The organism is Streptomyces luomodiensis (assembly GCF_031679605.1).
GTDB lineage: Bacteria > Actinomycetota > Actinomycetes > Streptomycetales > Streptomycetaceae > Streptomyces > Streptomyces luomodiensis.
In genome coordinates, this window is record NZ_CP117522.1 from 9,811,437 (window position 1) to 9,869,107 (window position 57,671).

Annotated in this window: 35 protein-coding genes and 5 pseudogenes (1 of these 40 only partly in view); 29 read left to right on the forward strand and 11 right to left on the reverse strand. The window is 70.9% G+C overall.

Annotated features, from left to right (window positions below):
* Together PS467_RS40810 and PS467_RS40815 are read left to right on the forward strand one after the other, a co-directional pair.
* Positions 1-15,963 (forward strand): annotated as a pseudogene (locus PS467_RS40810) (type I polyketide synthase) (its annotated part extends 612 nt beyond the left edge of the window); the annotation flags it as partial.
* Positions 15,964-16,480: 517 nt separating this feature from the next.
* On the forward strand, positions 16,481-16,636 hold the full coding sequence (locus tag PS467_RS40815) for a hypothetical protein (protein ID WP_311039563.1): 156 nt from the start codon (positions 16,481-16,483) through the stop codon (positions 16,634-16,636).
* A 274-nt stretch (positions 16,637-16,910) separates the two neighbouring features.
* Here PS467_RS40815 and PS467_RS40820 read toward each other — a convergent pair whose 3' ends face one another.
* Complete coding sequence (locus PS467_RS40820; protein ID WP_311039564.1) at positions 16,911-17,783, reverse strand: ketopantoate reductase family protein; 873 nt, start codon at positions 17,781-17,783, stop codon at positions 16,911-16,913.
* Between the two features lie 70 nt (positions 17,784-17,853).
* Between PS467_RS40820 and PS467_RS40825 the strand changes: the two genes are divergently transcribed.
* The gene (locus PS467_RS40825; RefSeq protein WP_311039565.1) at positions 17,854-18,483 is read left to right on the forward strand and encodes a TetR/AcrR family transcriptional regulator; all 630 of its coding nucleotides are present in this window, start codon (positions 17,854-17,856) and stop codon (positions 18,481-18,483) included.
* Between the two features lie 63 nt (positions 18,484-18,546).
* On the opposite strand, the pseudogene PS467_RS40830 reads toward PS467_RS40825, so the two are convergent.
* Positions 18,547-18,660 (reverse strand): annotated as a pseudogene (locus PS467_RS40830) (IS630 family transposase); the annotation flags it as partial.
* A 216-nt stretch (positions 18,661-18,876) separates the two neighbouring features.
* Between PS467_RS40830 and PS467_RS40835 the strand changes: the two are divergent.
* Positions 18,877-19,707, forward strand: a complete 831-nt coding sequence (locus PS467_RS40835; RefSeq protein WP_311039566.1) for an alpha/beta fold hydrolase — start codon at positions 18,877-18,879, stop codon at positions 19,705-19,707.
* Between the two features lie 125 nt (positions 19,708-19,832).
* On the opposite strand, the gene PS467_RS40840 is transcribed toward PS467_RS40835, so the two are convergent.
* Positions 19,833-21,095, reverse strand: a complete 1,263-nt coding sequence (locus PS467_RS40840) for an outer membrane protein assembly factor BamB family protein (protein ID WP_311039567.1) — start codon at positions 21,093-21,095, stop codon at positions 19,833-19,835.
* A gap of 300 nt (positions 21,096-21,395) precedes the next feature.
* On the opposite strand from PS467_RS40840, the gene PS467_RS40845 reads away from it, so the two are divergent.
* The 7 genes from PS467_RS40845 to PS467_RS40875 all read left to right on the forward strand — a co-directional run bounded on the left by PS467_RS40845 (position 21,396) and on the right by PS467_RS40875 (position 28,890).
* Positions 21,396-22,013, forward strand: coding sequence for a helix-turn-helix domain-containing protein (locus PS467_RS40845; RefSeq protein ID WP_311039568.1), 618 nt, complete (start codon positions 21,396-21,398; stop codon positions 22,011-22,013).
* A 115-nt stretch (positions 22,014-22,128) separates the two neighbouring features.
* Complete coding sequence (locus tag PS467_RS40850; RefSeq protein ID WP_311039569.1) at positions 22,129-23,334, forward strand: NAD(P)/FAD-dependent oxidoreductase; 1,206 nt, start codon at positions 22,129-22,131, stop codon at positions 23,332-23,334.
* Positions 23,331-23,693, forward strand: coding sequence for a (2Fe-2S)-binding protein (locus PS467_RS40855; RefSeq protein ID WP_311039570.1), 363 nt, complete (start codon positions 23,331-23,333; stop codon positions 23,691-23,693). Before PS467_RS40850 ends, PS467_RS40855 begins: the two co-directional genes overlap by 4 nt.
* A gap of 75 nt (positions 23,694-23,768) precedes the next feature.
* The gene (locus PS467_RS40860) at positions 23,769-25,250 is read left to right on the forward strand and encodes an FAD-dependent oxidoreductase (protein ID WP_311039571.1); all 1,482 of its coding nucleotides are present in this window, start codon (positions 23,769-23,771) and stop codon (positions 25,248-25,250) included.
* Between the two features lie 87 nt (positions 25,251-25,337).
* Positions 25,338-26,270, forward strand: a complete 933-nt coding sequence (locus PS467_RS40865) for a dihydrodipicolinate synthase family protein (RefSeq protein WP_311039572.1) — start codon at positions 25,338-25,340, stop codon at positions 26,268-26,270.
* Positions 26,270-27,271 (forward strand): proline racemase family protein, encoded by a 1,002-nt coding sequence (locus PS467_RS40870; protein ID WP_311039573.1) that lies wholly within the window; start codon positions 26,270-26,272, stop codon positions 27,269-27,271. Before PS467_RS40865 ends, PS467_RS40870 begins: the two co-directional genes overlap by 1 nt.
* Before the next feature lie 143 nt (positions 27,272-27,414).
* A complete protein-coding gene (locus PS467_RS40875; protein ID WP_311039574.1) occupies positions 27,415-28,890 on the forward strand; it encodes an amino acid permease in 1,476 nt (491 codons plus the stop codon).
* A gap of 248 nt (positions 28,891-29,138) precedes the next feature.
* Here PS467_RS40875 and PS467_RS40880 read toward each other — a convergent pair whose 3' ends face one another.
* Complete coding sequence (locus tag PS467_RS40880) at positions 29,139-31,334, reverse strand: glycoside hydrolase family 127 protein (RefSeq protein WP_311039575.1); 2,196 nt, start codon at positions 31,332-31,334, stop codon at positions 29,139-29,141.
* A 572-nt stretch (positions 31,335-31,906) separates the two neighbouring features.
* On the opposite strand from PS467_RS40880, the gene PS467_RS40885 reads away from it, so the two are divergent.
* The 12 genes and pseudogenes from PS467_RS40885 (at position 31,907) to PS467_RS40935 (ending at position 43,752) form a co-directional block, all read left to right on the forward strand.
* Positions 31,907-33,763 carry a glycoside hydrolase family 127 protein gene (locus PS467_RS40885; RefSeq protein ID WP_311039576.1) on the forward strand — a complete coding sequence of 619 codons (1,857 nt, stop codon included), beginning with the start codon at positions 31,907-31,909 and terminating at the stop codon, positions 33,761-33,763.
* Positions 33,764-33,792: 29 nt separating this feature from the next.
* Entirely contained in the window at positions 33,793-35,460 is a 1,668-nt protein-coding gene (locus PS467_RS40890; RefSeq protein ID WP_311039577.1) for an ABC transporter substrate-binding protein, read from the forward strand.
* Positions 35,461-35,464: 4 nt separating this feature from the next.
* Entirely contained in the window at positions 35,465-36,421 is a 957-nt protein-coding gene (locus PS467_RS40895; RefSeq protein WP_349256479.1) for an ABC transporter permease, read from the forward strand.
* Positions 36,421-37,416 carry an ABC transporter permease gene (locus PS467_RS40900; RefSeq protein ID WP_311039579.1) on the forward strand — a complete coding sequence of 332 codons (996 nt, stop codon included), beginning with the start codon at positions 36,421-36,423 and terminating at the stop codon, positions 37,414-37,416. The genes PS467_RS40895 and PS467_RS40900 overlap by 1 nt, the downstream gene beginning before the upstream one ends.
* Entirely contained in the window at positions 37,413-38,213 is an 801-nt protein-coding gene (locus PS467_RS40905) for an ABC transporter ATP-binding protein (protein ID WP_311039580.1), read from the forward strand. Before PS467_RS40900 ends, PS467_RS40905 begins: the two co-directional genes overlap by 4 nt.
* Positions 38,210-39,043 (forward strand): ABC transporter ATP-binding protein, encoded by an 834-nt coding sequence (locus PS467_RS40910; RefSeq protein WP_311039581.1) that lies wholly within the window; start codon positions 38,210-38,212, stop codon positions 39,041-39,043. The genes PS467_RS40905 and PS467_RS40910 overlap by 4 nt, the downstream gene beginning before the upstream one ends.
* Before the next feature lie 26 nt (positions 39,044-39,069).
* Positions 39,070-40,332 carry an alpha/beta fold hydrolase gene (locus PS467_RS40915; protein ID WP_311039582.1) on the forward strand — a complete coding sequence of 421 codons (1,263 nt, stop codon included), beginning with the start codon at positions 39,070-39,072 and terminating at the stop codon, positions 40,330-40,332.
* Positions 40,325-41,692: an aminopeptidase P family protein gene (locus PS467_RS40920; protein WP_311039583.1), complete on the forward strand. Its 1,368-nt coding sequence runs from the start codon at positions 40,325-40,327 to the stop codon at positions 41,690-41,692. Before PS467_RS40915 ends, PS467_RS40920 begins: the two co-directional genes overlap by 8 nt.
* A gap of 59 nt (positions 41,693-41,751) precedes the next feature.
* A complete protein-coding gene (locus PS467_RS40925) occupies positions 41,752-42,657 on the forward strand; it encodes a dihydrodipicolinate synthase family protein (RefSeq protein WP_311039584.1) in 906 nt (301 codons plus the stop codon).
* Positions 42,654-42,893: pseudogene (locus PS467_RS42235) on the forward strand (proline racemase family protein); the annotation flags it as partial. The gene PS467_RS40925 and the pseudogene PS467_RS42235, both read left to right, overlap by 4 nt.
* Before the next feature lie 48 nt (positions 42,894-42,941).
* Positions 42,942-43,055, forward strand: a complete 114-nt coding sequence (locus PS467_RS42240) for a proline racemase family protein (RefSeq protein ID WP_432280790.1) — start codon at positions 42,942-42,944, stop codon at positions 43,053-43,055.
* Between the two features lie 10 nt (positions 43,056-43,065).
* Positions 43,066-43,752 carry a GntR family transcriptional regulator gene (locus PS467_RS40935; protein WP_311039586.1) on the forward strand — a complete coding sequence of 229 codons (687 nt, stop codon included), beginning with the start codon at positions 43,066-43,068 and terminating at the stop codon, positions 43,750-43,752.
* A gap of 195 nt (positions 43,753-43,947) precedes the next feature.
* Here PS467_RS40935 and PS467_RS40940 read toward each other — a convergent pair whose 3' ends face one another.
* From PS467_RS40940 to PS467_RS40950, 3 genes and pseudogenes are all read right to left on the reverse strand, one after another.
* A complete protein-coding gene (locus PS467_RS40940) occupies positions 43,948-44,742 on the reverse strand; it encodes an aminoglycoside phosphotransferase family protein (RefSeq protein WP_311039587.1) in 795 nt (264 codons plus the stop codon).
* A 214-nt stretch (positions 44,743-44,956) separates the two neighbouring features.
* A pseudogene (gene istB / locus PS467_RS40945) lies at positions 44,957-45,642 on the reverse strand (IS21-like element helper ATPase IstB); the annotation flags it as partial.
* A gap of 184 nt (positions 45,643-45,826) precedes the next feature.
* The gene (locus PS467_RS40950; protein ID WP_311039588.1) at positions 45,827-46,060 is read right to left on the reverse strand and encodes a hypothetical protein; all 234 of its coding nucleotides are present in this window, start codon (positions 46,058-46,060) and stop codon (positions 45,827-45,829) included.
* Positions 46,061-46,535: 475 nt separating this feature from the next.
* Here PS467_RS40950 and PS467_RS40955 point away from each other — a divergent pair, with 475 nt between their 5' ends.
* Entirely contained in the window at positions 46,536-46,841 is a 306-nt protein-coding gene (locus PS467_RS40955; RefSeq protein WP_268976728.1) for an Rv3488 family transcriptional regulator, read from the forward strand.
* 25 nt (positions 46,842-46,866) lie between these two features.
* Here the strand turns inward: PS467_RS40955 and PS467_RS40960 are convergent, their stop codons facing one another.
* Complete coding sequence (locus tag PS467_RS40960; RefSeq protein ID WP_311039589.1) at positions 46,867-48,144, reverse strand: APC family permease; 1,278 nt, start codon at positions 48,142-48,144, stop codon at positions 46,867-46,869.
* A gap of 159 nt (positions 48,145-48,303) precedes the next feature.
* On the opposite strand from PS467_RS40960, the gene PS467_RS40965 reads away from it, so the two are divergent.
* From PS467_RS40965 to PS467_RS40975, 3 genes and pseudogenes are all read left to right on the forward strand, one after another.
* Complete coding sequence (locus tag PS467_RS40965) at positions 48,304-48,969, forward strand: class I SAM-dependent methyltransferase (RefSeq protein WP_311039590.1); 666 nt, start codon at positions 48,304-48,306, stop codon at positions 48,967-48,969.
* Complete coding sequence (locus tag PS467_RS40970; protein WP_311039591.1) at positions 48,966-49,295, forward strand: sulfurtransferase TusA family protein; 330 nt, start codon at positions 48,966-48,968, stop codon at positions 49,293-49,295. The genes PS467_RS40965 and PS467_RS40970 overlap by 4 nt, the downstream gene beginning before the upstream one ends.
* A gap of 184 nt (positions 49,296-49,479) precedes the next feature.
* Positions 49,480-49,656: pseudogene (locus PS467_RS40975) on the forward strand (ABC transporter permease); the annotation flags it as partial.
* Positions 49,657-49,727: 71 nt separating this feature from the next.
* On the opposite strand, the gene PS467_RS40980 reads toward PS467_RS40975, so the two are convergent.
* Entirely contained in the window at positions 49,728-50,750 is a 1,023-nt protein-coding gene (locus PS467_RS40980; protein ID WP_311039592.1) for a polyprenyl synthetase family protein, read from the reverse strand.
* A gap of 829 nt (positions 50,751-51,579) precedes the next feature.
* Here PS467_RS40980 and ctaD point away from each other — a divergent pair.
* Complete coding sequence (ctaD, locus tag PS467_RS40985; RefSeq protein ID WP_268976732.1) at positions 51,580-53,253, forward strand: aa3-type cytochrome oxidase subunit I; 1,674 nt, start codon at positions 51,580-51,582, stop codon at positions 53,251-53,253.
* Positions 53,250-53,642, forward strand: a complete 393-nt coding sequence (gene ctaF / locus PS467_RS40990) for an aa3-type cytochrome oxidase subunit IV (RefSeq protein WP_311039593.1) — start codon at positions 53,250-53,252, stop codon at positions 53,640-53,642. The genes ctaD and ctaF overlap by 4 nt, the downstream gene beginning before the upstream one ends.
* Here the strand turns inward: ctaF and qcrB are convergent.
* Positions 53,572-55,083 carry a cytochrome bc1 complex cytochrome b subunit gene (qcrB, locus tag PS467_RS40995; protein ID WP_432280791.1) on the reverse strand — a complete coding sequence of 504 codons (1,512 nt, stop codon included), beginning with the start codon at positions 55,081-55,083 and terminating at the stop codon, positions 53,572-53,574. The two genes, ctaF and qcrB, sit on opposite strands and share 71 nt — an antisense overlap.
* Before the next feature lie 1,528 nt (positions 55,084-56,611).
* Complete coding sequence (locus PS467_RS41000; protein ID WP_311039594.1) at positions 56,612-57,280, reverse strand: Type 1 glutamine amidotransferase-like domain-containing protein; 669 nt, start codon at positions 57,278-57,280, stop codon at positions 56,612-56,614.
* Between the last annotated feature and the right edge of the window lie 391 nt (positions 57,281-57,671).

Consider the following 57,671-nt stretch of genomic DNA (forward strand, 5'->3'; position numbering starts at 1 on the left):
CTGGCGGCGCAGGCGCTGCGCAACGGCGAGTGCGATCTGGCGCTGGCCGGCGGCGTCACGGTCATGGCGACGCCGTCCACTTTCGTGGAGTTCTCCCGTCAGCGGGGTCTCGCCCCCGACGGGCGCTGCAAGTCGTTCTCGGACGACGCGGACGGTACGGGGTGGGCCGAGGGTGTGGGTCTGCTGGTGATGGAGCGGTTGTCGGACGCACGGCGCAACGGCCACCAGGTGCTCGCGGTGGTGCGGGGCAGTGCGGTCAATCAGGACGGTGCGTCGAATGGTCTGACGGCGCCGAACGGTCCGTCGCAGCAGCGGGTGATCCGGCAGGCGCTGGCCAGCGGGCGGCTCGGCCCCGGCGACGTCGACGTGGTGGACGCGCACGGCACGGGCACGACGCTGGGTGACCCGATCGAGGCGCAGGCGCTGCTGGCCACGTACGGTCAGGACCGCCCGGAGGACCGGCCGCTGTGGCTGGGCTCGGTCAAATCGAACATCGGCCACGCCCAGGCCGCCGCCGGCGCGGCCAGCGTGATCAAGATGGTGATGGCGATGCGGCAGGGTGTGTTGCCGCGCACCCTGCACGTGGGGGAGCCGTCGCGCCACGTGGACTGGTCGGCGGGTGCGGTGAATCTGCTGACGGAGGACCAGCCGTGGCCGGAGGTGGACCGGCCGCGCCGGGCGGCGGTGTCGTCGTTCGGCATCAGCGGCACCAACGCCCACGTCATCCTGGAGCAGGCCCCCGCCGAGACCCGGCCCGCATCCGAGCCCGCCGAGGAGCCGTCCGCGCCGGCCGCCGCCGAGGACCGCCCGGCCGAGGGCGCCCCGGTGCCCTGGCTGCTGTCGGCCCGTACCGAAGCGGCTCTCGCCGATCAGGCGCGGCGGCTCGCCGGCTCCCTCACCGGACTCGACACCCTGGACATCGGCTTCTCGTTGGCCGCGCGGACGAGGTTCGAGCACCGCGCCGTCGTCGTCGGCCGCGACCGCGACGAGCTGCTGTCCGGTCTCGCGGCCCTCGCCGAGGGCCGGTCCGCCGCCGGTGTGGTCCGGGGCGAGGAGGTCGACGGCGGCCCGGTGTTCGTCTTCCCCGGCCAGGGCTCCCAGTGGGTGGGTATGGCCCGCGGGCTGATGGACGGCTCGCCGGTCTTCGCCGGGCGGATGGCCGAGTGCGCGGCGGCGCTGGCCCCGCACACCGACTGGTCCCTGCTGGACGTGGTCCGTGCCGCGGACCCCGCCGCGCTGGAGCGCGTGGACGTCGTCCAGCCGGTGCTGTTCGCGGTGATGGTGTCGCTGGCGGCGGTGTGGGAGTCCTACGGGGTGCGCCCGTCCGCTGTCGTGGGGCACTCCCAGGGCGAGATCGCCGCCGCCTGTGTGGCCGGAGCGCTGTCGCTGGAGGACGCGGCGAAGGTCGTGGCCCTGCGCAGCCGGTCGCTGCTGCGCCTCTCGGGACAGGGCGGCATGGTTTCCGTGGCGGCGTCGTTGGCGCGGGTGGAGGCCCGTATCGCCGCGCTGGGCGGCGGCCTCGAGGTGGCCGTGGTCAACGCGCCCGAGCTGGTGGTCGTCTCCGGCGACCCCGACGCACTCGACGCGCTGGTGGCGAGCTGCGAAACCGACGGGGTACGGGCCAGGCGGATCGCCGTGGACTACGCGTCGCACTCGGCCCATGTCGAGCAGCTGCGCGACGAGCTGGCCGAGGCGCTGTCCGGGATCCGGCCCGTGGCGGGGCGGGTGCCCTTCTACTCCACGGTCGGAGACGAGGCGTCCCCGGGCCGGAGTGAGGGCGAGGACGAGCCGACCGGCACCACGGCGCTTGACGCCGACTACTGGTACCGGAACCTGCGGCAGCCGGTGCGGTTCGACGCCGCGGTAGAGACGGCGATCCAGGCGGGGAACGAGCTGTTCATCGAGGTCAGCCCGCATCCGGTGCTGACCGGCGCGGTGCAGCAGAACGCCGAGCGGCTGGAGCGGAGGGTCGCGGCGATCGGCACGCTCCGCCGCGCCGAGGAGGAGCCGTACCGGCTGTTGACGAGCCTGGCCGAGGCCCACGCGCACGGCGCGGCCGTCGACTGGACCGCCACGTTCCACGGCGGCCGCCGGGTGGCGCTGCCGACGTACGCCTTCCAGCACGAGCGGTACTGGCTGCCGGACGAGCCGGGCAGCGGCGACATCGGCGCGGTCGGCCTCGGCGCGCTGGGACACCCGCTGCTCGGCGCCGCCGTCCGGCTGGCCGACAGCGACAGCGTCGTGCTCACCGGCCGGCTCTCCCTGCACACCCACCCCTGGCTCGCCGACCACGCCGTGGCGGGCGAGGCCGTCTTCCCGCCCGCCGCGTTCGTCGAACTCGCCCTGCGCGCGGGCGACGAGGTCGGCTGCGACGTCGTGGAGGAGCTGACCCTCAGGGCGCCGCTCGTGCTGCCCGCGTCGGGCGGTGTGCAGGTGCAACTCGTCATCGGCGCCCCCGTGGGCGCCCGCCGCTCGGTCGCGGTCTACTCACGCGTCGAGAGCGCCGACGAGGCGCAGGGGTGGGTCCAGCACGTGGCCGGCGTCCTGGCTGCCGGCACGGACACGGCCGCCCCTTCCTTCGACCTGAGCCAGTGGCCGCCTGCCGGCGCCCGGCCGCTGCCGGTCGACGACCTCTACGAGCGGCTCGCCGACCGCGGCCACGGTTACGGTCCGGCGTTCCAGGGCCTGCGGGCGGCCTGGCAGCGGGGCACCGACCTCTTCGCCGAGGTGGCGCTGCCCGCCGACACCGCCGGACAGGCGGCCCAGTTCGGCATGCACCCGGCGCTGCTCGACGCCGCCCTGCACCTGACGACGGCGAACGCCGACAGTGCGACGGACCACGGGACCGGTGGCATCACCCTGCCCTCCGACTGGTCGGGTGTGCGGCTGTTCGCGGTCGGGTCCTCGGTCCTGCGGGTGCGGGTCACGGCCGACGGCGCCGTGCAGCTCGCCGACGGTGTGGGCGCCCCCGTGGCGGCCGTGGACTCCGTGGCGTCCCGCCACGTGGAAGTGGCGGTGCGTGGCACGGGCGACTCACTGTTCCGGCTGGAGTGGTCACCCGCGCCCGCGCCCGCGTCCGCGCAGGCGTCGGAAACCCCGGCGCCGGTGGTGCTCGGCACGGACTTCGCCGACGTCGAGGACCTGCGGCAGGCGATCGAGGCCGGTACCCCGGCCCCGGATGTGGTGATCCACCCGACCGCGGGCGGGACGGCCCGTACCGTACTGCCCCTGCTGCAACAGTGGCTCACCCTGCCGGAGCTGGCGGGCACCCGGCTCGTGGTGGTCACCCGGGGCGCGGTGAGCACCGCCTCCGGCGAGGACGTGGCCGACCTGGCCGCCGCGACCGTGTGGGGCCTGGTGCGTTCGGCGCAGAGCGAGCATCCGGGCCGGTTCGTGCTGGTGGACCTGGACGAGGCGGCCGGACTGGCGGCCGCGTCCTCCGCGGTGGGGGACGAGGACCAACTGGCGGTGCGGGGTGGCCGGGTGCTGGCGGCCCGGCTGGTGCGCGCCGTGCCCGGCGAGGACAAGGACGAGGACGAGCGGCTGCCGGTGTGGCCGGCGGACGGCACGGTGCTGGTCACCGGTGGTACGGGGACGTTGGGCGGGCTGGTGGCGCGGCATCTGGTGCGGCGGTGGGGTGTGCGGCGGCTGCTGCTGCTCAGCCGCCGTGGCGCGGATGCGCCCGGCGCGGGGCTGTTGGCCGAGGAGCTGGCGGAGCTGGGCGCCCGGGTCGATGTGGTGGCGTGTGACGTGTCCGACCGGCAGGCGCTGGCGGGAGTCCTGTCAGGTGTGTCGTTGTCGGCGGTGGTGCACACGGCGGGTGTGCTGCGGGATGCCACGATCGCGTCGATGACCGGTGAGCAGGTCGATGAGGTGGTGCGGGCGAAGGCGGACGCGGCGTGGCATCTGCACGAGCTGACGCGGGAGATGGACCTGTCGGCGTTCGTGCTGTTCTCCTCGGCGGCGGGCGTGCTCGGCAGCCCGGGGCAGGGCAACTACGCGGCGGCGAACGCCTTCCTGGACGCGCTGGCCGCCTCGCGCCGGGCCCAGGGCCTTCCGGGTGTGTCGCTGGCGTGGGGTCTGTGGGCCCCGGCCAGTGACATGACCGGCGACATGACCGAGGCGGACCGCCGCCGCATGGCCCGTGCGGGCTTCAAGGCGATGAGCCCCGAGGAGGGGCTGGCCCTCTTCGACACCGCGCTACGGCTCGACATGCCGGCCGTCATGCCCGCGTCCTTCGACTGGAGCGCCGTGCGCCGGCAGACCGAGACGGTGCCCAGTGTGCTGCGCGGGCTGATCCGGCCCTCCCGGCGCACGGCCGCGGGCGGCGAGGGCTCCTCCGCCTTCGCCCGCCAGTTGCTGGCCATGGCCGAGCCGGAACGCGAACGCTTCCTCGTCGACCTCGTCCGCACCGAGGTCGCGGCCGTCCTCGGCCACGCGGGAGCGGACGCGGTCGCCGCCGACCGAGCGTTCAAGGAGCTGGGCTTCGACTCGCTGACGGCCGTGGAGCTGCGCAACCGGCTCGGCGCGGTCACCGGCCTGACGCTGCCCGCGACGCTGGTCTTCGACCACCCTCGCCCGGTGGCCGTGGCGCGGTACCTCCTCGGCGACCTGGTGGGCACCGCCGACGCGGCCCGGCCCGAGCTGCCGGTGGCCGCCGTCGCCGACGAGCCGATCGCGATCGTGGGCATGGCCTGCCGCTTCCCGGGCGGGGTCGGCACCCCCGAGGACCTGTGGCGGTTGGTGGCCGACGGAACGGACGTGATCTCCGGCTTCCCGACCGACCGCGGCTGGGACGTGGACGGGCTCTACGACCCGGACCCGGAGCACCCCGGCACGTCGTACACCCGCGAAGGCGGCTTCCTGTCCGCGGTCGCGGACTTCGACGCCGCGTTCTTCGGCATCAGCCCCCGCGAGGCAGCCGCGACGGACCCGCAGCAGCGGCTGCTGCTGGAGACGGCGTGGGAAGCATTCGAGCGTACGGGCATCGACCCGTCGACCCTGCTGGGCAGCCGGACCGGCGTCTTCGTGGGCAGCAACGCGCAGGACTACGCCGCGTACGTGGTGGGGGCGCCGGAAGAGAGCGTCGGATACCTGGCGACCGGCAGCGCCGCGAGCGTGATGTCCGGCCGGGTGGCGTACACCTTCGGCCTGGAGGGGCCGGCGGTGACGGTGGACACGGCGTGCTCGTCATCCTTGGTGGCCCTGCACCTGGCCGCCCAGGCACTGCGCAACGGCGAGTGCACCCTCGCGCTCGCCGGCGGTGTCACGGTGATGACCACACCCGGCCTGTTCGTCGACTTCAGTCGGCAAAAGGCGCTGTCGCCCGACGGCCGGTGCAAGTCGTTCTCGGACGATGCGGATGGTACGGGGTGGTCCGAGGGTGTGGGGCTGCTGGTGGTGGAGCGGTTGTCGGACGCGCGGCGCAACGGCCACCAGGTGTTGGCGGTGGTGCGGGGCAGTGCGGTGAACCAGGATGGTGCGTCGAATGGTCTGACGGCGCCGAATGGTCCGTCGCAGCAGCGGGTGATCCGGCAGGCGCTGGCCAGTGGGCGGCTGGGTCCCGGTGATGTGGATGTGGTGGAGGCGCATGGTACGGGTACGACGTTGGGTGATCCGATCGAGGCGCAGGCGCTGCTGGCGACGTACGGTCAGGACCGGCCCGAGGACCGGCCGTTGTGGCTGGGGTCGGTCAAGTCGAACATCGGGCATGCGCAGGCCGCGGCCGGTGTCGCCGGCATCATCAAGATGGTGATGGCGATGCGGCAGGGTGTGTTGCCGCGTACCTTGCATGTGGGGGAGCCGTCGCGGCATGTGGACTGGTCGGCGGGTGCGGTGAGTCTGCTGACGGAGGAGCGGGCGTGGCCGGAGGTGGGCCGGCCGCGCCGGGCGGCGGTGTCGTCGTTCGGTATCAGCGGCACCAACGCGCATGTGATTGTGGAGCAGGCCCCGGCGGAGGCCCGGCCGGTGCTGGAGCCCGCTGGGGATGGTTTGGTGCCGTGGGTGGTGTCGGCGAAGACCGGGTCGGCGTTGGGGGAGCAGGCGGGGCGGCTGGTGGACGTGGCGTCCGGGGCGCGGCCGGTGGATGTGGGTTTCTCGCTGGCCACGGGCAGGGCGTCGTTCGAGCACCGCGCGGTCGTGGTTGGCCGGGATCGCGACGTGTTGCTCGCCGGAGTGGAGTCCATTGCTGAGGACATGGCGGCACCTGGTGTGATCCGTGCCGTGGCGGAGGCTGGCAAGAGTCCGGTGTTTGTGTTCTCGGGTGAGGGTGCGCAGTGGGTGGGTATGGCCCGGGGTTTGCTGGAGGGTTCGCCGGTGTTCGCGGGTCGGATGGCGGAGTGTGCGGCGGCTTTGGAGCCGTATGTGGACTGGTCGTTGTTGGCGGTGGTGCGGGGTGAGGAGGGTGCCCCGTCGCCGGACCGGGTGGATGTGGGTCAGCCGGTGCTGTTTGCGGTGATGGTGTCGCTGGCGGCGGTGTGGGAGTCCTATGGGGTGCGTCCGTCGGCTGTGGTGGGGCATTCGCGGGGTGAGATCGCGGCGGCGTGTGTGGCTGGTGCGTTGTCGCTGGCGGATGCTGCCAGGTTGGTGGTGGCGCGGGGCCGGTTGCTGGTGGGTGCGCGGGGTGCGGGGGCGATGGTGTCGGTGGCGTTGTCGGCGGAGGGGGTGGGGGAGCGGTTGTCGGGTGGGTTGGAGATCGCGGCGGTGAACGGGCCCGCGTCCGTGGTGGTCGCGGGAGACCCGGCGGAGGTGGCCGGGTTCGCCGAGGCGTGTGAGCGGGACGGTATCCGTGTCCGGCAGGTCAGTGACGCGTTCGCTTTCCACACCAGCCAGATGGATGCCATTGGTGAGGAACTGGCGGCGGCGGTCGCTGGGTTGTCTCCGCGTGCGTCGGAGGTGCCGTTGTATTCGACGGTGACCGGTGGTCTGCTGGACACCGTCACGATGGACGCCGACTACTGGCGGCGGAATCTTCGGGAGCCGGTGCGTTTCGAGGCCGCTGTTCGGGCGTTGCTGGGTGCGGGGCACGGGCTGTTCATCGAGGTCAGTCCGCATCCGGTGCTGACCGGCGCGGTGGAGCAGACCGCCGAGGAACACGGCACCCGTGCCGTGGCTTTCGGCACGCTGCGCCGGGATGAGGATGACCGGGCGCGGCTGCTGACCAGTCTGGCGCAGGCGTATGTGCACGGCGCGGACGTTGACTGGTCCGTGTGGTTCGAGGGCCTCGGTGCGCGGCGGGTCGAGCTGCCCACGTACGCCTTCCAGCGCCAGCGGTACTGGCTGGAGTCCTCCACACAGACCGCGGATGTCGTGTCCGCCGGTCTGGGCACGGCCGGCCACCCTCTGCTGGGTGCGGCGGTCAGCGTCGCGGAGGCGGATGCCGCCGTGGTGCTGACCGGGCGGCTGTCGCTGCACACGCACGCGTGGCTGGCGGATCATGTGATCGGTGGGTCGGTTCTGCTGCCGGGTACGGCCTTCGTGGAGCTGGCGCTGCGCGCCGGTGACGAGGTCGGCTGTGACGCGGTGGAGGAGCTGACGCTGTACGCCCCGTTGGTGTTCCCGGCGGCCGGGGCGGTCCAGGTGCAGGTGGTGGTCGGTGATGTCGTGGACGGGCGGCGGCCCGTCGGCGTCCACTCCCGGGTCGAGGACGGCCAGTCGGCCGCCGAGTGGGTGCAGCACGCCGCCGGGACCCTGGTCGCCGGTGACCGTACCGAGCCGGACTTCGAGCTGACGCAATGGCCGCCCGCGGGCGCCGAGGCAGTGCCGGTCGACGACTTCTACGCGAGGCTGGCCGAGGCCGGATACGGCTATGGACCGGTGTTCCAGGGGCTGCGGGCCGTGTGGCGGCGCGGGGACCACGTCTTCGCCGAGGTCGCGCTGCCGTCCGACGCGGCGGCGCAGGCGGGGCGGTTCGGCATCCACCCCGCCCTGCTCGACGCGGCCCTCCAGGCCATGGCCCTTCAGGCGTTTTCCAGCGGTGAGATCATCCTGCCGTTCGCCTGGTCCGGGGTGCGGCTGCACGCCGTCGGCGGCTCCGCGCTGCGGGTCCGGCTGACGCGTACCGCGGCCGACGCCGTGGCCGTGGCCATCGCCGACACGGCGGGCGCGCCCGTCATCTCGGTCGACACCCTCACCATGCGCGAGGTCACACCGGAGCAGCTGGCCACGGCCTCCCGCGGTGACGACGGCATGCTGGGGGTGGAGTGGGTGCCCGTGGTCCACTCGGCGGTCCAGCCGACGCGGCTGGTGGAGTGGGCCGAGGGCGTTTCCTTTCCCGAGGACACCGACGGCGCGCGAGCGGTGGTCGTGGACTGCCGGACGGCCACGGAGGCGCCGGCCGGTGCGGACACACCGCGGGCGGTCTCCGCCGAGGTGCGCCGGGTGCTGACGGCCGTACAGGAGTGGCTGGCCCGGCCGGAGACGGCGGGCTGTCCGCTGGTGGTGGTCACGCGCGGCGCGGTGAGCACCGCGCCCGGCGAGGACGTGGCCGACCTGGCGGGTGCCGCTGTGTGGGGTCTGGTGCGCTCCGCGCAGAGCGAGCACCCCGGGCGGCTGTTCCTGGTCGATGCGGACGACCACGAGTACGTGCCCTCGGTGGTGGCCGCCGCGCTGGCGGCCGGGGAGCCCCAACTGGCCGTACGGCACGGCCAGGTACGGGCGGCCCGGCTGACCCGGGTGCGCGCCGCCGGCGAGGACGAGCGGCTGCCGGTGTGGCCGGCGGACGGTACGGTGCTGGTCACCGGCGGTACGGGGACGCTGGGCGGGCTGGTGGCGCGGCACCTGGTGCGGCGGTGGGGTGTGCGGCGTCTGTTGCTGCTCAGCCGCCGTGGCGCGGATGCGCCCGGCGCGGGGCTGCTGGCCGAGGAGCTGGCGGGGCTCGGCGCTCATGTCGATGTGGTGGCGTGTGACGTGTCGGACCGGCGGGCGCTGGCGGATGTGCTGTCAGGTGTGTCGTTGTCGGCGGTGGTGCACACGGCCGGTGTGGTGCGGGACGCCACGGTCACCTCGATGACGGGTGAGCAGGTCGACGAGGTGCTGCGGGCGAAGGCGGACGCGGCGTGGCATCTGCACGAGCTGACGCGGGAGATGGACCTGTCGGCGTTCGTGCTGTTCTCCTCGGCCGCCGGCGTCCTGGGCAACCCGGGGCAGGGCAACTACGCGGCGGCGAACGCCTTCCTGGACGCGCTCGCGGTGACGCGCCGGGCCCAGGGACTCCCGGCGGTGTCGCTGGGATGGGGTCTGTGGGCCCCGGCCAGTGACATGACGGGGGAGCTGAGTGAGGCGGACCGGCAGCGCATGGCCCGTGCCGGGGTGAAGGCGATGAGCGCCGAGGAGGGGCTGGCCCTCTTCGACACCGCGACGGCGGGTTCGGCGGCCACCGTACTGCCGATGCGCCTGGACCTGGCCGCCCTGCAGCGCCAGGGGCCGGAGCTTCCCCCGCTGGTGCGCGGTCTGGTGCGGCCTTCGCGGCGGGTGGCCGCGGGCGGCGCGGGCTCCTCCGACCTGGTGCGGCGGCTGGCGGGGCTCACGGAACCCGAGCGCGAGCGGCTGCTGGTGGACCTCGTCCGGTCCGAGGCGGCGGCGGCCCTCGGCCATGCCGGTGTCGAGGCGGTGGGTGCCGAGCGGGCCTTCAACGAGCTGGGCTTCGACTCGCTGACGGCGGTGGAGCTGCGCAACCGGCTCGGCGCGGTCACCGGTCTGCGGCTGCCCGCCACGCTGGTCTTCGACTACCCCCGCCCGGCGGCGGTGGCGCGGTATCTGCTCGGCGAGCTGGTGGGCGCCGCCGACGCGGCCGGGGCCGAGCCGGCCGTGGCCGCCGTGGCGGACGAGCCGATCGCGATCGTGGGCATGGCGTGCCGGTACCCGGGGGGCGTCGGGAATCCGGACCAGCTGTGGCAGCTGGTCGCGGGCGGCCGGGACGTCGTCTCGGAGTTTCCCGTGGACCGCGGGTGGGACCTGGCGAACCTCTTCCACCCGGACCCCGACCGTACGGGTACGTCCTACAGCCGGCACGGTGGCTTCCTGCACGACGCGGCGGATTTCGACGCGGGCTTCTTCGGGGTGAGCCCCCGCGAGGCGACGGCGATGGACCCCCAGCAGCGCCTGCTGCTGGAGACGGCCTGGGAGGCGATCGAGAGCGCGGGCGTCGACCCGGCGTCGCTGCGCGGCACCCGCACGGGTGTGTTCGCCGGTGTGATGTACAGCGATTACGCCGCGCGGCTGCGGCAGGTGCCGGAGGGCTTCGAGGGCCTGCTGTCCACAGGGAACGCGGGCAGTGTGGCGTCCGGCCGGGTGGCGTACACCTTCGGGTTCGAGGGACCGGCGGTGACGGTGGACACGGCGTGCTCGTCGTCCCTGGTGGCCCTGCACTTGGCCGCGCAGGCGCTACGCAACGGCGAGTGCTCCCTCGCCCTGGCCGGCGGTGTGGCGCTGATGGCCACCCCGACGACGTTCGTGGAGTTCTCCCGGCAGCGCGGCCTGGCGCCCGACGGCCGGTGCAAGTCCTTCTCCGACGCGGCCGACGGCGTCGGCTGGTCGGAGGGGGTCGGGCTGCTGGTCGTGGAACGGCTCTCCGACGCGCGGCGCAACGGCCACCCCGTGCTCGCGGTGGTGCGCGGCAGCGCGGTCAACCAGGACGGCGCGTCCAATGGTCTGACGGCGCCGAACGGCCCGTCGCAGCAGCGGGTGATCCGGCAGGCGCTGGCCGGCGCCCGGCTCGATCCGTCCGAGTTGGACGTGGTCGAGGGCCATGGCACGGGTACCAGGCTGGGCGACCCGATCGAGGCGCAGGCGCTGCTGGCCACGTACGGTCAGGGCCGCCCGGAGGACCGGCCGCTGTGGCTGGGCTCGGTCAAGTCCAACCTGGGGCACACCCAGGCCGCGGCCGGTGTCGCCGGTGTGATCAAGATGATCATGGCGATGCGTCATGGTGTCATCCCCCGGTCGCTGCACGCGGGGGAGCCGTCCCGGCACATCGACTGGTCGGCGGGCGCGGTCCGGCTGCTCGCCGAGGATCAGCCGTGGCCGGAGGTGGACCGGCCACGCCGGGCGGCGGTGTCGTCGTTCGGCATCAGCGGCACCAACGCCCACGTCATCCTCGAACAGCCGCCGGCCGGGGGGCTGTCCCCCGACGCGCCGCTCCTGGACGAGCTGCCGCCGGCCGAGGCGGTTGACGAAGCGCGGACGGAGGAGGGGCCCGCGGACGGTGCGGACGTGCCGGTGCCGTGGATGCTGTCGGCGCGTTCCGCCGAGGCGCTCGCGGAACAGGCGCGGCGGCTGGCCGAGGCGGTGACCGGCGACGGCGCTCCGCGCCCGGTGGACGTGGGGTACTCCCTGGCCACGGGCCGGTCGCTGTTCGAGCACCGGGCGATCGTCCTCGGCCGTGACCGCGAGGAGCTGGTGTCCGGTCTCGGCGCCGTCGCGGAAGGCCGTTCCGCCGCGGGTGTGGTGCAGGGCGGGCCGGCCACGGGGCACGAGCCGGTGTTCGTCTTCTCGGGCGAGGGCTCGCAGTGGCTCGGGATGGCCCGAGGGCTGCTGGAGAGCTCGCCGGTGTTCGCGAGCCGGATGGCCGAGTGCGCGGCGGCGCTCGCGCCGTACACCGGGTGGTCGCTGCTCGCGGTCGTCCGCGGGGAGGAGGGCGCGCCGTCGGCGGAGCGCGTGGACGTCGGCCAGCCGGTGCTGTTCGCGGTGATGGTGTCGCTGGCGGCGGTGTGGGAGTCCTATGGCGTGCGCCCGGCCGCCGTCGTGGGGCACTCCCGCGGTGAGATCGCCGCCGCGTGTGTGGCCGGCGGGCTGTCGCTGCCGGACGCCGCGGCGCTGATCACGGCACGGGCGCGGCTGCTGTACCAGGCCGGCGTGGCCGGCCAGGGCGGCATGGCCGCGGTCGAACTGCCCGAGGAACGGGTCCGCGCCCGGCTCACCGGGAACCTCGAGATAGCGGCGGTCAACGGTCCCGAGTCGGTCGTGGTCGCCGGGGAGGCCGGGGAACTGGCGGAGTTCGTGGCCGCGTGCGCCGGGGACGGCGTCCGTACCCGCCAGGTCAGTGCCGAGTACGCGTACCACTCCGCGCAGATGGAGGCCATCGGCGAGGCGTTCACCACGGTGGCGGCCTCGCTGACGGCGCGGTCGGCGACGGTGCCGTTCTACTCCACGGTCACCGGCGGGCCGCTCGATACCGCGGCGTGCGACGCCGACTACTGGTACCGCAACCTGCGCGACACCGTACGGTTCGAGGACGCCGTACGGGCCCTGGTGGCCGCCGGGCATCGGACGTTCATCGAGGTGAGCCCGCACCCGGTGCTGACCGCCGCGGTGCAGCGGACGGCCGAGGAGATGTCCGTCACGGTGGCGGCCTTCGGGACGCTGCGGCGCGGCGACGACGACCGGACGCGGCTGTTGACGAGCCTGGCCGAGGCCCACATCCACGGTGTGGCCGTCACCTGGGCCGAGGCGTTCACCGGCAGCGGCGCCCGGCGGGTGCCGCTGCCCACGTACGCTTTCCAGCGCCGTCGGTACTGGCTGGACTCCACGGACGGCGCGGCGGATGTTGCGTCGGCGGGCCTGGAGACCGCTGGGCACCCGCTGCTCGGCGCGGCCGTCGCCCTCGCCGGCGCGGACGGCGCCGTGGTGCTGACCGGGCGGCTGTCCCTGCGGACCCACCCGTGGCTGGCCGACCACGCGATCGGCGGTTCGGCACTGCTGCCCGGCACCGCCTTCCTCGAACTGGCCTTGCGCGCGGGCGAGGAAGCCGGCTGCGACGTGCTGGCGGAACTGACCCTCCACGCGCCGCTGGCGCTCCCGGAGACCGGCGCGGTGCAGCTGCAACTGGTGGTCGGCGCCGCCGCCGACGACGGCCGCCGGACGGTGCGGGCGTACGCACGGCCCGAGCGCGCCGGCCGGCCCGTGGCGTCCGGGGAACAGCCGGACGGCGAGTGGACGCTGCACGCCAGCGGTGTGCTCACCACCGAAGGCGTCGGCGTCGAGACCGGCTTCGACCTGGCGCAGTGGCCTCCGGCCGGGGCCGAGCCGGTGCTCGCCGAGGACGCCGTGGAAGAGGTGTACGAGCGGCTGGCAGGGCATGGCTACGAGTACGGGCCCGCCTTCCGCGGCCTGCGGGCCGTTTGGCGGCAGGGCCGCGACCTGTACGCCGAGGTCGCCCTGGACCCCGAGACCGCGGAGCAGGCGGGCCGGTTCGGTGTCCATCCTGCCCTGCTGGACGCCTCGCTGCACGTGCTCACCGTGCATGCCCTGGAACAGGCCGACGCGGGCAGCGGGCACGCGCTGTTGCCGTTCGTCTGGTCCGGGGTCCGGCTGCACGCGGTCGGTGCGTCGGGGCTGCGGGTGCGGGTGACACCGGAAGGGCCGGAGGCGGCGCGTATCCAGATCGCCGATGCCGACGGTGTGCCCGTGGCCTCGGTGCGGTCGCTGCTGTCCCGCCCGGTGTCCCTGGAGCGGCTGGCCGCCGCCGGGCGGAGCGGCGACGACAAGCTCTTCACGGTGCGGTGGGAACTGGTCGCCGGCGCCGCCGTCCCGTCCGCGGAACACCCCGCGCCGCCGGTCGTCGACTGCCGGGCGCTGCCCGCCGCCCCCGCGGCGGCGGTCCGGCAGGTGCTGGAGGAGGTGCGGCGGTGGCTGGACGGGGCGGACCCGGCTGGGCCGCCGCTGGTGGTGGTCACCCGGGGCGCGGTGAGCGCTGACCCGGGGGAGGCGGTCACGGATCTGGCGGGTGCGGCCGTGTGGGGTCTGGTGCGTTCGGCGCAGAGCGAGCATCCGGGCCGGCTGGTGCTGGTGGATGTGGACGAGGCGGCCGGTCTGGAGATCCCGCCCTCCCTGGTGCTGGGTGAGGAGAGTCAGCTGGCGGTGCGGGGTGGCCGGGTGCTGGCGGCCCGGCTGGTGCGCGCCGTGCCCGGCGAGGACAAGGACGAGGACGAGCGGCTGCCGGTGTGGCCGGCGGATGGCACGGTGCTGGTCACCGGTGGTACGGGGACGCTGGGCGGGCTGGTGGCGCGGCATCTGGTGCGGCGGTGGGGTGTGCGGCGGCTGCTGCTGCTCAGCCGCCGTGGCGCGGATGCGCCCGGCGCGGGGCTGCTGGCCGAGGAGCTGGCGGAGCTGGGCGCCCGGGTCGATGTGGTGGCGTGTGACGTGTCGGACCGGCGGGCGTTGGCGGATGTGCTGTCAGGTGTGTCGTTGTCGGCGGTGGTGCACACGGCGGGTGTGCTGCGGGACGCCACGATCGCGTCGATGACGGGTGAGCAGGTCGACGAGGTGGTGCGGTCCAAGGCGGACGCGGCGTGGCATCTGCACGAGCTGACGCGGGAGATGGACCTGTCGGCGTTCGTGCTGTTCTCCTCGGCCGCCGGTGTGCTCGGCAGCCCGGGGCAGGGCAACTACGCGGCGGCGAACGCCTTCCTGGACGCGCTCGCGGTGACGCGCCGGGCCCAGGGACTCCCGGCGGCCTCGCTGGCGTGGGGTCTGTGGGCCCCGGCCAGTGACATGACCGGGGAGCTGAGTGAGGCGGACCGGCAGCGCATGGCCCGTGCGGGCTTCAAGGCGATGAGCCCCGAGGAAGGACTGGCCCTCTTCGACACCGCGTTGGAGCTCGGCGCGCCGGCCGTCCTGGCCGCCTCGTTCGACCTGGCCGCGGTGCGCGGGCGGGCGGGCGCCGGACCGGTGCCGCCCCTGCTGCGCCGCCTGGTGCGGCCCGCCCGCCGGGCGGCCTCCGCGCTGCCCGCGCGGGAGGAAGCCGACCGGACGCGGCGGCGGCTCGCCGGGCTCCCGGCAGCCGAGCGCGAAGCGGCCCTGGTCACGGTGGTACGGGACCAGGTGGCCGTGGTGCTCGGACACGCGTCGTCCGAGGAGATCCCCGCCGAGACATCGATCCTGGAACTCGGTCTGGACTCGCTGACCGCCGTGGAGCTGCGCAACCGGCTGACGGCGGCCACGGGCGCCGAACTGAGCCCGACGGCCGTCTTCGACCACCCCACACCGCTCGGCCTCGCCCGCTTCCTGGCCGACGGCCTCGCCGCCCCGGCGCCGGGAGGCGCGGGAACCGCGGCCGACGCATCCGGGGGCGGCCGGGCGGCGGCTCCGCTCACCGCGCTGTTTCGGCAGGCGTGCGACGCCGGGCAGCCCACTGTGGCGCTGGCCATGGCCCGGGAGTTCGCCCGGCTGCGCCCGGTGTTCGACGCCACCGGTACGGACCGGTCGGCCGGCCCCGGTACGGGGAGCGCCGCCGGTCAGGGGACCGATCCCGCGGTCGGCCGCGGGGCGGTGCGGGCGTCGGCGCCGGTGCGGATCGCCCGCGGGAGTTCCGGTGCCGGCCCGGTGGTCGTGTGCGTCCCGTCGATCGTCGCGCTGGGCGGTGTCCAGCAGTATCTGCGGCTCGCCGCCTCCTTCGAGCCCGCGCAGGACGTCCGTGTCCTGGCCAACCCCGGCTTCGCCGAGGGTGAGGCGCTGCCCGCCACCATGGAGGCGGCGGTGCAGCACCACCTCCTGTCGCTCGAACAGGACACCTCCGACGGCCCCCTGGTCCTCGTCGGCCATTCCACAGGCGGTCTGCTGGCCCAGGCCGTCGCCGCCGGTCTGGAACGCGCGGGCCGGAGGGTCACGGGCGTCGCCATGCTGGACACCTACCTGCCGGGCGACGCGGGGGGCACGGCGGTGAGCGACGGCGTGCTGGGCGCGGTGTTCGCGGGGATGGCCCGGCGGGAGAGCGACATCCTCGGGTTCACCGACGCGCGGCTGTCCGCCATGGGCCGGTACCTGGAGCTGCTCGGGACGTGGGAGGCGCCGCGGATCTCCGTCCCCACCCTGCTCGTACGGGCCTCGGAACCGCTCGACGGCGCCCCGCCCGAGCTGATCGGTCCTGACGACTGGCAGACGTCCTGGCCGCAGCCGTACACCGTGACGCAGACACCGGGCGACCACTTCACCTTGCTGGAGGAGCATGCCGACAAGACGGCGCAGGTCGTCCTCGACTGGCTGACCGGACTCGTGTGACGGTCTGACCAGCGGATACGCAGCGGAAACGGACCGGCCGCGCGGAGAATCATCCCGCGCGGCCGGTCCGTTTCCGCGGAGAGGTCCGGTCAGGTGCGGCTGCCCGTAGCGCTTCGGCACGGCTTCACCGGCCGTGCGATCGGTTCAGGCCGTGGGTGGTGCTGACGGTGAGCCTGTCCTCGTATGTTGAGGTGGGCCATCGGCGCTCACGGCGGCAGCAACCGGTGCACCGGGCGGCCGGGGCGGACCGGCCACCCGGCGCGCCGACGGCCACCTGGACGCACCGTCGATCGCCTGAGTGTGGGCATGTCAATACTGGGGTCTGCGACTGCTCTACCTGATCTTCTGCCGACTGCTGGGGTGCCTCCTCTTGTTGGGCCGATCGACAGCCGCGAACAACGCTGAGGTCCTCGTGCTTCGTCATGAGGTCGATGTGCTTCGTCGGCAGATCGAGCGCCCGCGGCTCTCGTGGGCTGATCGTGCCGTGTTCTCCGCTCTCGCCCGGCACCTGCCTTCCGCCTTGCGCCGCCACCGGCTGGTCACCCCGGGCACGCTGTCCGTTCTCGCCGACGATCCCTGCGAGCACACCGGGCCCGACGAAGCGGTGAAACGGACGTACGACGAAGGCGACGAGGGCTGACGGCTGTGGGCCGCGACTCCGCCCACGTGCCCCGCCCACGTGCCCCGCCAACCACGGTTCCGCTGATCACCGAGGCCGGGATCCCCCCGGCCTCCCCTGGGTCGCCTCGCTCTGCCGGGCGTTCGCCGAAGCCGAGAACGCTGCGGCGGACGACAGCCTGCCGCTGCGACCCAAACCCGTCCGCATCCCCAGCCAGGGGACCCGCTCACCCCCGAGGAGATCGCCTGGGACTGGCGGTGGTGTGCGTGGTGAGGTTTTCGCCGTCCTGGGGCGCTTAGCGGGCTCCCGCAGGGGCTCGGAGCTGTTCGGCCAGCCGCTGGAGTTCGGCTGCCGTGGCGGGCGAGGGGTCGTTGAGTCCGCTGTGCACGGCGGTCGGGCTCTTCAGGAAGCGGCGGAGCACGGCCACCAGGAGCCCTTGCGGCAGAGCCCGCAACGCGGCGAACGCGCGAGGTACCGGCGGCGTCTCCATCGCGGCGAGGTTCTGCCGCATGAGGTGGAGCATGCCGCGGACCGCGTCCGGGGCGTCGGCCAGCACTGCCGGGCCGCCCGCCGCGTGTACCGCCTGCCCGAGCGGGACCTCGAACGCGGCGTGCGTCCTGAGCCAGGCAGCCATCCGCGGCTCGGCCTTGGCGTTGATCCCGGCGGTACGGAACGTCTGCACGATCCGTTCCAGTCGCGGGGTGGTACGGCCGTCGGGCTCGCCGATCGGCATCGCGACCCGGCGGGTGATGAAATTGCTCCTGCGGTAGCGGACCACGTCGCCGTCCATCGTGCCGCCAGTCGCGGGGAAGCCGAGCAGCACCCGCTCGTGGCCGATCACCGCACCCAGCGTCTTTGGGCCGGCTGCCCAGTTGAGCAGGAACAGCACGTCACCTTGGACACCAGCGAGTGATTCCAGCACCGCATCCACCTGGTGGGTGCGGACGAAGACGGTGATCAGGTCGTATCCGCCGTCGGGGTGCTCGATCACCGGTACCGGCACCCGCTTGACAGCTGGGCCGTCTTCCTCGGCGAGCTGCACTCCCTGCCGGCGCAGGGCGGTCAGGCGCTCGCCCCGGGCGAGGAGCGAGACGTCGTGGCCGGCCTCGTGCATGCGGGCGGCGAACAGGCTGCCGCAAACCCCGGCGCCGTACACGAGCAGCTTCATGACAGCCCTCTTTCACACGTTCGTTTCATTCATACGTTCGTTTCATTCAAACATATGTAGAGTCCCTCGTGTGGCGACCCCAGACACCCGCACCCAGATCCTCGACGCGGCCGAGCACCTCTTTGCCGAGCACGGATACCGCGGCACCTCGGTCCGCGCGATCACCAAACTCGCCGGAGCGAACCTGGCCGCCGTCGGCTACCACTTCGGCTCGAAGGCGGAGCTGATGGCCGCCGTCGCCCGCCGCGTGATCGAGCCCATCAACGCTGCCCAGTGCGCCGGGCTCGACACATTGCTCGCCCGGACCCCCGACCCATCGGTCAGCGAACTGGTGGAGGCATTCGCGGGGCCGCTGTTCGACGGGATGCCGGCCGGCGACGAGGGCGGCGCCCGGACGTCCCGGCTGATCGTGACGATCCTCAGCGACCCGGCCGAGGAGGCACGCAACTGGACCGGCCCGGCCGAGGACTCGGTCCGCGAGCGCTACCTCGCAGCCTTCGCGCGCGTACTGCCCGGCCTTTCCCCGGAGGAACTGCGGTTCCGGATGCGGGGGATCCTTGCCGTGACGGCCGTCGACCGCCTCGAGGTCCACCAGCAGCCCTCCCCTGGCTGTGTGTCCCCGGTAGCGGGCGAGGCGGCCCGGCGATGGGCGATCACGTTCCTGACGGCAGCGATGAGTGCGCCACCGACCCGGACCTGACGACCCAAGACAGACGCCGGCGGCGCGGGTCAGGCGGCGTTCGCCGTGTGGACGAGGGCAGTCCTCGATCCTGTTCAGCCAGGAGCTGTTGGCCGGGGTGTAGACGATCTCGGCGTTATTGGCAGCCGCCCACGCGCCGACCCGCCGGCAGCGCCTGGTCGTCAAGTGCGGCGAGTAGGGACCTCGGGCCGCTGCGACGGCACTTCCCTCCTCGGCTCGCCGCGCGTCAGCGGCGTCCTTTGGCCGTCGGCCGGACCAGCGCGAGCTATAAGGGGTGCGCTACGGGAGATCCCCGTGCCCCGCTGCCCGGTGCTGACGCGCCGTGGACGGCAGGGCAGACTGTCGGCGGACCACGCAGTGACGAGGCGCGGCGACGAGACCGGGAGGGGACCGATGACCGACACATCCACCCATCAGCACTCGGAGGCAGCCGGACCGGTGCACGTCACCGTGTGGGAGGACGGTGGAGCGGGCCTCCCCTCCGTCGTCCTGGTCCACGGGATCCTCACCTGGGGTGACGACGAGCAATACGGCTTCGCGGCGCAGCGCCCGCTGGCCGACCGGCACCGGCTGCTGGTGATGGACCGCAGAGGTTATGGACGCAGCCCGGACATCGCGCACAGCGACTGGTCGGTCGATGCCGAGGACATCGTCGGGCTCCTCGGTACCGGGGCTCATCTGGTCGGGCACGCGTATGGCGGGGTCAGCGCGATGGCCGCCGCCGTACGCCGTCCCGACCTGGTCCACTCGCTCACCCTGATCCAGCCCGGCGCGCTGCGGCCCGCCGAACGTCACCCGACCGTCGCCGAGGCGCTGGCGCGTGCCCGCGCGGCCACCGCTGCGCTGCCCGCCGACCTCACGCCCCAGGAGTTCCTGAGTGCGGCTACCGCATCGGTCGGCATGGCGACACCGGAGCCGACGCCGGCGCGGCTGCGCGCCGCGGCCGCCTCGATGGCCGAACGCCCCTGCTGGGACGCGGACATCCCACTCGGACCGCTGGCCGAGGCACCCTTCCCGAAGCTGATGATCTCCGGTGACTGGGACGGAGCGCCCGAGCAGTACCGAAGGTACGCCGGTGAGCCGCTGATCGCCTGCGCAGACTACGTCGCGGCGGCGATCGGCGCCGACCACCTGATCGTCCCCGGCTACTACCCCCACACGCAGCAGCCCGAACGAGTCAATGCCGCACTGCGGGAGTTATGGGACCACGCCGAGCGAACGTGACATCACTGTGCACCCGCCGTTTCAGAGGTGTCATCCGAGCACTGACGTCGACATGACGAGGCGGGGGCCGCATACACATCCGCCCCCGCCGGGCCACCGGAGCGCCGCGACGCTCCGAGGTACCGCTACGAGGCCGACGGTCCGGTCCAGTCGGCGGCCACATGGCCGATGCGCACCCGCTGCGGATGGTCGCCGACCGACACGGACGCGGTCTTCTCGCCCGTCGCGAAATCGATTGCGGTGACCCGGTCGGCACCGCTCTCGGAGACGACGCACGCGGTGCCGTCGCCGCTCACCGTCGCCCAGTACGGCTTCGAGGCCGGCACCAGGGGCCCTTCCTGGAGTGATTCCCGGTCCACGACGGTCGCGTAGTCGTCCATCGTCCCGGCCACGCACAGCTTCTTGCCGTCGGGGCTCATCGACAGGCCGTGGTGGCGGGAGTCGTTGACCCAGGTGGTGCGGTCCTCGCTGGTCTCAGGGTTCTTCGGGAGGGTCTTCGAGCGGGTGATCTTGTCCTTGGCCACGTCGTACTCCAGGAACCCGTTGAAGAAGGAGACCTGGAAGTAGAGCTTGGACTCATCGGGGGTGAAGGCGACGGGCCGGACGGCATCGGACAGGTCCTTGCGGCCGAAGGCGTCGAGCCGTTCGCGCATATCGATGACCTTGACCTGCCGATACGTGTTCGCGTCGACCACGGTGATGTGCCGGTCGCCCTTCGTCCAGTCCATCGACGGATCGTCCAGGGCGGTGTTGACCTCGCCGATCGACATGTTCCAGAGATACGTGCCGCCGTCGGTGAAGACGTTCTCATGGGGCTTGTCACCGGCGGAGAACGAACCGAGCTCCTTACCCGTCTCGATGTCGAGGACATGCACCGTGTTCGATGTCGAAGCCGACACCGCGACGCGTTTGCCGTCGGGGGACACGGCCATGTGGTCCGCGCGGAAACCCGACACGGGGAAGCGCCAGTTGATGTTGCCCGTCGTGACGTCGATCGAGACCACGTCGGCGAAGCTGGGCCGGGAGACGACGATGGCGGAGCCGTCCGGGGTCGAGTACATGTCGTCCACGAACTGGTCGTGCCCTTCACCCGGCCCCAGCCGGATCCCCAGGAAGAAGGCGAGCTTGATGGGGTTGAGGTAGATCTCGGTGAGCCGTTGGTCCTTGTCCGGTATGACGTTGATCCGGCCGATCCTGGCCATGTCGCCGGTGGATTTGATGACGTCGGCGGTGCCGTCCCAGTTGTTGCCCACGAACATCACCTCCCGCAGGCCGGCCGCCTTCGCCTGCGCGGAGGCGCTCACCGCCGTGGAACCGGTCACGGCCAGCGCCACGGCCGCGGCGAGGGAGAGCATCATTCGGGTGGAGCCACGGTGCTCGGGAGCCATGGTCACTCCATTCGAGAGGGGACCTGTCATCGTCGGGGCGCCGCTTACTGGAAAGTAATGAAGGTGGATACCTCTCACAAGAGCTCTGACGGCAAAAAATGACAGACTCTCAACTTCACCACGGACAAGGTCTGCTTTGATGCGCCGACTCCGCCCCGGCGCGGCTCGCCGCCCTCACCCAGGCCACAGCCCTGCTCCTTGCGGTGTCCCACCCCAAGGCTCGATCCTGGTCTGAAGAGCGAACGACCTGTTGGGCGTCCGTACGTTAAATCGAACGAAATGGAAGAGAAGGGGGAGAGCGTGAGCCTTTCCGAGGGGTCGGTCCGGAGCATGCTGGCCACGAATCTGCGGCGGGCCAGATCCGAGCGAGGGCTGTCCCTCTCCGAGCTGTCCCGGCGGTCGAAGATCGGCAAGGCGACGTTGTCGCAACTGGAGTCCGGGACCGGCAACCCGACCATCGAGACGGTGTTCAGCCTGTCGCGGGTGCTGGAGGTGCCGATCTCCGATCTGTTGGACGCCCGGCCCGCCGGGGAACTGACCGTCGTGCGCGCCGCGGACGTGGAGGTGCTCAGCGGCGAGGGGGTCGATCTGCGCCCGCTGCAGCGGATCGAGTCGGGCGATGCGGTTGTCGAGCTCTTCGACCAGCAGGTCCGGGCCGGGCGCCGGCAGGAGTCGCTCGGTCATGTGGGGACCGAGCACACCATCGTTCAGGCCGGCCGGCTCGGTGTGCGGGTGGAGGGCCACGAGGTGGAGCTGGGGCCGGGCGACTACGTGCGCTTCGACGCCTCTCGCCCGCACTCCTACCTGGCCCTCGACGGCGACGTGCGCTCGGTCCTGCTGCTGCAGTACCGGGCGGAGCAGCGGCTCCACCTGTCCGACCCGGCGCTCGGCGGCGGCCCCTGCGGCTCGGAGCGATAGCCGGCCGGAACGGTGCCGAACGCTGTGCCCGCGTAAAGAGGCGAGCGTGACCGTTGACACGCCCTCTGTCGCGTCATACGTTTTGCGCGTTCGGTTTAACGAACGAGGGGGTTCGATGTACGGAACGCGAACGCGGGTGGCGGTGCTGGGCGCCGGGATCGTCGGCTGCGCCTGCGCTCGCGAGCTCGCCCTGGCGGGCCTCGACGTCACCGTCGTCGACCGGGGCGCAGCCGCGTCGGCGACGACGGCGCACGGCGAGGGCAACGTACTCGTCTCCGACAAGGGCCCAGGACCCGAGCTGGAACTCGCCCAGCTCTCCAGGCGGCTGTGGCCGCAGGTGCTCCAGGCCGTCGCGGCGCGGTCCACGCATGCGGCCCAGGCGGTGGAGTGGGAGCCCAAGGGCGGCATCGTCGTCGCCACCACCGACGCCGGCGCCCGTGAACTGACCCGCTTCGCCGCCGATCAGCGCGCGGCGGGGGTGCACAGCGAAGTCCTCGATGCCGACGCGCTCGCCGAGGCCGAGCCGTACGTCACCCGTGAGTACACCGCCGCCCTGCACTACCCCAAGGACGCCCAGGTGCAGCCGGCCGCCGCGGCCGCCGCCCTGCTCACAGAAGCACTCGCGGCGGGCGCCACCCTGCGCACGGGCTGCGAGGCGCTCTCCGCGGTCACCCGCGGCGACCGGATCACCGGCGTCCGCACCTCGACCGGCCTGCTGGAGGCCGACTGGTTCGTCAACGCCGCAGGTCCCTGGTCCGGCGAGCTGTCCACCCGGCTCGGCGCACCCGTGGACGTCCGGCCCCGGCGCGGTGATGTGCTGGTGACCACGCCGCTGCCGCCGACGGTCTTCCACAAGGTCTACGACGCCGACTACGTCGGAGCGGTCGGCAGCAGCGCCGAGGAGTTGCAGACCTCGGCGGTGGTGGAGTCCACCCGCGGCGGCAGCGTCCTCATCGGCTCCTCGCGCCGCCGGGTCGGCTTCGACGACCGGCTGCGCCCGGAGGTGCTGTCGGCCATCGCCGCCAAGGCGCTGCGCCTGTTCCCGGCACTGGCCGGGGTGCCGGTGATGCGGGCCTACGGCGGATTCCGCCCCTACGTCCCCGACCATCTCCCGGTCATCGGCGCCGACCCCCGGCTTGCCGGCCTCTGGCACGTCGGCGGGCACGAGGGCGCCGGAATCGGCCTGTCGGTGGGCAGCGCGCTGCTGCTGCGCGAGCTGCTGCTCGACCAGCCGACCGACATGGACGCCACCCCGTTCCGTGTGGACCGCCCGGCCATACTGGGCGGCAGCACGGGCACCGCACGTGAGGAGACGGTATGAGTCCCAGACGTGTCCGCGCCGAGGCCGACGCCGTCGGACGGCAGGAGGGGCCACTGCGGATCATCGTCGACGGTGAGCCCGTCGACGGCATCGCGGGCCAGACCATTGCGGGCGTCCTGCTCGCCGCCGACCGGCTGTCCTGGCGCCGGCAACGTTCCGGCGCGCCCCGAGGAGTGTTCTGCGGCATCGGCGTCTGCTTCGACTGCCTCGTGACCGTGGGAGAGGACCGCGACGTACGGTCCTGCCGTCGCCGGGCCCGCGACGGCGACGTGGTGACCACCCAGACCCGACAGGCCGAACCCGGCCAGGGCCGGGAGGCGCAGGCGCTCCGGACCCGGGAGCCCGAGACCGGTCCATGACCCGTCGCCGCAGACCGGCCCGGTCCCCGAGCCGTGGACCGGGGACAGTTCCGACGTACCCGGAAGGAAGCCGAAATGACGCATCGTCATGTCGCGGTGATCGGAGCGGGACCCGCGGGCCTCGCCGCGGCGGAGGCCGCGCTGAGCGCCGGCGCCCGGGTGACGTTGATCGACTCGGCCGACCAGCCCGGGGGCCAGTACCACCGCATGCTGCCCGACGCCTACCACGCCGCCCGGCCCGAGCGGCTCCAGCACGGCTGGCGGGCCTTCGACCGGCGCCGCCGCCGGGTGCTCGCGCACCCGCGGTGCACTTGGTGGCCCGACACCTCGGTCTGGGCGCTGGAACGCCCGGACACCGAAGAGCCCGGAGTCCCGCGGGTGCACGTGCTGCGCGGCCCGGCCGACGGCGGCCGGCGGCGCCGCCTGACGCTCGACGCCGACGCGCTGGTGCTCGCCGTGGGCGCCCACGACCGCGTGTTGCCGTTCCCCGGCTGGGAACTGCCCGGCGTCTTCGCCGCCGGCGCGGCACAGGCGCTCGCCAAGGGCGAGCGGGTCGTGGTCGGTGACCACGTCGTGGTCGCCGGTACGGGACCGTTTCTGCTGCCGGTGGCCGCCTCACTGCTGGAGGCCGGCTCCCGGGTCCTGGAAGTGCTGGAGGCCAACACGGTGGGCACCCTGGCCCGCGGCTGGTCGCGACGGCCCTGGGAGCTGGCGGCCCAAGCCGGCAAGGCCGGAGAACTCGCCGAATACGCCGCCCTGTTGATCCGCCACCGCGTCCCCTTCCGGGCCGGCCGTACCGTCGTCGAGGCGCGCGGCGACGGCCGGGTCGAGGAGGTCGTCACCGCCCGGCTGCACGCCGACTGGTCGGTGGTGCCGGGCACCGAGCGCACGCTCGCGGTCGACGCGGTGTGCGCCACGCACGGCTTCAGCCCGCAACTGGAGCTGCCCCTGGCCGCGGGCTGTGCGCTGCGCCGCACACCGAGCGGTGAGTTCGTGGCCGTGGACGACGACCAGCACACCAGCTGTCCGGGCGTCTACGCGGCCGGTGAGATCACCGGTGTCGCGGGCGCCCCGGCCGCACGGTCGGAGGGCGCGCTCGCCGGCTGGCTCGCCGGCGGCGGCGACCCGGCCGCGCCCAGCCTGCGCCCGTTGCGCCGCGGCCGGGACCATGGCCGGGCCTTCGCCGAACGGCTGGCCACGGCGCACCCGATCGGCGAGGCCTGGCCCGGATGGCTGCGCCCGGAGACGGTCATCTGCCGCTGCGAGGAGGCCGACTACGCCTCGCTGTGCAGGGCCGCCGGCAACGAGGCCAGCGCAGGCACACGTGTCACCAAGCTGGAGACACGCGCCGGTCTCGGCCCCTGCCAGGGACGTGTCTGCGGCCCCACGGTCGCCGAACTCACCGCCCGGCTGACCGGCCGGCCCGCCGAGCGGCCGGTCGAGGGCCTGCCTGCGGCCGGGCCTCACCTCCGCCCGATCGCCCAGCCCATCCGGCTCGGCGAACTCGCCGCCGCCCCCGAACCATCCCCCGACAACCCCACCCCTCAAGCCGGTTGACGGCTTCAACTCTCCCCGGACCACCGGCCTCCCCGGCACACCGACCCCTCCCCGAAACACCGACCTTCCTGGAACGGAGCACAGTTCATGAGCCCCACCAAGAAGCACCATCCCTCTCTCGGCGGCGTCGTGGTCGCCACCGCCCTGCCGTACTACGAGGACGCCTCCGCCCCGGCCGGCCTGGCCGTGGACTACGACCGCTACGCCGAGCACTGCCGGTGGCTGGTGGACAACGGCTGTCACGGCGTCGGCCCGAACGGCTCGCTGGGGGAGTACTCGTCGCTGACCGACGCCGAGCGCCGCACCGTGGCCCGCACCGCGGTCGAGGCGGTGGGTGACTCGGGCACGGTGGTCGTCGGTGTGCACGGGGTCGGCTCGCACCAGGCCCGGCACTGGGCCGAGGCCGCGGCCGAGGACGGCGCCGACGGTGTGCTGTGCCTGCCGCCGACCATGTACCGTGCCAACCGCGGTGAAGTCCTCGCACATTTCGAGGCCGTGGCGTCCGTCGGCCTGCCGGTGATGGTCTACAACAACCCCATCGACACCAAGGTCGACCTGACCCCGGGCCTGCTCGCCGAGATCGCGCAGATCGACAACGTGGTCGCGGTGAAGGAGTTCTCCGGCGACGTGCGGCGGGTGCTGGAGATCAAGGAGCAGGCGCCCGACATCGAGGTGATCAGCGGCGCCGACGACGTCGTGCTGGAGAGTCTGCTGATGGGAGCCACCGGCTGGTTCGCCGGCTTCCCGAACGTCTTCCCCGCGGAGTCGGCCCGCCTGTTCGACCTGGCCACCGCGGGCAAGCTGGAGGAGGCCCGTGCGCTGTACGAGCCGCTGGTCGCGGCGTTCCGCTGGGACTCGCGCACCGAGTTCGTCCAGGCCATCAAGCTCGGCATGGAGCAGGTCGGCCGGTTCGGCGGGCCCTGCCGGCCGCCGCGCGGACCGCTGACGCCACAGATGCGTGAGCAGGTCCAGGCGGACATGGCCCGCGCCATCGCCTCCCTCGAACAGCCGGCCGCCTGATGCGCTCCGTCCGTACGATCAGCGCGGTCGACTCGCACACCGAGGGCATGCCCACCCGCGTTGTCACCGGCGGCGTCGGGCTGATCCCCGGGGACACCATGGCCGAGCGGCGCCGCCACGCCGTGGAGAACCTGGACGAATTGCGCCGGTTCCTGGTCGACGAGCCGCGCGGCCACTCGGCGATGAGCGGCGCGATCCTCCAGCCGCCGACCCGCCCGGACGCCGACTGGGGCGTGCTCTACATCGAGGTCAGTGGGTTCCTTCCGATGTGCGGGCACGGCACCATCGGCGTGGCCACCGTCCTGGTGGAGACCGGGATGGTGACGGTCACCGAACCGGAGACCACCGTACGGCTCGACACGCCGGCCGGGCTGGTCGAGGCGCGGGTGACCGTCCGCGGCGGCCGCGCCGAAAAGGTCACCCTGCGCAACGTGGACGCCTTCGCGCTCGAATTGGACGCCGCGGTGCGAGTGCCGGGGCTCGGGAGCGTCCGCTACGACATGGCGTACGGCGGCAACTTCTACGCTGTCGTCGAACTTGACCGGATCGGCCTGCCCTTCGACCGGGCGCGCAAGGAGGAGATCCTCGCCGCCGGACTGTCGATCATGCAGGCGGTCAACGAGCAGAACCGGCCGCTGCACCCGGCCGACCCGCTCATCGGCGGCTGCAAGCACGTGCAGTTCCTGGCCCCGGACTCCACCGCCCAGCACTCGCGCAACGCCATGGCCATCCATCCGGGCTGGTTCGACCGCTCACCGTGCGGCACCGGCACCTCGGCGCGGATGGCGCAGCTGCACGCGCGCGGTGAACTGCCGCTGCACACCGACTTCGTCAACGAGTCGTTCATCGGAACCCGCTTCACCGGCCGCCTGGTCGGCACGGCCGAGGTGGGCGGACTGGCCGCGGTCGTCCCCGAGTTCTCCGGACGGGCCTGGATCACCGGCACCGCGAACTACCTGCTCGACCCGAACGACCCCTTCCCGCACGGATTCGTGCTCTAAGAGCTGTCCCGTAACTGCTGGTCATGGGTGAGGACCTTGTCGTGTCCGGTGTGATCACGGCATCGTGGACGGAACCGAGGTCCCCACGCGTGACCACGCGTCCCGTCCGCACACTCCCCGTACGTCGTCACCGGAGGGACCCCATGTCCCGTTCAACTCCCGTCATACCCCGGGACAGAACGGCACCCGGAAGCGGGCTGTTCTCCCGGGAGGGAATCTTCCGCCTCAAGCCAGTCGACTCCTCCGAGGAGGAGACTGCCGGCGGACTCCGCCGGACCATGGGACTGTGGCAGCTGGTTGCCCTCAGCCTCGGCGGTCTGGTCGGCGCGGGTGTCTTCTCGCTCGCCGGAGTCGTGGCCCACGAGGACGCCGGACCCGGCGTGATGATCTCCTTCCTCGTCGCGATCATCGCCAGCGCCGCGGCGGCGCTGTGCTACGCGGAGTTCGCCGGCACCATCCCCAGGGCCGGCTCCGCCTACACCTACTCCTACGCCGCGCTCGGCGAGATCGTCGGATGGGCGATCGGCTGGGACCTGCTCCTGGAGTACACGGCCATCGTCGCCGTGGTGGCCATCGCCGTGTCCGGCTACCTCTCCTACATCCTGGAACACATCGGCGGCCACCTGCCGAACTGGATGCTCGGCGCCCCCGGCACCGGCCCCGGCCACCGGGTCGACCTGCTCGCCGCCCTGCTGTGTGTGTTCCTGGCCTTCGTCCTGTCCCGCGGCACAAAGGAGTCGGCGCGCTTCGAGACCGTCCTGGTGGTCGTCAAGCTGGGCATCGTCGCACTGGTCATCGTCGCCGGCGCGTTCCACATCTCCTCCGGCAACTACAGCCCCTTCCTGCCCTTCGGCATCGGCGGCGCGTTCACTGGCGCGGCAACCACGTTCTTCGCGGTCTACGGCTACGACGCGATGAGCGCGGCCGCGGAGGAGAGCGCCGAGGCGAAGAAGGTGCTGCCGAAGGCCATCGTGATCTCGCTCGCCATCGCCGCGGTCATCTACCTGCTGGTCTGCCTGGTGCTGCTGGGCATGCAGAACTACCGGGACATCGACGTCAAGAGCCCGTTCTCCAGCGCACTCGCTTCGGTGGGCCTGGGCGGACTCGGCATGGTCGTCGCCGTCGGCGCTGTCATCGGCATCACCACCTCCGCGTTCGCCAACATGCTCGCGGTGACGCGGGTCTGGTTCTCCATGAGCCGCGACGGGCTGCTGCCGCGGTCCTTCGCACGCAACCATCCCGAGCGGCACGTCCCCACCCGGGTGATCTGGCCGGTGGGCATCGGCTCAGCGCTCATCGCCGGGTTCCTGCCCATCCGGGAGGCCGCGGACCTGACCAACATCGGCATCCTGATGGCGTTCATCGTGGTGGCCGTCGCCGTCGTGGTGATGCGCAGGACCCGCCCCGACCTGCCCCGAGCCTTCCGCACCCCGCTGGTGCCCCTGGTCCCGGCCATCGGGATCGCCTTCTCGGTCTGGCTGATCAGCAACCTCGACTGGGTGACCTGGGTGCGCTTCGCGGTGTGGATGGCGCTCGGCCTGATCGTCTACGGCCTGTTCGGCTACCGGAACTCCACAGAGCACCGGTCCCGCGGCCACGAGGAAGGAGCAGCGCCATGACCGCGGTCGCCATGGCACCGGACCGGGCCGTCACCGTGGCCCAAGGCACGGCCCGGGTCTGGGCCGACACCGAGCCCGCCACCGGGCGGGCACACTGACGGCCGTGGCCGACGCCCTGGAACCTCCGAGCGGCCGGCGGGCCGCCCCGGCGCACGAAAGCTGGTGTGGCCGGACGACCCGACGTGACCGCGGTCACGGCTGCCGGCGATGGAACTGGCCGCGTTCGCCGCCGACCTGACCAGATGTATTCAGGAGGGGAGGTGGGCTCGGGCTGCCGCCTTGATCAGCGTGTTGCGCTGACGTGCCGTCAACTCTCCACGTGCCGCCCTTTCATCGGCGACCCTGGTGACCGCCTGCACCAGACCGCCTCTGTTCCGGAACGGCCCCCGGTCCCAGACCTCGTCGAGGAACGTCAGACGGTCCGTCCCCGGCCGGTTCTCGATGCCGGTGGCCGTGTCCCCGAAGACGATCTCGGGCTCGGCGCGTTTGAAGTACATGTGGTAATGGTCGGTGTCGGAGATGTAGAAGGGCACCAGGGTCAGGCCGTTGGTGGTGAACGTCATGGGCTCCCCGGTGGGGCGGATGGCCCGGCTCAGGTCGCGGCTGAGGGGGTAGTCCCGGTACAGGGTCAGGTTCTGGTACTCCGTGGCGGAACTGCGGATCACCAGGGGCACGGGGCCGTAGGCGATGGCCTGAGTGGCGGGGTCGTCCAGGGCGCGTTCGATGCGCAGCGTGAACGGCGCGGCGATCTCGACCCGGTCCCCGGTTCGCCAGGTCCGCTTCAGCGAGACGTAGCCGCCGGGTGTGGCGTCGACGCGCTGCCGCACTCCGTTGACCCGGACGGTGAAGCCGCGCTCGGCCCAGTAGGGCACCCGCAGTCTCAGGTCGAGGTGCCCGCCGCCGGTCACGGTCAGGGTGCTGGTGCCGGCCGGGTCGGTCGGGTAGTGGGTGGACTGGGTGATGGTCAGTCCGCGCTCCGGCCAGTTCAGGGTGGACGGCAGATAGAGGTTCACGTAGAGGGTGGAGCCGTCGGTGGAGCTGAAGTAGACGGAGTCCTGGAACTTCGCGTGGGTTTCCAGGCCGGTGCCGCCGCAGCAGGTGCCGAGGTTGCCGTACTCGCGCTGGGCCCCCGGATTGACCGGCACGAAGTACGTCAGCAGCGGGTCGGTGTCGCTGGAGGTGTTCTGACGCGAGGCGAGGATCTGGCCGTACAGGGTCCGCTCGTAGTACTGCATGTACTTCGGGTCCGCGGTATGGAAGAACAGGCTGCGGCTCAGTTTGAGCATGTTGTAGACACAGCAGGTCTCGGCGTTGGTCTGCTCGATGGTCGCGGCGATGACGTCCCGCGCGCCGAACATCTCCCCCGAGCCCGCCATGCCGCCGTCGACGTACGTGCGGTGCGGCACCACCATGTTCCAGAAGTTCTCGGCCGCGGTGAAGTACTTCCGGTCCCCGGTCTGTTCGTAGATCTCCAGGTAGCCCTGGTACTGGGGGATGTGCTGGTTGGCGTGCTCCCCGTCGAGGGTGTCCTGGTTCGCCACCGCGGCCTCGAGCAGGTAGGTGTTGTCGAAGCACTGAGCGGTCGTCAGGTATTTCTCCTCGCCGGTGAGGGCGTACAGATCGGCCATGACTACGGGCATCGCGTTGTACTCGCCGGCGATATAGATTTTCCACATCCGGTCGAGTTGGGTCCTCGGCAGATGGCCGAGTCTGCTGTACGCCCAGTCGCCCATGCCCAGCACGATGCCGAGCGCCTGCTCGCTGCCCGCGTGCTGGTAGGCGTCGAGCAGCCCGCGCATGATCATGTGGCAGGTGTACCAGGGCGCCCAGATCTTGGGATAGGTCGCGTACTGCTCCAGCAGGATGAACTGCGTCTCCGGATACGCGGCCAGGTAGCCGGCGTGGCTCGGCGCCCCGGGGTCGTCCGTGCCGACCAGGGCGGCCAGGGCGTCCTGGCACTCGCCGAGTGCGGTGACCATGTAGTCGGCCTTCTCCTTGTAGGCCCGCTCGCCGGTGCCGGCGTACGCCAGGCTGAGGGCGCTGAGGAAGTGTCCGGCGTAGTGGCCTCTGAGGTTGCCGTCCGTGGTCTCCCAGCCGCCGGGCGGCTGGGCTCCGTGGGTGTCCAGCCCGGCGTTGGTGCGGAAGACGGCGAGCATGCGGTCGGCTGGGTAGGTGTGCAGGAAGTTCAGCACGCGGTCGCGGTTGTCGGTGAACAGGCTCGGGCCGAGCGTCACTCGGGTGTTGTCGAACGGCTTGACGACCCAGGACGAGGGCGTTGCAAGGGCGGGTGCCTGGGTGACGCCGGCCTTGGAGCTCGTGCCCGCTGTCCCGGCCGTCGTGGGTGTCGCTGCTCCGGCCGCCGCCGGGAACATGGCCTGGAACGCCGGTATGGAGGTGGCGAGTGCGGTCAGCCGCAGAAGGTCGCGGCGTGGAAGTTCGGACATGGCGGTCTCCTCTGATGCCAAAAGCCACGAATGGCGCGGTGACGCGCTACGCGGTATGGGCCGTCATCCAGCTTGGCCGCGTCCCACGGCAGCCCGTCGGACATCCGATGCCCGCATCGGCACAGACCTGCTCGATGTCATTGACGCCCCCAGCGGTGCTATTGCACTGTGAAATTGCACTGCGTGGGGCTGAGCGTAGAGCCCAGCTCAGATGAACGGCAATGGGCCAACGCAAAATTTCCGGGGCTCCGGCAGTGCGGGAAGGCCGGCGACACTGCCGGGGAAACCGGCACTACATGGTCCGCGTCAGCGCAGAACCCGGGCATAAGTATCGCAGTTGTACATCTTGATGGCCGGCCCAGCTCGTCAGCACCCCAGCCCGTGGAGTAGGGCGTGCAGTCCGTGGGTCACGTTCGCCGCAACTTCGGTTGCGTGGGACCTTGGCAGTGACCTTCCAGCAGCCTATGGTTTCAGCGCAATGCCACATGGCACTGGGAGGTATTGTGGCGTTTGCACAGGTCAAGAAGTATCCGGATGGGTACGCGGGTGCTGTATGGACGTCCTCCGGGGCTGTGCGTCCCGTCTCGGCGGTCCACATCACCGGCGGGCTGCTCCGTCAGTGGCAGCGGAGGAACAGCGAGGCGACCATCCCGCACACCATCAAGCAGCTGCGCGCCGCGGGCAATGTTGCCAACCTCGAGCGCCTGCTGGCGGAGAAGCCTCCGCCCTACCGGGGCCGGTACCCGTTCCTGGACACCGACTTGTACAAGACACTCGAAGGACTGGCGTACGAGATCGGCGCCGGCACCGCTCCAACCGGTGCGCAAGAGTTCTTCGACGAGGTCGTCGGGCTGCTGGAACAGGTCCAGTCCGAGGACGGTTATCTCAACTCCCGTTTTCAGGACCCCGACGCCCCCAAGCAGCCCTGGGAGGACATCGCTTGGGGGCACGAGCTGTACACCTTGGGCCACCTGATCCAGGCCGCCGTGGCGGCCAACCGCAGGATGGGCGACGGCCGGTTGCTCGCGGTGGCGGTGAAGTTCGCCGACCTGGTGGTGGCGCGGTTCGGTGTGGGCGGCGAGGAGGTCACCTGCGGCCATCCCGAGGTGGAGATGGCTCTGGTCGAGCTGTTCCGGGAGACCTCGAACCGTGACTACCTCGTCCAGGCGCAGCTGTTCGTGGACCGGCGCGGCCGAGGGCACCTGAAACACAGCATCTTCCCGCCCGAGTACTTTCAGGACCACCTGCCCTTCCGTGACCTGCCCTCGGTCACTGGGCACGCCGTGCGTATGGCGTACCTGGCCGCGGGCGCGACCGACGTGTACCTGGAGACCAGGGACCGCTCGCTGCTTCAGACGCTGGAGCGGCTCTGGGACGACATGGTCGCCACCAAGCTCTACCTCACCGGCGGACTGGGCAGCCGCCACTCGGACGAGGCGATCGGCGACCGGTACGAACTGCCGTCCGAGCGTTCCTACAGCGAGACCTGCGCCGCCATCGCCACCATGCAGTGGGCATGGCGCATGTTCCTGGCCACCGGCGGTGCCACATACCTGGACGTCTTCGAACGGGTGCTGTTCAACGCCTACGCCGTGGGCCTCTCGCTGGACGGCAGGGCCTTCTTCTACGACAACCCGCTCCAGCGCCGCCCGGACCACGAACAGCGCAGCGGCGCGGAGAGCGGCGGTGAGCTGCTGCGCCGGTCCTGGTTCGGCTGCCCATGCTGCCCACCGAACATCGTCCGGTGGATGGCGCAGCTCGGCGACTACATGGCCGCGGAGCGCGGAGACACGCTCTTCGTCGCCGCCTACGCCGAGGCGCGCATCGAGACGGACGCCCTGACGCTGACGATGGAGACGGCCTACCCCTGGGACGGCGACGTGCGGCTGGTCATTGACCGGGCGCCCGGCCGGTCGTACGCGCTGGCCCTGCGCGTCCCGGCCTGGACCAAGGACGTAACCCTGGCAGTCAACGGCGAGGCGGTGACGGCGGCCCCGCGCGACGGCTGGCTCACCGTGGAGCGGGAGTGGGCGGTTGGAGACGAGGTGCGGCTCGGCCTGCCGATGTCGGTCAGGGCACACGGCTCGCACCCCTACCTGGACGCCACCCGCGGCGCGGTGGCCGTCACCCGCGGTCCGCTGGTCTACTGCGTCGAGCAGCAGGACTCCCCGGCAAACCTGGACGACTTGGTCCTTGGCGTACCCCAAATCATCGACGCGCACGCCGAGATGAACCAGGACCTGCTGCCCGGAGCAATCACCCTACGGTTGGCGGCGGACGTGATTCCCCCATCCTCTGCCGAGCTGTATCCGGAGCTGCCGGCCGAACCCGTTTCGCCGCAGGCGACGGCGCCCGTGACCCTCACCCCCTACTTCCTGTGGGGCAACCGCAGGCCTGAGGCCATGCGGGTGTGGGTCAGGTCCCGGTGAATCCAGTCCACTCATCGAAAGAAGGAGCCATGAGGAGATCGGCAGCTCTCGCCGCCGCGGTGACGGCCACCGCGCTGACACTCACCGCCTGCCAAGGCGGCGGTCCCGCGACCTCCGCCGGCGGGCAGCGGGCGGCCCAGGGCGGCACCGTCCACATCTTGGCTACCGCGGACTTCTCCCACCTGGATCCGGTGCGCGGCTGGGACGGCGGCGTCAACAACTTCTACCGGCTCATCTACCGGGGCCTGACCACCTTCGGTGCCGCCCCCGGCAAGAAGGGAACCAAGATCGTCGCCGACCTCGCCACCAACACCGGCACCCCGTCCGACGACGCGAAGACCTGGACCTTCACGCTCAAGGACGGCCTCTCCTTCGAGAACGGCACCCCGATCACCAGCGAGGCCGTGAAATTCGGCGTCGAACGCGCCTGGGACCCCGAGGCCGGTATCGGCTCGCCGTATGCCAAGCTGCTCATCGACGCACCCAAGGACTATCGGGGCCCCTACCGGAGTGGCGACCTCCACTCGATCGAGACCCCGGACGCCAGGACGATCGTCTTCCACCTCAAGAAGCGTTACCCGGACTTCCCCAGCGCGCTCGCCCTGCCGAACTTCACCCCCTTCCCCAAGGGCACCGGGGCGGGGGATGCCTTCGACACCAGGCCCATAGCGTCCGGCCCGTACAAGGTGGCCGGCTACCAGCGCGGCTCCTCGCTCAAGCTGGTGCGCAACCCCCACTGGAAGAAGGAGACCGACCCGGTCCGTGCCGCCAAGCCGGACTCCTACGCGTGGACCTTCGGCCTGGACGCCGCCACCATCGACGAGCGGCTGCTCGCCGGGCAGGGCACCGACGCCGACGCCATCGGTGGCACGATGCAGGCGGCGACCGTGGCCCGGATCCAGACCCCGCAGCTCAAGGCGCGCACGTTGAGCGGCCTGGCCGGCTGCACCACCTATATGGGTCTGAACACCACGAGGAAGCACCTGAGCGACGTGCGGGTGCGCCAAGCGATCAACTACGCGATCAACAAGGACAACGTGGTGGCCGGGCTGGGCGGCAGTCTCCTGGCGAAGAAGGCGACCTCGATCGAGCCGCCGACCATCCGCGGCCGGAAAGACTACGACCTGTACCCGTACAACGTGGCGAAGGCCAAGCAACTCCTGGCCGAGGCCGGGCTCGCCAAGGGCTTCACCATGACCCTGGACACCCGCCCGGTGCCGAAGATGCAGGCGGTCGCGGTGGCGATCCAAGAGTCCCTGAAGCACATCGACATCGACGTCAAGATCAACAACATCGACACCTCCAGCTTCTACGAGGTGATCGGCACACCGTCGCGCCAGCACGACGCCGCCGTCACCGGCTGGTGCCCCGACTGGGCCTCCGGTGCCACGTTCCTGCCGCCGCTCTTCGACGGCCGGAACATCGCGCCCAAGGGCAACCAGAACATCTCCCAGCTCGACGACAAGAAGATCAACGAGCGCATCGACGAGATCGCCGCGGTGACCAACGTCGCGGCGGCTGATGCCGCGTATGGCGAACTGGACCAGATGATCATGGAGCGGGCGCCCATCGTGCCACTGACCTACGACAAGGTCGTCACCGTCATGGGGGAGAACGTCGCGGGCGCCTACCTGTCCGACGCCTACTCAGGCGGCATCGATCTGGTCTCCGTCGGTCTGAAGGACCCGGGCAAGTAACGCCATGTCCACCACCGCACCCATACGCCGTGTCACATCCGGCCCTGAGGCGGGCGCACAAGGCCCACCCACCTGGGCGGGTCGCCGTGTCCTGCACACCTTGCTGCATGACCGGGGAGCCGTGCTCAGCGCCGGCTTTCTGCTGCTCATCGTGGTGATGGCGCTCGGCGCGCCCGCCCTCGCCGCCATCACCGGCCACGGCCCCGACGAGTTCGACCCCTCCGCCATCAACACCGACCTCGGGGGGCTGCCCAAGGGAGCACTCGGCGGCATCAGTGCCGAACACTGGTTCGGTGTCGAACCGGGGAACGGCCGTGACATCCTGGCCCGCATCGCCTACGGCGCCCGCGTCTCGATCCTCATCGCGCTGTCGGCCACCTTTCTGACCACGCTGCTCGGAGTGGTCCTGGGCATGCTGGCCGGATTCTTCAGGGGCTGGATCGACCAGGGGATCTCTCGGTTCATGGACTTCCTGATGGCCTTTCCCGCACTGATCTTCATGATCGCGATCCTGTCGTCGCTGCCGAGCGGCAACCGGTCGGTCCTGCTGGTCGTGGTGATCAGCGTCTTCGGCTGGCCGTATCTGGCGCGGGTGATCCGCGGGCAGACGATGACCCTGGTGAACCGGGAGTTCGTGGAGGCGGCCAGGGCCTCGGGCGCCTCCACAGCCGCGCTGGTGTTCCGGGAGATCCTGCCCAACCTGCGCAACTCGCTCATCGTCATGACCACGCTGGCCGTCCCCGGCTACATCGGCACCGAGGCGGGCCTGTCCTTCCTCGGCGTCGGCGTTGCCCCGCCGACACCCTCGTGGGGTCAGATGATCTCCAGTTCGGTCGGCTGGTACGCGGTGGACCCCATGTACTTCGCGATCCCCGGCGTGTTCCTGTTCCTCACCGTGCTGTCGCTGACCGTACTCGGCGACCGGGTGCGCGCAGCCATTGACTCGGGGGAGGCGTCCTGATGGCCCGCTATATCGCGGGACGGATTGCCGGTGTGCTGGTGATCCTCTTCCTGGTCTGCCTGTTCACCTTTGTGATCTTCTTCAAGCTGTCGCCCGATCCGGCGCTCATGATCTGCGGCAAGACCTGCACCCCGGGGCGGATCGACCAGATCCGTACCATGCTCGGGCTCGACGAGCCGTTCCCCACCCAGTTCTGGCACTTCCTGAGCGGCCTGTTCGCCGGCCGCGACTACGGGACGGGTGTCGGCCTGACCCACTGTCCGGCGCCGTGCCTGGGCTACAGCTTCCAGACCAATCAGCCGGTGTGGGAGATGATCCTGCAGCGGCTGCCGGTCAGCGCCACCGTGGCGATCGGCGCGGCGGCGCTGTGGCTGCTGGTCGGGGTCGGCGCCGGCCTGCTGAGCGCGGTCAAGGAGGGAACGTGGTGGGACCGTGGCGTCATGGGCCTGGCGCTGGGCGGCTCCAGCATTCCCAACTACGTGCTCGCCCTCGCGTTGCAGTACGTACTGGTCGTCCAGCTTCAGATTCTGCCGTTCCCCTCGGCCGTCTCCCTCTCCGAGGACCCGGTGCGCTGGTTCCAGTCGTACCTCATGCCGTGGATCGTGCTGGCCACCGGGTACGCCTGCCTGTACGCACGGCTGACCCGGTCCAACGTGATCGACACGTTGGCCGAGAACTTCATGCGCACCGCCCGCGCCAAGGGGCTGAGCCCGGTGCTCACCATGCGCCGGCACGCGTTGCGTCCCGCGCTCACCCCGGTCACCACGATCTTCGGGATGGACTTCGCCGCGCTGCTGGGCGGTGCCCTGATCACCGAGACCGTCTTCGGACTCAACGGGGTCGGCAAAATGGCCGCCGACTCGATCGCCAAGAACGACCAGCCGGTGATCATGGCGGTGACCCTGCTGGCGGCCTTCTTCGTGGTGATGGGAAACGTCGTGGTCGACCTCGTCTATACAGCTCTGGACCCGAGAGTGAGGATCGCGGCGAAATGAGCGACCTGCTTGTCGTTGAGGACCTCACGGTCACCTTCCCCACCACACGGGGCCCTGTGGACGTCGTCCGGGGGGCCGCCTTCACCCTGGCGGCAGGCGAGACCATCGGGATCGTCGGCGAGTCCGGCTCCGGAAAGTCCATGACCAGCCTCGCGATCATGGGCCTGCTCCCCAAGGGCGCCAGGACAAGCGGCAGCATCCGGCTCGACGACGCCGAGTTGCTGGGCCGCAGCGACCGCGAGATGCGCACGATCCGCGGCGACCGGATCTCCATGATCTTCCAGGATCCGCTGTCGTCGCTGAACCCGTACTACACGGTGGGCCTGCAGATCGAGGAGATGTACCGGGCGCACCGGGGTGGCTCCCGCCGTGCCGCGCGGAAGATCGCGATCGAGGCCCTGGAGCAGGTGGGCATTCCGGAGCCGGGCAAGCGGGTGGACCACTACCCACACCAGTTCTCCGGTGGGCAGCGACAGCGCATCATGATCGCCATGGCGCTGGTCTGCTCTCCCGCCCTGCTCATCGCCGACGAGCCGACGACCGCGCTGGATGTGACCGTACAGGCGCAGATCCTCCGCCTCCTGGCGGACCTGCAGCGTGAGACCGGCACTGGAATGGTCTTCATCACCCACGACCTGGCGGTGATCAGCTCGATCGCCACCCGGGTCCTGGTGATGTGCCGCGGCGAACAGGTCGAGTACGGCACGGCCGAGCAGGTCTTCGCCGAGCCCCGGCACCCCTACACCCGGATGCTGCTGGAGAGCATCCCGCGCATCGACGACGAGGTGATGTCATGAGCGAACCGCTGCTGCGGGCCGGGGAGCTGACCAAGCGGTACACCGGCCGGGGTCCGCTGGGCCGTAAGAGCGAGTTCACCGCGGTCGACCGCGTCAGCTTCGAGGTCGCCCCGGGCGAGACACTGGCCGTGGTGGGCGAGTCGGGCAGCGGCAAGTCCACCACCGCCCGCATGGTCGCCAGGCTCATCGAGCCGACTGCCGGCACGCTGGAGTTCGAGGGAGCGGACATCACCCGCGCGAAGGGGGCCGCGCTGGCCCGCTACCGCAGCAGCGTGCAGGTCGTCTTCCAGGATCCCTACTCCTCGCTCAACCCGCGGCACACCGTGGAGCGCATCCTGATGGCGCCCCTGATGTACCAGGGGCTCGAGCCCAAGGGCGGCAGGCGGGCCTACACCAAGGAGCTGATGGAACGGGTCGGCCTCGATCCCGACCACTCTCAGCGCTATCCCCGCCAGTTCTCCGGCGGCCAGGCCCAGCGGATCGGCATCGCCCGTGCGCTGGCCGTCAACCCCAAGCTGGTGATCTGTGACGAGGCGGTCTCGGCCCTGGACGTCTCGGTGCAGGCGCAGGTGATCGAGCTGCTGCTGCGGCTCCAGCAGGAGAGCGGCTTCAGCTACGTCTTCATCGCCCACGACCTCGCCGTGGTCCGCCAGATCGCCCATCGGGTGGCGGTCATGAGCAAGGGCCGGATCATCGAGCAGGGTCCGTGCGCTCAGGTCTTCACCAGCCCTCAGGACCCGTACACCCAGACCCTGCTGGCCGCGATACCCCGGATCAACCCGGAGTGGGACCGCCGGCGGCGCGAGTACGAAAGGACAGCCACCGGTTGATCGCCGCGAGTTACACGATTCCCGGAATGCACGTGCGCGAGCATGTCGAAGAGGTCCCACTCGACTGGTCCGATCCCGCCGACCCGGGCAGGATCACGGTCTTCGCCCGGGAGCTGGTCGACCCTGTGCGGGCCGGGGAGGACCTGCCGTACCTGCTGTACCTGCAGGGCGGGCCGGGCGGCAAGGGTCCCAGGCCGCTCACACCGACCGGCTGGATCGGCCAGGCGCTGAAAACCCACCGGGTGATCCTGCTGGACCAGCGCGGCACGGGCCGCAGCTCCCGAATGCACGGGCGCACGATGCGTGCCTTCGGCGACGCCCGGCGGGCCGCCGACCACCTGGCCTGCTTCCGGGCCGACTCGATCGTGGCCGATGCCGAGCACCTGCGCAAGAACGTCTTCGGCGGTAGGCGCTGGACGACTCTGGGCCAGTCCTACGGCGGCTTTCTCACCATGACCTACCTGTCCAAGGCGTCCGAGGGCCTGAGCGCGTGCTACGTCACCGGTGGCCTGCCCGCTCTGGAGCCGGACGCGGCGGAGGTCTACCGGCGCACCTATCCGCGGGTCGAGGCGAAGAACGCCGAGTTCTACCGGCGCTATCCGCACCACGTGGAGCTGGTCGGCAGGATCGCGGACCGGCTGGCCGCCGGTGATGTGCTGCTGCCCGACGGGGACGTGCTCACGGTACGGCGGCTGCAGTCGCTCGGTATCGACTTCGGGATGAAGCCGGGATACGAGCGCATGCACTGGCTGCTGGACGAAGCGCTCCATGGTGACGAGGTGACAGAGGTCTTCCTGCACCAGGTGCTCGCTCGCTCCTCCTACAGCGACAACCCGCTCTTCGCCGTACTGCAGGAGAGCATTTACGGCTCGGGCAAGGGCGCCACCGCCTGGGCTGCCGAGCGGGAGCGCGCCGCACATCCGCAGTTCGCCGAGACGGCCAGGCCGCTGCTGTTCACCGGCGAGATGATCTATCCCTGGATGTTCGAGGAGATCCGCTGCCTGCGGCCGTTCCGTGCCGCCGTCGAGCTGCTCGCCGAGCACGAGGACTGGCCGGCGCTGTACGACCTCGGCCGGCTGGCCGCGAACGAGGTCCCCGTGGCCGCCGCCGTGTACTACGACGACATGTACGTCGACGCGGGCCTGCAGCTGGAGACGGCCGCCCGCGTTGGCAACACCCAAGTCTGGGTCACCAACGAATACGAGCATGACGGCATCGGGGACGACCGAGTCTTCGCCCGGCTGACCGAGCTCGTCCGCGCCATCGGAGGAGGCATCGAAAGTGAGTGAGGGCAAGCTGCCCCGGCTGGCGGAAATCCCCGCCTTCATCGAGTACATGGGACAGGGCTGGGGCACACCGGACCGCATCCCGTCCGTCGTGCCGGGAGCCGCCCGCGCGGCGGCTGCGCACCGCGACCGGCTGCGCACCGCGCTGCCCGGCCGGACGGTCGTGGTCGCCGCCGGGACGGCCCCGGTCCGCAGCAACGACTGCTTCTACGACTTCCGCGTCGACAGCGACTTCTACTGGCTGACCGGGTGCGCCGTGGAGCAGGCCGTGGTGGTGGTCGGTGAGAGCCGCGCGACCCTCTTCCTGCCGCCGCCGGCCTACCCGGGCGAGACGGGGTTCTTCGCCGACGCCGCCCACGGCGAGCTGTGGGTGGGCGCGGCACCCTCGTTGGCCGACTGGTCGGCGGCGCTGGACATCGAGGTGCTGCCGCTGGACCGGCTGGAGGGCGTACTCGTGGGCCTGGCCGCGCCGATGTACGGAGGACCGGGCTGGGAGGAGCCCTCCGAGGAACTCGGCCGGGTGCTGGCCGAGTTCCGCATGATCAAGGACGAGTGGGAGATCGGCCAGCTGCGCGAGGCCGTGGACAGGACGGTCGAGGGCTTCGCCGCGGTGCTCAGGGAGCTCCCCACCGCGGTGGCCGGAGCGGGCGAGCGCTGGCTGCAGGGGACATTCGACCGCTATGCGAGGACGTACGGCAACGGTCCCGGCTACGCCAGCATCGTGGGCAGCGGCAAGCACGCGCCCACCCTGCACTGGGTCCGCTGCGACGGTCCCGTGCTGCCGGACGAACTCCTGCTCCTCGACATGGGCGTGGAGGTCGCCAGCCACTACACGGCTGACGTCACCCGGACATTCCCGGCCTCAGGCCGCTTTTCCCCGATCCAGCGCCAGGTGCACGACCTGGTGGAAAGGGCCCACCGGGCGGCCCTTGCCCAGGTGGCGCCGGGGCGCCGGTTCACCGATTTCCACCATGCGGCCATGGAGGTCGTCGCCCAGGGACTGCACGACTGGGGGCTACTTCCTGTCTCGGTCGATGAGGCCCTCTCGGAGAAGGGTCAGCACCACCGCCGGTACCTGGTCTGCGGCATCGGCCACCACCTGGGCCTGGACGTGCACGACTGCGCCCGGTCCAGTACCGAGGCCTACCAGGGCGCCGCGATGGCACCGGGCATGGTGCTGACCGTGGAGCCGGGCCTCTACTTCCACGCCCACGACCTGACCGTGCCGCCGGAACTGCGGGGTATAGGGGTGCGCATCGAGGACGACCTCCTGGTCACGGAGGGCGGCGCGGAGATCCTTTCGGGCGCTCTGCCGCTGGACACCGAGGGCCTGGAGCAGTGGATGGAAAATACCGCAACGTGACATTGCACTGATAGGGTTCCTTGGTTCCTCAAACCCCCACGTTCGTAAGGAGATTACGCATGACCACCCCAGCGCGTCCGTGGCACGGTGTGCACGTCGCAACGGCGCTGCCCTTCAACGCCGACCTGTCCATCGACTACGACGGATACGCCGAGCACGTACGGTTCCTCGCCGCCAACGGCTGCGACGGAGTCTGCCCCAACGGCTCCCTGGGCGAATACCAGACCCTGTCGGACGAGGAGCGCGCCCGCGTCGTGCGCACCGCGATCGAGGCCGCCCCCGAGGGCTTCGGCGTCATGCCGGGTGTGGCGGCCTACGGCGCGCTGCAGGCCCGCCGCTGGGCCGAGCAGGCGGCCGAAGCCGGCGCGTCCTCCGTTCTGCTGCTGCCGCCCAACACCTACCGCGCCGACCGGCGGACCGTTGTCGAGCACTACCGTGAGGCGGCCAAGGCGGGCCTGCCGATCGTCGCCTACAACAACCCCATCGACACCAAGGTCGACCTCACCCCGGACCTGCTTGCCGAGCTCCACCACGAGGGTCTGGTCGTAGCGGTCAAGGAGTTCACCGGCGACGTCCGCAGGGCGTACGAAATCGCCGAGCTGGCCCCCGGCCTGGACATCCTCATCGGCTCCGACGACGTGCTGCTGGAGGTGGGCCTGGCCGGCGCCGTCGGCTGGATCGCCGGATACCCCAACGCGATCCCGCGGAGCACGGTGGAGCTCTACCGCCTGGCCACCTCCGGCGACCCGGCCGACATCGCCCGCGCGCTGCCGATCTACCGCGATCTGCACCCACTGCTGCGCTGGGACTCCAAGACCGAGTTCGTCCAGTCCATCAAGCTGTCGATGGATCTCGCCGGACGCAAGGGCGGTGCCTGCCGCCCGCCACGCACCGCGCTCTCCCCGGAGGTCGCCACCCGGATCACCCGCGACACCGAGGCCGTCCTCGCGAAGGGCTACAAGTGAGGTCCCGGCGCACGTTCCATGCGGTCGACTCACCCGCCGAGGCCATGCCGACCAGCCTCGCCGTGGGCGGCGTGGGCACGATCCCCGGCGCCACCATGGCCGAGCGCCGGCTGTGGTTCATGGCAGACGGCAACGACGTCCGCACCCAGCTGATGTACGAGCCCCGCGGCCACGCGGCGATGAGCGGCGCCACCCCGCAGCCGCCCACCCGCCCGGACGCTGATGACGGCGTCGTCAACGAGTCTTTCACCGGCACCCGATCCACCGGACGGCTGCTGGGTACGATGGGCGGGCGACCGGCCGTACTGGCGTCCATCACCGGCCGGACCTGGGTCACCGGGAGCTCGCAGTTCCACCTCGACCCGACCGACCCGTTCCCCGCCGGATCCCTGCTGTGAGGAGTACGCGATGAGCACCTCGAGGTCGCTTCCCGGCCTGCAGGCGCTGCCGAAGCACGAGACCCGGCGGGAGCAGATCAGGGAAGCCCTGCGAGCGGCCATCATCTCCGGTGAGCTGAACCCTGGAACGGTCTATTCGGCGCCCACACTCGGCGCCAGGTTCGGCGTGTCCCCCACACCGGTACGCGAGGCCATGCTCGACCTGGTGAAGGAGGGCCTCGTCGTCGCGCAGCCCAACAAGGGCTTCCGGATCACCGAAGTGTCCGAGGAAGACCTCGACAACCTGGCCGCCGTTCGCCTGCTGATCGAACCGCCCACCGTGCGCGACATCACGACCCTCATCCCCGAGGCGGATTTCCCCACGCTGCGCTCGCTGGCACAGGACATCGTCGACGCGGCCGAACGCGGGGACCTGGTCCGCTACATCGAGGCGGACCATGTCTTCCACCTCACCCTGCTCGGTTACAGCGGCAACCGCTACCTGGTGGACGTGGTGGCCGGACTGCGCTCACAGACCCGGCTGCTGGGCCTGACCCCGCTCGTGCAGAGCGGCAGGCTCGGCACGTCGGCGGCTGAGCACCACGAGCTGATGAATTTCATCGAAGCGCGCGACCCAGTGGGCGCCGAGTTGCTGATGCGCCGGCACATCGGCCATGTCCGGGGCCTGTGGGCCCGCAGAGCGGAGGAACAGCCGTGACCGGGCAGGCCGCGGACCTCGTGGTCATCGGGCGGGCGTGGTGGGCGCGGCCTGAGCCTACTTCGCCGCCCAGGCTGGACCGCGGACACCGCGAGCACCGCAGTAGTCGGTCAGGCGTAGTGGCTCGCCGCGGGTCAGCAAGGCGGCGGCGACCGACTTCACTGGCGGCCGAGTGGAGGCAGCACGTGCCGCTCTTCACATCCGCTGTCCCAGCCAGCGCAGCGAAGCAAGGCCCAAGGCGGTCATCATAGCCACGAGGTTGCGATCGGCGGCCGGCCCAGCCGCGGCGGCCACTTTCAAGAGGAATCCCGCCTGCAGTGCCAGCATTTCATTGACGCGGACGGGATCAAGGTCACGGATCAGGGGGTGGCGCTCTGCGATGGGCTGTGGCTCCACACCGCTGAGCCACGCGCTCGACAGCAGTGTGACCGCGTCACAGTGCCAGGGTCCGATCCAGGCATGCGGCCAGTCGACGACGAAGACACGGTCCGCGGCGAGCATGATGTTGAACGGGTACAGATCTCCATGCAGGAGGGTGCTGCCGATGAGGGAGGCGTTCTGTTCCAGGACGACGAGGTCGTCGAAATGGCGGGCCGCCCACGGCGACAACTCCTCCACCTTGGCCCTCACGGCGTCATCCGCAGCCACCTCCAGCCATCCCCCGAGGCGCGGCTTGCTCAAGATTGCCTTGTCCACGGGCGATGGCGTCAGGGCCTCGGTCATGCCGGTGACCGCCGCGAGCACCCTGTCGAGTTCATCCGGCTGCCACGGCTGGGCGGGCAAACGTCCGGGGATGTCCTCCAAGGCCAGCACCACCCAGGTGCCGTCGTCGTACGCATCGAGCAACCGCGGTGTCGGCGCTTCCGCGGGGAGTCGCTGTGAGACCGCGGTCTCCCGGCGGTGGAAGTCCGCCACTGCCGGCGCCACCAGCGAGCTCGCTGCCTTGATGAATGCACGTTTGCCGTTCGCCAGGTGCACTCGCGCGGCCATGCCTTCGGAAAAGCCGCCTGGCTGGACGCGCTGGCAACCGGGCTGCCGAGCATCTGCTCGATCCGGGCCGTCACCTCATGACGATCATTTGTAAGAGCGCTGCCCGGACGTGACCTCAACGTCCCAAGCGATCTGATGCAGCACTGGCCGACGGTACTTTCCCCCTCCTCGACATGACCACCCGACGGGCGACTCAGTGATGCCCCTGGGGTGGTCAGCCAGTCTTGGCCGGTTCCTCGGTTCGGGCTCGGGTGCTGGCGAAGCGGTAGGAGTCGGTGCCGGTCTCGATGATGGTGCCGTTGAAGGTGAGGCGGTCGACGATGGCCGCGCAGAGGCGGGGGTCGGCGAAGGTCTTGGTCCAGCCTCCGGAGGACTCGTTGGAGGCGATGGCGACGCTGTTCTTCTCCTCGCGCTCGGTCAGGACCTGGAAAAGCAGTTCGGCGCCATGACCGTCGAGTCCATGTAGCCGAGTTCGTCGATGCAGAGCAGGTCAACGCGGCCGTAGCGGGCGATGGTCTTGTTCAGTTGCCTCTCGTCGGCGGCCTCGACCAGCTCGTTCACGAGTTCGGTGGCGAGGGTGTAGCGCACGCGGTAGCCCTTCATCGCGGCCTCGGTGCCCAGGGCGATGAGCATGTGGGACTTGCCTGTGCCGGAGTCGCCGATCGGGCAGAGAGGCTGTCCCTTCTTGATCCATTCGCAGCTGGCAAGCGTGTTGACGGTGGCCGGCTCGATGTTGGGGTTGGCGTCGAAGTCGAAGGTCCGCAGTGACTTCTCGCGGGGAGATCCCGCTGCCTTGATCCGTCGTTCCGAACGGCGGCGGGCCCGGTCATCGCACTCCGCCATCAGCAGTTCAGCGAGGAAGCCGCGGTAGCTCATTTGATCTTTCGCGGCCCGGTCGGCGATCTCGGCGAACTCGCGTCCCCGGGTCGGGCACGAACAGCCGGCGGATCCCGGGGACCTTGGTTCGTACGGTTGAGTACTATTCGGTTCAGCTTCCAGCGCCAGCGAAGACACTCACCCCGACAGGGTGGTGCAACCGCGGGGCCGTCCATGTCAGTTGGCTGGACGCACAGAAATCAAGGCGCTACCCCAGGTGCAGCAGCGCGAAGCCAGCGGCACCCAGGACGACTCCTGCCAAGGCTATGAAGCTCCCTGACATCCGCATCCGCGTTTCCGGGGAGACCGGATAGACGGGCTCGGCAAGGCTGCCCCTGCGCAGACGGGCCTCGCGGACACGTGCTCTCATCCGCGCGGCTTGACGGGTGGACATCCCGCGCACGTCGAAGGCGAAGCCCAAACCGAAGATGACGGCGATCACACCGACACCGAGGACACCGAGGCAGAATGCCAGTGGCGGCCCAGTGCGAGCGGCCAGTGGGAGCAGAGAAAACATTCCGGCACCCTACCTAAGACGCGAATCTTGCGACGGGGGACTGACGGTCAACTCACGCCGAGCTGGTTACGCCGGAAATTGCCCACTCATGACCGCCTCTGTCGACAGGAGGAAAGCTTCAGGCTCCGGGACGTTGAACTCCGGGATTCTACTTCACCGGCTCGCTGGCCTCCGCCACCTTCGGACCGGTGATGCGATTGGTCGCCCGCACCCGCATCACCCGCCGCACCGCTCGCCGCGCGCACTCCGGCTGACCGAACCGGCCCCGCGGTCGGCCGCGTTGCGGGGCTCGTACGCCGTCGGGGTGCGGGGCGGCCGGGGCTCGGGCTGCCGCGTAGGATCGGTAGCCGATATCGGTTTCGTCACTGCGTGCGGCGGGCGGCGTGGAGGTGGGTCAGGGGTGCGGGAGTTCCAGCGGGGCGCGATGCGGCTGCACATCCTGCACCACGCGGCCGAGGAGGAGATCCACGGCGCGTGGATGACCGAGGAACTGGCCCGGCACGGCTACCAGATCAGCCCCGGCACTCTGTATCCGACGCTGCACCGGCTGGAAGCCGACGGGCTGCTCACCTCCGAGCAGCGGGTCGTCGACGGGCGCACCCGGCGGGTGTACCGGGCGACGAGCGCCGGGAAGCAGGCACTGGAGGAAGACCGGCGGGCGCTGCGCGAACTGGCTCGCGAAGTCCTCGGTGACGACGCCCGGTAGGACGGAGGTGCGCATTTGGGGACACTCAGGCGGCCGGACGGGCGCCCAGGGCGCGGCGGATGCTGTAGGCGGCGGCGCCGGCGACCAGCACCGCGGCCCCCGACAGCACCGAGGACAGCGGCAGGGCGAAAGCGAGCACCATGCAGCCGGCCACCCCGGCGACGGGGATGATCCGCGGCGGACGGCCTTCCTCAGGCGTGAGGGTCCAGGCGGAGGCATTGGCGATGGCGTAGTACGCCAGCACGCCGAAGGAGGAGAACCCGATCGCGCCGCGCACATCCGCCACCGCCGCCAGCACGGCCACCACCGCGCCGACCACCAGTTCGGCCCGGTGCGGCACCTTGAACCTCGGATGGACCGCCGCCAGCACGTGCGGCAGGTGACGGTCACGGGCCATGGCCAGCGTGGTACGTGAGACCCCGAGGACCAGCGCGAGCAACGAGCCCAGCGCGGCCACCGCCGCCCCCACCCGGACTACTGGTACCAGCCAGTCACCACCCGCCACCCGCACCGCCTCCGACAGCGGAGCGGCGGCGTGCGCCAGGCGGCCGGGACCGAGCACCACAAGCGCCGCGACGGCGACCACCGCGTAGACGACGAGCGTGATACCGAGCGCGATCGGAATCGCCCGAGGGATCGTGCGCGCCGGATCTTTGACTTCCTCACCCAGGGTGGCGATGCGGGCGTACCCGGCGAACGCGAAGAACAGCAGGCCCCCGGCCTGCAGCACTCCGCCGAAGGAGGCGTCCGCGCCGATGTCCAGCCGTGCCGCATCCGCGGCCTGAGAGGTCAGGGCGGCGACCACGACGGCGGCGAGGACCGCCAGCACGACCGCGACGATCGCCCGGGTCAGCCACGCCGACTTCTGCACGCCCGCGTAGTTCACCGCGGTCAGCGCCACCACGGCCGCGACCGCCACCGCGTGCGCCTGCCCTGGCCACACATACGCCCCGACCGTCAGTGCCATCGCCGCGCACGAGGCGGTCTTGCCGACGACGAAGGACCACCCGGCCAGGTATCCCCAAAACGCGCCCAGCCGTTCCCGCCCGTACACATACGTGCCGCCCGAGGCGGGATAGCGGGCGGCCAGCCGGGCCGAGGACGTCGCATTGCAGTACGCCACCGCCGCCGCGGCGGCCAGCCCCAGCAGCAGCCCGGATCCGGCCGCGCGGGCCGCCGGCGCGAGCGCGGCGAAGATCCCCGCGCCGATCATCGACCCCAGGCCGATCACCACCGCATCCGGCACCCCCAGCCGCCGCTGCAACTCATCCGGCACCCCGCCCGCCGTCGACGCCTTCCCCATGGCCCCACTCCCTCACTGCCCTTCGCTAACGGATCCCGATATCGGAAGACGATATATGAGCGAATGCGGGCATCCCCAGCACCGGCCGACTGCCGGGACTTGGCCTACCCTGACCGCAGCAGGCCACATTTGGTCCGCCGATGGGTGAAGGGACAGCGGGTGGCTGGAGGACATGAGGAGCTGGGCGAGGCCCAGCGCCGCCACTGGGAGCAGACCTACACCGCCCACCCCGGCATGTATGGTGAGGTCCCTTCCGCGCCCGCCGTCCACGCCACCGGGGTCTTCCGCTCCGCCGGCGCCCAGGACGTCCTCGAACTCGGCTCCGGACACGGCCGCGACGCCGTGTACTTCGCCCGCGAGGGCTTCACCGTCCAGGCGACCGACTTCTCCGGAACCGGCCTTGAGCAGCTGCGCGCCGCCGCCCGGCGGCAGGGGGTGGCCGAGCGGGTGACGACCGCGGTGCACGACGTCCGCGAGCCTCTGGCGCTGCCCGACGACAGCGTGGACGCCGTCTTCGCGCACATGCTGCTGTGCATGGCGCTGTCCACGAAGGAGACCTATGCCGTCGTCAGCGAGGTCCGGCGCGTGCTGCGGTCCGGCGGGGTCTTCGTCTACACCGTCCGGCACACCGGCGACTCCCACTACGGCACCGGAACCGCACACGGCGACGACATCTACGAGCACGGCGGCTTCGCCGTCCACTTCTTCCCCCGCGACCTGATCGATGCCCTCGCCGACGGCTGGGCCCTGAACGAGGTCCACCCCTTCGAGGAGGGGGGCCTGCCCCGCCGCCTGTGGCGCGTCACCCAGACCCTGCCCCGATGACCGCGGTACTCATACCGGCGGCGGACATCACGGTCGACGGCACCGGCCTGCTCCGCGTCACCCTCCTGCTCCGCCTGCGCAAGCAGATCGACGGCGCCGCGCCGGGCACCGTCGTGCACGTCATCGCCACCGACCCGGCCGCCCCGCTCGACCTGCCCGCCTGGTGCCACATGACCGGCCACGCCTGCCTGGGGCCCGTCCCCGGCGCCGACCCGGGTACGCGCTCCCGTTGGCCGTCGACGCCCTGCCCACCCGTGCTGACGCGCCATGGCACCCAGTCAGCCCCTGGCCTCCGGCACCACCGAGCTCACTCGTCTTCGTCCTGATCGGCCGTGGCCGGGTCGCGCGGCGGGCGCAGGCCGACACCGGACAGGACGCCGGCACGGAAGCCGTAGCGGCCCAGGCAGTTGAGCACGCTGGGGCAACGGCGGTGGCGCCACGCTGGCCTACGCGGGCGGGCAGGCCGTGTCGCATCCTGGTGGCTCTGGGATCGAGCCTGGTCCTGCCGTCGTGGCCCGTCGTCGTGAGGAACCCTCGCGACGTCCCTGCGCTGCAGCCCACGCGGTGATCCCCGTCGGCGGCATGGTCGTCTCCGGAGCCATGCAGACCACCGCCCTGGTCCTGATCCGCCTGCGGGAGGAGGCCCGCATGGCCCGGCCCGCCATCAAGGCACGCCTCGCCCTCGGCCTGCCCGCCACCGAGGAGCGTCGGGCCGGGACGTCATCCGGTCGAGGACCTATCCGGCCCGGACATGAAGGTCAGGGCAGTTCGTCGGCCATCGCGCCTACGAAGGCTGCGAGTTCGGCCTGGGCGGCCGGATCGGGCACCGCGTCGGGTAGTGCTCGCCGGGCCAGACTGGTGTGTTCCCGAATCCGGTCCTCCAGCCACGTTCGGCCGCCGCACTCCTCGATCAGGGCAGCGACGTGTTCGAGTTGTTCGACGCTGGGCTCAGTGGTGTCGTCGTAGAAGGCAGCCAGCTGGTCGCGGGCCGGTCCTCGGGACCGGAGGGCGAAGGCCACGAAGGCCCGCCCCTTACGGCGGCGCAGGTCGGCCCAGGGTTCTTCCAGCGACTCTCGCGAGGTCCCCCAGACTCCTTCCCAGTCGTCGAAGAACGCCATGGCCATGCCGGCGTGGTAACCGAACCTCTCGGCCGCCGCCACTTCGTCCTCCGAAGCCCCCCGCATCAGCGCGCCGACCATGGCCACTCCGACAGTCGGGAAGGCGATGGTGCTCTCCAGCAGGTCGAGCGAGTCCTCCAGGACCATCCGCGAGCTTCCTTCGGAGTCCACGTCATGGATCTGACCCGAGCAGCACTCCCGGATCGCGTACGCCGCGCGGCGGCTCAGTTCGACCGCGGTCCGGGGCGTCTCGGTGGCCAGCAGCTCGAAGGCCAGGCAGTGAAGAGCGACTCCGACCTGGATGGCGGAGGGCACCCCGAATACCGTCCACAGCGTGGGGCGCCCCTTGCGGAGCATCTCGTGGTCCGAGATGTCGTCGTGCACGGTGCCTGCGGCGGACATCAGCGTGCCCGCCACGGCGGCATTGCGGACGCCGTCCCACGCCTTCTTGGTACTGCCCGCGCACAGCAGCGCCACCAGTGCGGGTCGCCGCCGGAAGCCGACTGGGGTGGAGGGCCGTCCGTCGGCGTCGATCCAGCCGAAGTGATACTCCGCCATGTGTCTGACGGGCTGGCTGAGCATGGCCGTCGCCTCGCGCAACGCGGGCTCCATGTAGCAGATCACGTCATCGATGATCTGCTGTGACGTACGTTCAGTCTTCAATGCGGCCTCCGTCTGCTCCGAACGAGAACGAGTGCGGTTGTCCAGCTCGCTGCCGGTCCTGCGGTCGGACAGTGGCTTGACCTGCGGCATCCGACCTTCTGAGTCCAGGAATGGGAAAGGCGGTCGACGCCTTGACCGACGGCAGTGTCGCTGCAACGGCACGATCACACTCTGTATCCCCGTGGGGAGACGTTCCACGCGCCCTCTCACCCGGTAGGACCGGCCGGACGACCGGGTGGATGTGGCGATGCCCGCCGCCCCCCTCGCTTGGCCGGCCCCCTGCAGCGAGTTTCTCGACGCCATTGCGACGGCGCTGATCTTCTTCCGTCCCGGCTGCCATCACAGCCGCGTTGATCGGCTACGTCGGCATTGCGCTGACTGCCGCCATCACGGGTGTGCTCGCGCTCGCCGCGGCCGTCTGGCGGCTTCCCCGTGACTCCTGGCCCGATGTGGTCGGGGTCGCGATCCTGTCGGCGGCCTCCGTGTTCCTATGGCGGATCTGCGCGTACGAGCCGCAGGTCAACAACGATGGCCTGCCCGGTTTCTCGGCGAACGACTGGGCCGCGCCCGTTCTGACGTACGTCTTCCTCTGCGTTTGGGCGTGGCGAACCCACGTCGACGGGAGTGCCGCTATAGCGTCGCGGCGGACGGCCGTGATCCCGACCGCCGGTCACCCCAGCGGGCCTACGGAGGCGCGAGGCCCTGCGCGGCCCCCTATTCCCCTCGGCCGGTTCCCGCCGGCGTCATGGGGCACCCCGCGTTGCGTTCGCATGCCGTCCGGGATGGGACGGGCGTAACGCCGCAGGGCGAGGACGCGTGGAGGAGAACGATGACGGAACTGTCGGAATACACCACCAGCCTCTGGCGGAAGGCCACCGCTGAATCCTCGCTCGGCCGGGCGCTGCTGCGCTGGGCCACGACGACCGACCACAAGGTGATCGGCCGCCTCTACATGGTCACTGCGTTCTGCTTCTTCCTCTTCGGCGGTCTGCTGGCCATGGGCATGCGGGCCGAACTCGCCCGTCCTGGACAGCAGTTCATGTCCCTGGCGGTCTACAACCAGCTCTTCACGGTGCACGGCACGGTGATGATGCTGCTGTTCGCCACGCCGATGTTCGCCGGGTTCGCCAACGCGGTGATGCCGCTGCAGATCGGCGCGCCGGACATGGCCTTCCCGCGCCTGAACGCCCTGTCCTACTGGATGTTCCTCTTCGGCGGCCTGATGGTCGTGTCCGGCTTCCTGGTACCCGGCGGAGCCGCGTCGTTCGGCTGGTTCGCCTACGCCCCGCTGAACAGCGCGTACCGGACGCCCGGCGCCGGCGGCGACCTGTGGACGATGGGCCTGGTCGTGACCGGCGTGTCGACGACGCTCAGCGCGGTCAACTTCATCGCCACCATCATGGCGCTGCGGGCCCCCGGCATGACGATGTTCCGGATGCCGATGTTCACCTGGAACGTGCTGTTCACCTCGATCCTCGTGCTGCCCGCCTTCCCCGCGCTCACCGCCACGCTGCTGGCCCTGGAGGCCGACCGCAAGTTCGGCGCGCACGTGTTCGACGCGGCGAACGGCGGAGCCATCCTGTGGCAGCACCTGTTCTGGTTCTTCGGCCATCCGGAGGTGTACATCGTCGCGCTGCCGTTCTTCGGAGTGGTCTCGGAGATCATTCCGGTGTTCTCACGCAAACCGCTGTTCGGCTATCTGCCGATGATCGGCGCGACGATCACGATCACCATGCTGTCCGCGGTCGTATGGGCGCACCACATGTTCGCCACCGGTGCCGTGCTGCTGCCGTTCTTCTCCCTGATGTCGTTCCTCATCGCGGTGCCGACGGGGATCAAGTTCTTCGCATGGATCGGCACCATGCACCGCGGGTCGCTGTCGTTCGAGACGCCGATGCTGTGGTCGTTCGGGTTCCTGGTGTCGTTCCTGCTCGGCGGTCTCAGCGGCGTGATCATCGCGTCTCCGCCGCTTGACTTCCACGTCACCGACTCGTACTTCATCGTGGCGCACCTGCACTACGTGCTCTTCGGCACCATCGTCTTCGCCATGTTCGCCGGTTTCTACTTCTGGTGGCCCAAACTCACCGGGAAGATGCTGAACGAGCGGCTGGGCAAGCTGCACTTCTGGCTGCTGTTCCCCGGCTTCCAGCTGACCTTCCTGGTGCAGCACTGGCTCGGCACGGAAGGCATGCCCCGCCGCTACGCCGACTACCTGCCCGCCGACGGCTTCACCCTGCTCAACACGCTGTCGTCAACGGGCGCGTTCCTGCTGGGCGTCTCCACCCTGCCGTTCCTGTACAACGTCTGGCACACCTCCCGGTACGGCGAACGGGTCACCCTGGACGACCCCTGGGGCTACGGCCGCTCCCTGGAGTGGGCGACCTCTTGCCCACCGCCGCGCCACAACTTCGTCGCTCTACCCCGGGTGCGCTCCGACTCACCCGCCTCCGACCTGCACCATCCGGAAATCCTGCGGCAGTCCCTGGGGGAGGGTTCGCGTTGAAGGTCGAAGCAGTGCTCTTCGGCGGCGTCGCCGTGTTCTTCGCCGGTTCCGCCACCCTGTACGGCGTCTGGTCGAGGTGGGATCCCGCAGGTACGGCGGTCCTGATCATCGCCTTCGGGATGGCCGCCGTGGTGTCGGTCTTCTGTGCGATCCAGTACCGGCGCCAGGGGCGCCGCCCTCAGGACCGCAGGGATGCCGAGGTGGCGGCCGCGGTCGGCCCGTTGGAGTTCTTCCCGGCCCACAGCCCGTGGCCGATCGTCACGGCGTTCGGCTTCACCCTCGCCGCCACCGGGGTGGTGTACGGGCTGTGGCTGTTCCTCATCGGGATGGGGATTCTGGCTCGGGGGGTTCTGGGGATGGTGTTCCAGTTCGTGACTCGAGGGAGCTGAGCGGCTTCCTCGGTGCTCCCGGCCGGAAGCCGGTCACCGGTTCGTGGCCGCTCTCGTAGCCGCCCTCCACGGTCTGGCGCACCTGACCGGTCTCTTCCCCCTCTTCCAGGCGCTTCTGCTCCGCCTCCAGCAGGGCGTGGCACAGCCGCCGGGTGAGCAGGAAGGCGACGACCGGTGCCACCACCAGAGCGATGCGTAGGATCCACGTCAGCGTGTTCATCGAGATCCGGAAGGTGTACGCCACCACGTCGTTGCCGCCGGCCAGCAGCAGGATGCCGTAGCAGGTGACCCCGGCGACGCCGAGCCCGGTGCGCACCGGGCGTTCCCGCGGCCGGTCGCACAGGTGGTGTTCCCGGTGGTGCTCCCCTGTCAGCCACTGTTCGACGAACGGGTAGGCATAGAGGACGACGAACAGCAGTGCCGGCAGGACGATCGCGGGCAGCAGGACGTTCCACATGAGCGTGTGGCCGGCGACGCTCGTCTCCCAGGGCGGTACGAGCCGCAGTGCGCCCTCCAGGAAGCCGACGTACCAGTCGGGCTGCGAGTCGGTCGACACCTGGTCGGGACGGTAGGGGCCGTATGCCCACACCGGGTTGATCTGCGCGAGCCCGCCGAGCAGCGCCATGACCCCGAACACCATGAGGGACAGACCCGTCGAGGAAGCCGTGAACTGAGGGACCATCGGCTTGCCGAGGGCGTTGCGGTTGGTGGTGCGGGGGCCGCGCCACTGCGTGTGTTTCAGGTAGAACACCAGGATCAGGTGCACGGTGACCAGGGCGAGCAGCGCCCCGGGCAGCAGCAGGATGTGCAGGCCGTACAGGCGGGGGATGATGTCCTGGCCGGGGAACTGGGACCCGAACGCGAACATGCTCATGTAGGTTCCCACGACCGGCAGGGACAGCATGATCCCCTGCGCGATGCGCAATCCGGTGCCGGAGAGCAGGTCGTCGGGGAGCGAGTAGCCTGCGAAACCCTCGGCCAGGGCGAGCAGGAACAGCGTGACGCCGATGATCCAGTTCATCTCCCGCGGCCTGCGGAACGCACCCGTGAAGAAGATCCGCAACAGGTGCAAACCGATCGCGGCGACGAACACGAGAGCGGCCCAGTGGTGCATCTGCCGCATGAGGAGTCCGCCGCGCACGTCGAAGCTGATGTGCAGGGTCGAGTCGAAGGCGGCCGACACGAGCACACCGCGCAGCGGCACATACGGCCCGGCGTAGACCACCTCGCGCATCTCCGGCTTGAAGAAGAACGTCAGCCACACCCCGGTCAGCACGAGAACGAGCAGGCTGTAGAGCGCGATCTCCCCGAGGAGGAACGACCAGTGCTCGGGAAAGGCTTTACGCAGCAGGCTTCCGCCGCCGTCCAGGAGGGGAAGCCGCCCGTCCGCCGCAACGACGAACCGCTCTCCGGGGCCGCGGGTCGCGGCCGCCCGCGGCAGGGCCGGTGGCCGACTCTCCGCACTCACGGTGCGTCCCTGCCTTCAGTGGCCCCCTCACACCGCTCCCGGTCCACGTAACGCCTCCTTCTGCCACCTCGCTGACCGTTCCAAGCCATGCATTGCCCTCGGGCCGACGGGCGAGTAACCCCGTCCGCGCGAAACACTCGGCCGACCCGGGCGGTGCACCCGTTCGGCTGTGCCCCTGGCCGGACCGAGCGCCGCGCCTTGCTTTCCGGGGGAAGAACGCGATGCCTGGGACGATCGGCACGGCGGCGACGGTCACCCACCGTGACACGAGCGCGGCAGTGCTGCGCCGGTACCTTCCTTTTCGCTCCGCCGGCCGGTCCTCGAAGCGTCGGACCAGCCGGACGGCTGAGTGCGTAGCCCGCCTTGGCAAACCGGTAGCTGGAAGCCGATCGCGCGGCGTGCGGTACGAGCACCTGGACAGCCAGACCGCCCTGCCACCCCTGTCGTAACGTCCGAAGAGCTCTCGGAAGAAGCCAGCGACTGCCCGAGGGCCGGCACTCCGGTCGAGCTCGTGGCCACCGAAGCGGTAGACCTCTTATCCGGAGAGCTTCAACTGCCGTTCTTCCGACATCATCTGGGCATACAGCTTGGGGCTCGCCTTGCCGTTGATCGAGTAGTGCTGTTGGCCGTCGACCTCCAGGCCCCCCGAACCCTGTGGGGCAGCAGCAGGAGGAAGTCCATACGCTGCCTCGCCAAAGGGACAGGCGCGACCCGGGTCTTCGCGGTGTAGGGGTCGTAGTGGAAATACACCTGGGGAATCAGGGCGGGCAGGACAGGCCCTCCCTTTCGGAAGTACAAGGCCGCGTACGTGTGGAACAGGACTTCTTCCGGCGGGGAAGCGAGCGAATCCGCGAGCCGTGCGCACAGAGTCCTGGAGGCGGCCTCCTGGGCACTGCCACGGCGGGGTCCGTCTGCTGCCTCCGCCTCGCTCGCGCAGAAGGGATAGCCCATCTCCCGGCTCCAGATCACGGGTGGCCAGCTGCGTTCGGCGCACAGATCACGCAGCACGGCCAGGCCCCGTCTGGTCCGCCAGCGGCTGAGCTCGCACGCCCCCATCAGCGCTCCTTGACCGGGGAGGGCCACGCCGACTTGATCCGTACTGCTCTGTTCGAGGTTGCACCGGTCGGCGTGGTGCTCAGCGGAGAGAGCTGGCGTACGCCCGGCCCCTCGTCGCCGTCGGCCTGTCATGGGCGGAGCTGATCAGCTGGTGGTGGGGACCGGTCGTGCCCGTGGTCATCCGGCGGAACTGGGTGGGCTTCTCGCTGGTCCAGGCCCGTTCCCATTCCTCCGGTGAGCGAGTCACTGATGACCTGGGCAGCTGTCACGCTGATGACCTGGCGGCTCATCCGCCGCAAGCCCTGTGCCCGCCGAACGGCAGAACGTCACTCCGTACTACCTCGTGCAAGCCGCCTGAGGCAGGCGCTCACCCTGGCAGCTTCGCATCGGTGCGCCCCTGGGCGCCGCACTGCCCTGTCCGGGGCTCTCCACCGCGCGTATTGCGTTATGGATGGAACCGCCATCGGCCTTCGGAAAGGATATCCACCGTGCCGTTCCTGACGCGGACGGCCGTCTCGTCGTCGATGAAGTAGATGGGGAAGTCCGCTCGCGCAGCGATGCGATCAGCCCAGGCGTCGTCCCGCTCGGGGAAGTCCGGCGAGTACAGGTGGGGCTTGAGATACCAGTCGAAGAGGCCGAAGGGTGGCTCCACGGTCGTCGCGCCGAGCACGTGGAGGTCCGTGGTGTCTCCGATGATATCGGCAGAGTGTCCGGTGAGATTGCGGCTGAAGATCATTGATCCGGCGCTGACCCCCACATAGACGCGGCTCTCCAACGCCTTGAGGAAGCCGTCGGCCAGGCCGTTGCCGGTGATGCTGCGCGCGAGGTGGTAATGGCTGCCGCCTTCGACATAGATGACGTCGGCGTGGAGCAGCCGGTCGAGCACCATCTGCCGGGGCAGGCCGTTCAGCTCCAGGATGTTGAACTCCCGCCAGCCGAGGCCGTGCAGCCGGTTCATGTCCGCGACGACCCACCCGTGGTCTCCGGGTTCGGCGACTGATGCCGTGGGCACGTACACGACGTTCGCCGATCCGAACGGCCTGCCCAGCATGTCCCGCAGCGCATCTCGCAGCGTCTCGTTACGCAGGCCACTTGCCGTCAACAGAAAGTTCATTCGGCGAGCCAAGCACGACTCACGGGCGCGCGCAACGAACCCAGGATCCACCGGGCCCAGACAACGGCCCCCAGCCTGAGATCGTTCTGCGCGACGCGACTCACCCCCCGGGAACACGCGGGCAGGTCTCGCGCTGCTGATGGCCCCCTGGCGCGCCCGTGCCCACAGGCGAAGGAGTCCTGGAGGTGGCCGCCGAGGGTGTGCCAGGACGGGCTGGGGTGTGGCAGGCGCAGCGTCTCCAATCCCGCAGTGGCCGGCCCGCACCGCTGGTCCTACGGGGGTGCAGGGTCACTCGGCCACCACTCGGCCCACCTGAGCTCGCAGCGGGCGCAAAGGGTGTAGTGGACGGTGGAAGCGGCATCGTCGGCGGGATTGGCGGCGCGCTCCCTCC

Bases quoted from the DNA above. Each gene is read 5' to 3' on its own strand.
- PS467_RS40940 (WP_311039587.1), bottom strand. From the start codon at position 44,742: ATGGCCGCGCGAGTGCACCTGGCGAACGGCAAACGTGCATTCATCAAG.
- PS467_RS40850 (WP_311039569.1), top strand. From the start codon at position 22,129: ATGTACGGAACGCGAACGCGGGTGGCGGTGCTGGGCGCCGGGATCGTC.
- PS467_RS40875 (WP_311039574.1), top strand. From the start codon at position 27,415: ATGTCCCGTTCAACTCCCGTCATACCCCGGGACAGAACGGCACCCGGA.
- PS467_RS40855 (WP_311039570.1), top strand. From the start codon at position 23,331: ATGAGTCCCAGACGTGTCCGCGCCGAGGCCGACGCCGTCGGACGGCAG.
- PS467_RS40910 (WP_311039581.1), top strand. From the start codon at position 38,210: ATGAGCGAACCGCTGCTGCGGGCCGGGGAGCTGACCAAGCGGTACACC.
- ctaD (WP_268976732.1), top strand. From the start codon at position 51,580: ATGACGGAACTGTCGGAATACACCACCAGCCTCTGGCGGAAGGCCACC.
- PS467_RS40915 (WP_311039582.1), top strand. From the start codon at position 39,070: ATGCACGTGCGCGAGCATGTCGAAGAGGTCCCACTCGACTGGTCCGAT.
- PS467_RS41000 (WP_311039594.1), bottom strand. From the start codon at position 57,280: ATGAACTTTCTGTTGACGGCAAGTGGCCTGCGTAACGAGACGCTGCGA.
- PS467_RS40860 (WP_311039571.1), top strand. From the start codon at position 23,769: ATGACGCATCGTCATGTCGCGGTGATCGGAGCGGGACCCGCGGGCCTC.
- PS467_RS40865 (WP_311039572.1), top strand. From the start codon at position 25,338: ATGAGCCCCACCAAGAAGCACCATCCCTCTCTCGGCGGCGTCGTGGTC.
- PS467_RS40925 (WP_311039584.1), top strand. From the start codon at position 41,752: ATGACCACCCCAGCGCGTCCGTGGCACGGTGTGCACGTCGCAACGGCG.
- PS467_RS40895 (WP_349256479.1), top strand. From the start codon at position 35,465: ATGTCCACCACCGCACCCATACGCCGTGTCACATCCGGCCCTGAGGCG.
- PS467_RS40880 (WP_311039575.1), bottom strand. From the start codon at position 31,334: ATGTCCGAACTTCCACGCCGCGACCTTCTGCGGCTGACCGCACTCGCC.
- PS467_RS40935 (WP_311039586.1), top strand. From the start codon at position 43,066: ATGAGCACCTCGAGGTCGCTTCCCGGCCTGCAGGCGCTGCCGAAGCAC.
- PS467_RS40905 (WP_311039580.1), top strand. From the start codon at position 37,413: ATGAGCGACCTGCTTGTCGTTGAGGACCTCACGGTCACCTTCCCCACC.
- PS467_RS40820 (WP_311039564.1), bottom strand. From the start codon at position 17,783: ATGAAGCTGCTCGTGTACGGCGCCGGGGTTTGCGGCAGCCTGTTCGCC.
- PS467_RS40870 (WP_311039573.1), top strand. From the start codon at position 26,270: ATGCGCTCCGTCCGTACGATCAGCGCGGTCGACTCGCACACCGAGGGC.
- PS467_RS40840 (WP_311039567.1), bottom strand. From the start codon at position 21,095: ATGGCTCCCGAGCACCGTGGCTCCACCCGAATGATGCTCTCCCTCGCC.
- PS467_RS40900 (WP_311039579.1), top strand. From the start codon at position 36,421: ATGGCCCGCTATATCGCGGGACGGATTGCCGGTGTGCTGGTGATCCTC.
- PS467_RS40960 (WP_311039589.1), bottom strand. From the start codon at position 48,144: ATGGGGAAGGCGTCGACGGCGGGCGGGGTGCCGGATGAGTTGCAGCGG.
- PS467_RS40970 (WP_311039591.1), top strand. From the start codon at position 48,966: ATGACCGCGGTACTCATACCGGCGGCGGACATCACGGTCGACGGCACC.
- PS467_RS40835 (WP_311039566.1), top strand. From the start codon at position 18,877: ATGACCGACACATCCACCCATCAGCACTCGGAGGCAGCCGGACCGGTG.
- PS467_RS40890 (WP_311039577.1), top strand. From the start codon at position 33,793: ATGAGGAGATCGGCAGCTCTCGCCGCCGCGGTGACGGCCACCGCGCTG.
- PS467_RS42240 (WP_432280790.1), top strand. From the start codon at position 42,942: ATGGGCGGGCGACCGGCCGTACTGGCGTCCATCACCGGCCGGACCTGG.